Annotated in this window: 46 protein-coding genes and 2 pseudogenes (2 of these 48 running past the window's edge); 15 read left to right on the top strand and 33 right to left on the bottom strand. The window is 63.2% G+C overall.

Features of this window, described 5'->3' with window-relative positions; all coding sequences use genetic code 11:
• The 19 genes from M529_RS47310 to M529_RS0125315 form a co-directional block, all read right to left on the bottom strand.
• A protein-coding gene (locus M529_RS47310) for an adenosine deaminase (protein WP_021320171.1) crosses the window boundary here: on the bottom strand, positions 1 to 232 show its 5' end (the start). The gene continues 785 nt to the left of window position 1, outside the view; the window shows 232 of its 1017 coding nt (coding positions 1-232); its start codon is at positions 230 to 232; the stop codon falls past the left edge of the window.
• Complete coding sequence (gene guaD / locus M529_RS47305) at positions 229 to 1527, bottom strand: guanine deaminase (RefSeq protein WP_021320170.1); 1299 nt, start codon at positions 1525 to 1527, stop codon at positions 229 to 231. The genes M529_RS47310 and guaD overlap by 4 nt, the downstream gene beginning before the upstream one ends.
• Positions 1524 to 2444, bottom strand: a complete 921-nt coding sequence (xdhC, locus tag M529_RS47300) for a xanthine dehydrogenase accessory protein XdhC (RefSeq protein WP_021320169.1) — start codon at positions 2442 to 2444, stop codon at positions 1524 to 1526. Before xdhC ends, guaD begins: the two co-directional genes overlap by 4 nt.
• Positions 2441 to 4750, bottom strand: a complete 2310-nt coding sequence (gene xdhB, locus M529_RS47295) for a xanthine dehydrogenase molybdopterin binding subunit (protein ID WP_021320168.1) — start codon at positions 4748 to 4750, stop codon at positions 2441 to 2443. The genes xdhC and xdhB overlap by 4 nt, the downstream gene beginning before the upstream one ends.
• Positions 4743 to 6173, bottom strand: coding sequence for a xanthine dehydrogenase small subunit (xdhA, locus tag M529_RS47290; protein WP_021320167.1), 1431 nt, complete (start codon positions 6171 to 6173; stop codon positions 4743 to 4745). The genes xdhB and xdhA overlap by 8 nt, the downstream gene beginning before the upstream one ends.
• A 1-nt stretch (position 6174) precedes the next feature.
• Positions 6175 to 6507, bottom strand: coding sequence for a hydroxyisourate hydrolase (gene uraH / locus M529_RS47285; protein ID WP_021320166.1), 333 nt, complete (start codon positions 6505 to 6507; stop codon positions 6175 to 6177).
• Complete coding sequence (locus M529_RS47280) at positions 6504 to 7919, bottom strand: NAD(P)-binding domain-containing protein (RefSeq protein WP_021320165.1); 1416 nt, start codon at positions 7917 to 7919, stop codon at positions 6504 to 6506. Before M529_RS47280 ends, uraH begins: the two co-directional genes overlap by 4 nt.
• Complete coding sequence (gene uraD / locus M529_RS47275; RefSeq protein WP_021320164.1) at positions 7916 to 8365, bottom strand: 2-oxo-4-hydroxy-4-carboxy-5-ureidoimidazoline decarboxylase; 450 nt, start codon at positions 8363 to 8365, stop codon at positions 7916 to 7918. The genes M529_RS47280 and uraD overlap by 4 nt, the downstream gene beginning before the upstream one ends.
• Complete coding sequence (hpxZ, locus tag M529_RS47270) at positions 8362 to 8742, bottom strand: oxalurate catabolism protein HpxZ (RefSeq protein ID WP_021320163.1); 381 nt, start codon at positions 8740 to 8742, stop codon at positions 8362 to 8364. Before hpxZ ends, uraD begins: the two co-directional genes overlap by 4 nt.
• Positions 8739 to 9608, bottom strand: coding sequence for an allantoinase PuuE (puuE, locus tag M529_RS47265; RefSeq protein ID WP_021320162.1), 870 nt, complete (start codon positions 9606 to 9608; stop codon positions 8739 to 8741). Before puuE ends, hpxZ begins: the two co-directional genes overlap by 4 nt.
• Complete coding sequence (locus tag M529_RS47260) at positions 9605 to 10786, bottom strand: pyridoxal-phosphate-dependent aminotransferase family protein (protein ID WP_084491382.1); 1182 nt, start codon at positions 10784 to 10786, stop codon at positions 9605 to 9607. Before M529_RS47260 ends, puuE begins: the two co-directional genes overlap by 4 nt.
• Positions 10787 to 10829: 43 nt before the next feature.
• Positions 10830 to 12137, bottom strand: a complete 1308-nt coding sequence (locus M529_RS47255; protein ID WP_031295859.1) for an allantoate amidohydrolase — start codon at positions 12135 to 12137, stop codon at positions 10830 to 10832.
• Positions 12131 to 13714 carry a gamma-glutamyltransferase family protein gene (locus tag M529_RS47250; RefSeq protein ID WP_021320159.1) on the bottom strand — a complete coding sequence of 528 codons (1584 nt, stop codon included), beginning with the start codon at positions 13712 to 13714 and terminating at the stop codon, positions 12131 to 12133. Before M529_RS47250 ends, M529_RS47255 begins: the two co-directional genes overlap by 7 nt.
• Positions 13714 to 14640, bottom strand: coding sequence for a 5'-methylthioadenosine/S-adenosylhomocysteine nucleosidase (locus tag M529_RS47245; protein ID WP_021320158.1), 927 nt, complete (start codon positions 14638 to 14640; stop codon positions 13714 to 13716). Before M529_RS47245 ends, M529_RS47250 begins: the two co-directional genes overlap by 1 nt.
• A complete protein-coding gene (locus M529_RS47240) occupies positions 14637 to 16007 on the bottom strand; it encodes an NCS2 family permease (RefSeq protein WP_021320157.1) in 1371 nt (456 codons plus the stop codon). The genes M529_RS47245 and M529_RS47240 overlap by 4 nt, the downstream gene beginning before the upstream one ends.
• Positions 16004 to 17344, bottom strand: a complete 1341-nt coding sequence (locus M529_RS47235; RefSeq protein ID WP_031295857.1) for an AtzE family amidohydrolase — start codon at positions 17342 to 17344, stop codon at positions 16004 to 16006. The genes M529_RS47240 and M529_RS47235 overlap by 4 nt, the downstream gene beginning before the upstream one ends.
• On the bottom strand, positions 17341 to 17520 hold the full coding sequence (locus M529_RS47230) for an AtzG-like protein (protein WP_021320155.1): 180 nt from the start codon (positions 17518 to 17520) through the stop codon (positions 17341 to 17343). Before M529_RS47230 ends, M529_RS47235 begins: the two co-directional genes overlap by 4 nt.
• Before the next feature lies 1 nt (position 17521).
• Positions 17522 to 18502 carry a bile acid:sodium symporter family protein gene (locus M529_RS47225; protein WP_021320154.1) on the bottom strand — a complete coding sequence of 327 codons (981 nt, stop codon included), beginning with the start codon at positions 18500 to 18502 and terminating at the stop codon, positions 17522 to 17524.
• Positions 18503 to 18640: 138 nt separating this feature from the next.
• Complete coding sequence (locus tag M529_RS0125315; protein WP_031295855.1) at positions 18641 to 18880, bottom strand: hypothetical protein; 240 nt, start codon at positions 18878 to 18880, stop codon at positions 18641 to 18643.
• On the opposite strand from M529_RS0125315, the pseudogene M529_RS50490 reads away from it, so the two are divergent.
• From M529_RS50490 to M529_RS47205, 4 genes and pseudogenes are all read left to right on the top strand, one after another.
• Positions 18824 to 19457 (top strand): annotated as a pseudogene (locus tag M529_RS50490) (TonB-dependent receptor plug domain-containing protein); the annotation flags it as partial. The gene M529_RS0125315 and the pseudogene M529_RS50490 sit on opposite strands and share 57 nt — an antisense overlap.
• 373 nt (positions 19458 to 19830) lie before the next feature.
• On the top strand, positions 19831 to 20796 hold the full coding sequence (locus tag M529_RS47215) for an alpha/beta hydrolase (protein ID WP_021320151.1): 966 nt from the start codon (positions 19831 to 19833) through the stop codon (positions 20794 to 20796).
• A 79-nt stretch (positions 20797 to 20875) separates the two neighbouring features.
• Positions 20876 to 23194, top strand: a complete 2319-nt coding sequence (locus tag M529_RS47210; RefSeq protein WP_236617762.1) for a glycoside hydrolase family 31 protein — start codon at positions 20876 to 20878, stop codon at positions 23192 to 23194.
• Positions 23195 to 23207: 13 nt separating this feature from the next.
• Positions 23208 to 24665, top strand: coding sequence for a GH1 family beta-glucosidase (locus tag M529_RS47205; protein ID WP_021320149.1), 1458 nt, complete (start codon positions 23208 to 23210; stop codon positions 24663 to 24665).
• A gap of 44 nt (positions 24666 to 24709) precedes the next feature.
• Here M529_RS47205 and M529_RS47200 read toward each other — a convergent pair whose 3' ends face one another.
• The 6 genes from M529_RS47200 to M529_RS47170 form a co-directional block, all read right to left on the bottom strand.
• Positions 24710 to 26104 (bottom strand): TolC family protein, encoded by a 1395-nt coding sequence (locus M529_RS47200; protein ID WP_408021352.1) that lies wholly within the window; start codon positions 26102 to 26104, stop codon positions 24710 to 24712.
• A gap of 98 nt (positions 26105 to 26202) precedes the next feature.
• Positions 26203 to 27267 (bottom strand): efflux RND transporter periplasmic adaptor subunit, encoded by a 1065-nt coding sequence (locus M529_RS47195; protein WP_031295853.1) that lies wholly within the window; start codon positions 27265 to 27267, stop codon positions 26203 to 26205.
• A complete protein-coding gene (locus M529_RS47190) occupies positions 27267 to 28946 on the bottom strand; it encodes an ATP-binding cassette domain-containing protein (RefSeq protein WP_031295850.1) in 1680 nt (559 codons plus the stop codon). Before M529_RS47190 ends, M529_RS47195 begins: the two co-directional genes overlap by 1 nt.
• 736 nt (positions 28947 to 29682) lie before the next feature.
• Positions 29683 to 31014 carry a M28 family metallopeptidase gene (locus M529_RS47180; protein WP_021320144.1) on the bottom strand — a complete coding sequence of 444 codons (1332 nt, stop codon included), beginning with the start codon at positions 31012 to 31014 and terminating at the stop codon, positions 29683 to 29685.
• 125 nt (positions 31015 to 31139) lie between these two features.
• Positions 31140 to 31463 carry a hypothetical protein gene (locus M529_RS47175; RefSeq protein WP_021320143.1) on the bottom strand — a complete coding sequence of 108 codons (324 nt, stop codon included), beginning with the start codon at positions 31461 to 31463 and terminating at the stop codon, positions 31140 to 31142.
• A gap of 260 nt (positions 31464 to 31723) precedes the next feature.
• Entirely contained in the window at positions 31724 to 34663 is a 2940-nt protein-coding gene (locus M529_RS47170) for a TIM-barrel domain-containing protein (protein ID WP_021320142.1), read from the bottom strand.
• Positions 34664 to 34784: 121 nt separating this feature from the next.
• Here M529_RS47170 and M529_RS47165 point away from each other — a divergent pair, with 121 nt between their 5' ends.
• The 4 genes from M529_RS47165 to M529_RS47150 all read left to right on the top strand — a co-directional run bounded on the left by M529_RS47165 (position 34785) and on the right by M529_RS47150 (position 38428).
• On the top strand, positions 34785 to 35396 hold the full coding sequence (locus M529_RS47165) for a sigma-70 family RNA polymerase sigma factor (protein ID WP_021320141.1): 612 nt from the start codon (positions 34785 to 34787) through the stop codon (positions 35394 to 35396).
• Positions 35386 to 36027 carry an NrsF family protein gene (locus M529_RS47160; RefSeq protein WP_021320140.1) on the top strand — a complete coding sequence of 214 codons (642 nt, stop codon included), beginning with the start codon at positions 35386 to 35388 and terminating at the stop codon, positions 36025 to 36027. The genes M529_RS47165 and M529_RS47160 overlap by 11 nt, the downstream gene beginning before the upstream one ends.
• 113 nt (positions 36028 to 36140) lie before the next feature.
• Positions 36141 to 36722 (top strand): DUF308 domain-containing protein, encoded by a 582-nt coding sequence (locus M529_RS47155; protein ID WP_021320139.1) that lies wholly within the window; start codon positions 36141 to 36143, stop codon positions 36720 to 36722.
• 116 nt (positions 36723 to 36838) lie between these two features.
• Positions 36839 to 38428 carry an alpha/beta hydrolase-fold protein gene (locus M529_RS47150; protein WP_031295848.1) on the top strand — a complete coding sequence of 530 codons (1590 nt, stop codon included), beginning with the start codon at positions 36839 to 36841 and terminating at the stop codon, positions 38426 to 38428.
• Between the two features lie 276 nt (positions 38429 to 38704).
• Here M529_RS47150 and M529_RS47145 read toward each other — a convergent pair whose 3' ends face one another.
• Positions 38705 to 39607, bottom strand: coding sequence for a LysR family transcriptional regulator (locus M529_RS47145; protein ID WP_236617760.1), 903 nt, complete (start codon positions 39605 to 39607; stop codon positions 38705 to 38707).
• A gap of 57 nt (positions 39608 to 39664) precedes the next feature.
• Here M529_RS47145 and M529_RS47140 point away from each other — a divergent pair, with 57 nt between their 5' ends.
• From M529_RS47140 to M529_RS50485, 6 genes and pseudogenes are all read left to right on the top strand, one after another.
• Positions 39665 to 40519 (top strand): oxidoreductase, encoded by an 855-nt coding sequence (locus M529_RS47140; protein WP_021320136.1) that lies wholly within the window; start codon positions 39665 to 39667, stop codon positions 40517 to 40519.
• Positions 40516 to 41364 carry an alpha/beta fold hydrolase gene (locus M529_RS47135; RefSeq protein WP_021320135.1) on the top strand — a complete coding sequence of 283 codons (849 nt, stop codon included), beginning with the start codon at positions 40516 to 40518 and terminating at the stop codon, positions 41362 to 41364. Before M529_RS47140 ends, M529_RS47135 begins: the two co-directional genes overlap by 4 nt.
• 57 nt (positions 41365 to 41421) lie before the next feature.
• Positions 41422 to 41952: a VOC family protein gene (locus tag M529_RS47130; RefSeq protein ID WP_021320134.1), complete on the top strand. Its 531-nt coding sequence runs from the start codon at positions 41422 to 41424 to the stop codon at positions 41950 to 41952.
• Between the two features lie 263 nt (positions 41953 to 42215).
• The gene (locus M529_RS47125; RefSeq protein WP_021320133.1) at positions 42216 to 42629 is read left to right on the top strand and encodes a hypothetical protein; all 414 of its coding nucleotides are present in this window, start codon (positions 42216 to 42218) and stop codon (positions 42627 to 42629) included.
• Positions 42630 to 42729: 100 nt separating this feature from the next.
• Positions 42730 to 44079: an IS1380-like element ISSp1 family transposase gene (locus M529_RS47120; protein ID WP_013039775.1), complete on the top strand. Its 1350-nt coding sequence runs from the start codon at positions 42730 to 42732 to the stop codon at positions 44077 to 44079.
• Between the two features lie 170 nt (positions 44080 to 44249).
• A pseudogene (locus M529_RS50485) lies at positions 44250 to 44351 on the top strand (IS481 family transposase); the annotation flags it as partial.
• A 305-nt stretch (positions 44352 to 44656) separates the two neighbouring features.
• Here the strand turns inward: M529_RS50485 and M529_RS47115 are convergent.
• The 7 genes from M529_RS47115 to M529_RS47080 form a co-directional block, all read right to left on the bottom strand.
• Positions 44657 to 46105, bottom strand: coding sequence for a sulfatase (locus M529_RS47115; protein WP_031295847.1), 1449 nt, complete (start codon positions 46103 to 46105; stop codon positions 44657 to 44659).
• 98 nt (positions 46106 to 46203) lie between these two features.
• A complete protein-coding gene (locus M529_RS47110) occupies positions 46204 to 47220 on the bottom strand; it encodes an aldose epimerase family protein (protein WP_021320131.1) in 1017 nt (338 codons plus the stop codon).
• Positions 47221 to 47249: 29 nt separating this feature from the next.
• Positions 47250 to 48977, bottom strand: a complete 1728-nt coding sequence (locus M529_RS47105; RefSeq protein ID WP_031295845.1) for a sulfatase family protein — start codon at positions 48975 to 48977, stop codon at positions 47250 to 47252.
• Positions 48978 to 49036: 59 nt separating this feature from the next.
• Positions 49037 to 50047, bottom strand: coding sequence for a LacI family DNA-binding transcriptional regulator (locus M529_RS47100; RefSeq protein WP_031295844.1), 1011 nt, complete (start codon positions 50045 to 50047; stop codon positions 49037 to 49039).
• Between the two features lie 149 nt (positions 50048 to 50196).
• Positions 50197 to 53082 (bottom strand): TonB-dependent receptor domain-containing protein, encoded by a 2886-nt coding sequence (locus M529_RS47095; RefSeq protein ID WP_236617759.1) that lies wholly within the window; start codon positions 53080 to 53082, stop codon positions 50197 to 50199.
• Between the two features lie 232 nt (positions 53083 to 53314).
• Positions 53315 to 54072, bottom strand: a protein-coding gene (locus M529_RS48875) for an IS5 family transposase (protein WP_128830903.1) whose coding sequence is annotated in 2 segments (ribosomal slippage) — positions 53315 to 53739 and positions 53739 to 54072 — 759 coding nt in all. Because the reading frame shifts where the segments join, the coding sequence is not laid out codon by codon here.
• A 72-nt stretch (positions 54073 to 54144) separates the two neighbouring features.
• The gene (locus M529_RS47080; protein WP_031295840.1) at positions 54145 to 56112 is read right to left on the bottom strand and encodes a glycoside hydrolase family 3 protein; all 1968 of its coding nucleotides are present in this window, start codon (positions 56110 to 56112) and stop codon (positions 54145 to 54147) included.
• Positions 56113 to 56265: 153 nt separating this feature from the next.
• Between M529_RS47080 and M529_RS47075 the strand changes: the two genes are divergently transcribed.
• Positions 56266 to 57671 carry the 5' portion of a sulfatase family protein gene (locus tag M529_RS47075; RefSeq protein ID WP_021320126.1) on the top strand. The gene runs 85 nt beyond the window's last position, so only the first 1406 of its 1491 coding nucleotides appear in the window; its start codon is at positions 56266 to 56268; the stop codon falls past the right edge of the window.

Below are 57671 nucleotides of genomic sequence, written 5' to 3'. Positions count from 1 at the left end.
GAAAATCCTGCCGCGTCCGCAGAACGTCCGCCCCGGCATAATAAATGTCGAGAAAATCCTGGAGGTTGGAGAAGGCGTAGGCTGCGCGCACATCTTCGACCGAAGCATAGGGGATAGCGATGCCGTTCCGTTTAGCGAGCGCGAACATCAGCTCCGGCTCCAGGCTGCCTTCGATATGCAGGTGCAGTTCCGCCTTGGGCAGGCCGGCGATGAAACTGTCGAGATCGGTCACGATGATCCTCCGGCATTTCTGTCCCAGGCGCATTCGCCCATGATGTAGGTACGCATGATCGCGCGATCGTCGCCCAATATCTGTAGCGCGAACAGCCTCTCGGCCAGTGATGCGCCGGCAGTCCGGCGTGCGATCAGGGGCGTCGCATTGCTATCCAGCACCACGAAATCGGCCTCCTGCCCCAGTTCGAGGCTGCCGACCCGGTCACCGATATGCAGGAGCGCGGCGCTGCCCGCCGTCGCCAGGTAAAGCCCGAAGAACGGATCGAGCGCGGTGCCGCGCGCCAACGCGGCCTGATAAGCGAGACCGGCAGTGAAGAGCATCGAGAATGAGGTGCCCGCGCCCACGTCGGTGCCCAGGCCCAGCCGGATGCCATGCGCGTCCGCCTGAACGAAATCGAAGAAGCCCGACCCCAGGAATAGGTTGGAGCTGGGGCATATAGCAATGCCCGCGCCCGTCTCTGCCATCCGCGCGCAGGACCGGTCGCACATATGGATGCCGTGGGCGAAGACCGACCGCGCGCCCACCAAGCCGAACCGGTCATAGGCGTCGAGATAATGATAGGCGTCGGGAAAACGATCAATCACCGCCGCACATTCCCGCAGATTTTCCGCAAGATGCGTGTGCAGCAGCACATCGGGATGCGCGGCCAGCAGATCGCCGGCCAGTCTCAGCTGCGCGTCGCTGGAGGTCAGCGCGAAGCGCGGCGTCACCGCGTAAGAGAGGCGCCCTCGGCTGCGCCAGCGGCGGATCAGCGCCTCGCTATCCTCGCGCGCGGCCTCAATCGTGTCGCGAAGGCCGTCCGGCCCCAGGTCCATCAGCACCTTGCCCGACGCGATCCGCATGTTGCGCGCGATCGCCGCGTCGAACAGCGCATCGACCGAGTGGGCATGGACCGTAGGGAAGACCAGCGCGCTGGTCGTGCCGTTGCGGAGCAGTTCGTCCAGAAACACCCCCGCCACTTCGCTTGCATGCGCGCGATCGGCGAAGGCCTTTTCGGCCGGAAAGATATGCCTTTCCAACCAGTCGAGCAGCTGTTCGCCATGGGCAGCGATGCGGTCCATCTGGGGATAGTGGACATGCGCATCGACGAAACCCGGCACGATCAGGCCGGGCAGATTTTCCACGGCGACGCCCGGATAGCGGTCGGCCAAATCAGCATAAGCGCCCCGTGCCACGATAATCCCGTCCTCCATCACCAGCAGCCCGTCGGACTCGTGCCGGGTGGCGTCGGGACGGTGGCGCGGATCGTGCTGGACCGACAGGATTTCGCCGCGATAGGCTTTAAGCGTCATCGGCTTCTCATTTGAAGCAGCTGGGCGAGGGTGGCGATGGCGATGACGTCGGGCTCCTTGCCGGCGATGTCCGTTATGCCGATCGGACAGGTCAGGTGCGCCTGCGCTTCGGCGTCTATCCCATCCCGTTCCAGCCGGGCATGGAAGCGCGCCCGCTTGGTATCGGACCCGATCAGCCCGACGAAAGCGACCGGCGGCCTGGCGAGCGCCGCCTTGATCAGGCTGTAATCGAGTGCGTGATCGTGCGTCAGGATCAAGATTGCCGCGTCCTCCGGCGCTTCGGCGACGCATTGCTCAATCGCGGCTTCGGGCACGACGGTGACGCCCTCGACCGTGTCGAACACCGGCCGTGTGTCGAACCAGGCCAGGCGGAAGGGCAGGCCCGCGCAATGACGGGCGATCGCCTGGCCGACATGGCCCGCGCCGAACAGATAGAGGGGGCGTGGTCGCTCTCCGAATATCTCCACCACGCTGCTCCCCGCCCGCGGCCGATCGCCCCGTGCCGACAGCGGAGACGCCGGCATGGCGCGCGTACAATGCCGGTCGATGCGGTCGGCCGCGAAGATCGAAACCAGCGCCCGGTCCTCGCCCGCGTCGGCGATCCAGCCGAGCGCCGCCGGATCGACATGCTCGATCAACAGCCGCACCCGTCCGCCGCAGCATTGGCCAAGCAGCGGCCCCAGCGGATAGTCCTGCACACGCCAGCTGCCAGGCGGCAGCGCCAAGATCGCCCGCGCCTGTTCCACCGCCCGATATTCCAGTTGCCCGCCTCCGATCGTGCCCAGCAGCGCGTCGGCGGTCACCAGCATGCGCGATCCCGCTCCGCGCGGTGCTGAGCCTTCGCTGGCAAGGATGCTGACCAATGCGCTGGATTTCTTGCGAGCGACATCATCCAGCCAACCGAGCCACTCCATCATTGCGCGCGATGCTCCCGCACGGCGCGAAGGATGCGTTCGGGCGTCGCCGGCGCGCTGAGCGAGGGAAGCGCGCGCTTGTCCGGGGCGACCGAGGCAATCGCGCGCGCAAGGGCAGAGAAGACCGAGATCGCCAGCATGAAGGGCGGCTCTCCGACCGCTTTCGACCGATTGATGGTCGGCTGCACATTCTCCCCATCCCAGAGGGAGATGGTCATGCGCAGCGGCCGATCCGACGCTGTCGGGATCTTGTACGTCGCCGGGGAGTGGGTCAGGAGGCGGCCCTTGTCGTCAAAGACCAGTTCCTCCGTCGTCAGCCAGCCCTGGCCCTGCAGGAACCCGCCTTCGATCTGGCCGGTATCGATGGCCGGATTGAGCGACCTGCCGACATCATGGATGATGTCCACCTGCAGCACTTTATGCTCCCCGGTCAGCAGGTCGACCGCGACCTCGCTGACCGCCGCGCCATAGGCGAAATAATAGAAAGGCCGCCCCTTATGCGCGGCGCGGTCATAGGCGATGTCAGGCGTCGCATAATAGCCGGTCGATGCAAGCGAAATACGGCCGATATGCGCCTTGCGGCAGAGCTGGGCGAAGGACAGGTTTTCCTTACCCGCGATGACGCCCTCGGGGGTGAAATGCACCGCTTCAACCGAGCAGTTGAAGGTCCGCGCCGCGAAGTCGGTCAGCCGCTGGCGAATGGTCATCGCGGCATTATATGCGGCCATGCCATTCAGGTCCGCGCCGGACGACGCCGCCGTCGCAGAGGTGTTGGGCACCTTGTCGGTCCGGGTCGCGGTGATCCGCACCCGGTCGATCGGTACGGCGAACACGTCGGCCACGACTTGCGCGACCTTTATGTAAAGGCCCTGGCCCATTTCGGTGCCGCCATGGTTGATCTGGATACTGCCGTCGGCATAGACCAGCACCAGCGCGCCCGCCTGATTGAGATGGGTCGTGGTGAAGCTGATCCCGAACTTGACCGGAGTCAGCGCGATCCCCTTTCTGATGACGGGGCTTGCCGCGTTGAAGGCGGCGATCTCCCGGCTACGCGCGTCATAACAAGCGTCGGCACGCAGGCGATCGATAATCTGCGGCGCGATATTGTCGACGATCGTCATGCCGTAGGGCGTGACGTCGCGGCCGGGGCGGTAAAGATTGGTCGTCCTGACGTCGAGCGGGTCCAGACCGAGATGCGCGGCGACATCATCCATGATCCGTTCGATCGCAATCATGCCCTGAGGCCCACCGAAACCGCGAAACGCGGTGTCGGAAACGGTGTTGGTCCTCAACCGCTCCGAAACGATCTCGACAGCGGGCAGATAATAGCAGTTGTCGGCATGAAACATCGCGCGATCGTTGATCGCGGGCGACAGGTCCACCGTCGCCCCACAGCGCGAGGCCAGACGCAGCTTGAGCGCCAGCACCTGCCCCCGTGCGTCGAAACCGACATCATAGCCGATGCGAAAAGCATGACGCTTGCCGGTCATCGCCATGTCGTCGTCCCGGTCGCAGCGGAACTTGGCGGGGCGGCCGGTGCGATGCGCCACCAGCGCGGCAGCACCGGCGAACAGGGCGGCCTGCGTTTCCTTGCCCCCGAAGGCGCCCCCCATGCGGCGGACCTCGACCGTCACGTCGGCCGAACTGCAATGAAGCATATGGGCAACCAGATGCTGCACTTCGCTGGGATGCTGAGTGGAGGAGAGAATGTGCATCTGCCCGTCCTCGCCCGGGGTCGCGACGGCCACCTGCCCCTCCAGATAGAAATGGTCCTGCCCGCCGATGTCAAAGCCACCGGTGATGCTGAACGGCGCGGCCGCAAGGGCGGGCTCGACGTCGCCCCGCGCCATGCGCTGCGTGGGTTCGATCCGCGATCCCGCCGCCTGTGCCGCCGCGATGTCGAGAAGTGCGGGCAACGGTTCATAGTCGATCCTGCCGAGCCGCGCCGCCCTGCGCGCCGCCATCTGGCTGTTGGCGGCGACCAGGAAGACCGCCTGCCCCACATAAAGCACTTCCCCATCGGCCAGCAGCCGGTCGTCGCCCGCGACCGGGCTGACATCATTCACACCGGGAATGTCGGCAGCGGTGAAGACGGCGACCACGCCGGGGGCCGCACGCACGGCATCGAGGTCCATGGAGGTGATGCGAGCATGGGCCTGGCTGCTCTGGCCGAAGGCGAGGTGGAGCATGTCGGCTGGTTCCGCCACGTCGTCGGCGTAGCGTGCCAAGCCGCTGACATGGAGCCTTGCACTGTCATGCGGATGAGAGGGTTTGGCCCGCACCGGCCGGTCCAGATCGCGCTCAGCCATGTGCGATCCGCCTGTCCAGGACGGACACCGCATCGCCCTGCACGCCATGCCACAGGCGCAGCAAAAGGCTGGCGGCAGCCTCCAGGCGATATTCAGACGATCCCCGAACGTCGGTGAGGGGCGCATAGTCGATACGCAGCGCGGCGGCCGCATCGTCGAAGGTCGCGCGCGTAAATGGCCTGCCCGTCAGCGCGGCTTCGCAAGCGTGCGCCCGGCGCGGCGTGGCCGCCATGCCGCCGAACGCAATGCGTGCGCTCGTGATCGTTCCGGCCGCGACCGAGAGGTTGAATGCGCCGCAGACTGCTGAAATATCGCTGTCAAACCGCAGCGAAAGCTTGGATATATGCACCACCGCGTCCTTTGCGGGCCTGGGAATCCACACGCTTTCGACAAATTCTCCCGGCTTGCGGTCCTGTTTGCCATAATCAAGGAAATAGGCCTCCAGCGGTATCGTGCGGCGGCCTTCACGGCTGCGCAATGTCAATTCCGCCCCCATCGCTATGAGTGCCGGCGGGCCGTCGCCGATCGGTGAACCATTGGCGATATTGCCGCCGACCGTACCGGCATTGCGCACCTGAAGCCCGCCGATCCGGCGCACCAGTTCGCCAAGATCCGGGTGCAGCCGCGCAAGGGCCGCGTGCGCGTCGGCATAGCGGACGCCGGCGCCGAGCCGCAGACCCTTGGCGTCTTCCTCGATCCCCCGCAACTCGTCGATATTTGCCAGGAAGATAAGCGTTTCGATGGTCCTAAGACCTTTCGTCACCCACAGACCGACATCGGTCGCCCCCGCCACCATACGCGCGCCCGGATGTTCGACCAGAAGCTCCGCCAGCGCCGCGCCGGTCCGGGGTGCGAACCATTGTCGGCCCTGATGGTTGCCCGATACGGTCTCGCGCGAAGACAGGTTCTTCAGGGCCAGCACCGCCGCTGCGTCATCCCGCGTCAACGGACCCGTCTCCTCCCCCGCCGCCAGGATCGGCCCATAGCCGGTGCAGCGGCAGAGATTGCCCGCAATCACATCCGCGACCGGCAGATCATGGCCGCTCGCGCCAATGCAGCGGCCATGGAGCGACATGACGAAGCCCGGCGTGCAGAAGCCGCATTGCGAACTGCCGTTAGCCGCCATGCAGGCTTGCAGCGGATTGAGCGTGCCGTCTGCGCAGCCCAAGCTCTCGACGGTCATCAGCGCCCGGCCGTCCAGCATCGGCAGGAAAGTGATGCAGGCGTTGACCGCACGCCATTGCACGTTGTCTCCGGCCAGTTCGCCCACCAGCACGGTGCACGCGCCGCAGTCCCCTTCCGCGCAGCCCTCCTTCGTGCCGGTGCGACCCATATTGTAACGAAGATGATCGAGCAGCGTTGCGGTGGGATCGACGTCGGCGATTTCCACGACTTCGCCGTCGAGCAGGAAGCGCACGCCCATCTCAACTCCCCCGATAGGTGGAGTAGGAAAAAGGCGAAACGAGCAGCGGCACATGATAATGACCGCCATCGTCAGCAATGCCGAAGTCAATCGTAACGACGCCAAGGAAGGGCGGATCGGGCAGATCAACGCCATGCTCCCGGAAATAGTCGGCGACCGCGAAGCTGAGCGCATAGCGGCCAGGGCCAAGCGCAGGCAGGCCGGGGCAGCGACCGTCGGCATCGGTCACGCCGGTAAATAGCGGCGCATGGTTGATGTCGAGCAACCGCAAGGTCATGCCTGCCGCGGGACAGCCATGGGCGGTGTCGAGGACATGGGTGGAAAGCCTGCTCATGCCGCTGCCTCCCTGCGCGGCCACTCACCGACAAATTCGGCCTCGTCATAGGCGATCAGGTCCGCGATCAACATGTCGCGGTCGTCGAGGAACAACTGGTCGGTGACCCCGCGTACCAGACGAGGCAAAGCGGTCTGGAGGCCCGAAAGAGCCGAGGCCGAAAGGCCAAGGCTGATGAGCGCGGAGTAGTTGAAGGCGAACAGGCCGTGCAGCAGGGCTTCGCCTTCCGGCGTGCGCGGCAGCAGTTCGAAACCGGGGCCGAGATAGGGATGCGCGTCGATCAGGGCGTTCCTTTCGCCCGCTGGCGCGAAGCGGTCGGCCCACCGCGCGATATGGCGCGAAAGGCCGGCAAGTTCCGGACGCAGGGCCGGATCGCTGACCAGCCCGGTCGAAAGAAGCACGAAATCGAAATCATGCGTGGAGTTCGGCGTCGTCACCCGCACTTTGCCGTCGACATGCTCCACCCCCGTCCAGGGCGACCCCATATGCAGGTCGAATCCGGGCCAGCTCGCCGCGCGCTCGAACGTGTCGTTGGTCGGCGGCTGATTGTGGCCCAGGAAGCTCACCATCACCGCATATTTTTCCGTGTCCGACAGTACCGGATAGCGGCCGGTGAAACCGACGCGCTCCATGAAGCGGATCGGATTGATGCGCGGCAGGACTTTGCGGCGGATGAAGACATGCACTTCGCTGACACCGAGTGTCAACGCGGCATTGGCATTGTCGAAGGCTGACGCGCCGCCACCCAATATGCCGATCGTCTTGCCGGCCATGGAGGCATAATCGACCGGCTCGCTGGTATGGGCATAAAGATGTCGGGGCAGCGCATGCTTGACCATGTCCGGCGTGTGCCATTCGCCGCCTCCCTGGATGCCGGTCGCCAGGATGACCTTGCGAGCCAGCAGCGCGGCTTGCCCTTCGACATGCAGCTTGTGGAGGCCGTCTCCGACAGGCTCGATCGCGTTCAGGCGGGTGTCGTTGCGCACCGGCAGCGCCAGCACCCGCCGATACCAGCGCAGATATTCCATCCAGTCGCCGCGCGCGATCTTGTCCACCGCTTCCCAGCCGGCGGGACCATGCTGCGCTTCCCACCAGGCCCGATAGGCGAGTGCGGGAACGCCGAAATCGATCGGATTGAGTTCCTTGGGCGTGCGCAGCGTGATCATCCGCGCATAGGTTTCCCAGGGGCCTTCATAGCCTGTCGGGTTTTCGTCGATGATCAGGATGTTGGAAACACGCTCGCGCAGCAAACCGAAGGCTGCGGCGAGGCCGCTCTGCCCGCCGCCGACGATGATGACGTCAAACACATGGCCTTGCGGATGAGCGCGCGGCCGCGTCCAGTCCGCGCCGCCAAAGCCGATGAGCGAGAGCTGGCGGGTAAGCTCCGCTTCGAGCGCGGCGAGGCCAATCATTCCTGCGCCTCCCTGTCCTTGAGCCTGAGCCGCACGATCTCCCCGATCTGGGCTAGCGCAGTCGCGATTTCGCTGTCGCGATCATGTGACAGGCGGGCCTCCATCGCCGCCAATATCCCCGCCTTGTCGGTCAGCCGCACGCAGATGATGAAGGGAAAGCCGAAACGGTCGCGATAGGCGGCGTTGAGTTCGTGGAAGCGCGCAAACTCGTCCGGCGTGAGGCGGTCCAGCCCGGCGGACGCCTGCTCGGCGGCGGAGGCGTCGGTCAGGGTGCGATCAATCGCCGCCTTGCCCGCCAGTTCGGGATGCGCGCGGATCAGCGCCAGCTGCTCATCGGGCGTGGCCGCATGAAGCACCGCCATCAAGTCGGCATGGCGGTCGCCGGATGAAGGCAGCGCATCGGCGCGCGCCTCGACCCAGGGGCTATGTTCAAACAAGGCCGTCAATGCGTATTCCCTTCGAGGGACACATGGGCGGAAACCACTTTCCAGCCGTCCGGAAACTTGACCCAACTTTGCGTCTGACGGCCGCGCCGATCGCTATTTTCGCGGAAGAATTCGGCGTCCGCGGTCGCGAAGGAGTCGCCATAGACAGTGATCGCGACTTTCCCCAATTTGCGCTGCGGCGATCCGCCGCGGCCCTTCCGAAATTCGCGTATCTCCTCGATCCCGTACAGCACTTCGCCTACGCCATAGCGATTGGTGGTCGGCGCGTCGTGGAACAGCCGGTCCATCGCCGGTACGTCGTCCTCCATCAGCGCACGCTCATATTCGTGGAAAGCGTCGGTGACTTCCTTGAGCAGGATCGGATCGTCGATAGTCATGCGGGGTGGACCTTCATCCAGTGGCGGGCAATGTCGATGCGGCGCGCGACCCAGGCGTCGCCGCTGGCGATGACATGATCGAGGAAGCGCGCAAGGGCGCGGGCGCGGCCTGGCCGTCCGGCGATGCGGCCGTGCAGGCCGACCGACATCATGCGACCGCCCTCCTCGCGCAACTGGTCGAACGTGTCGCGCAGATATCGGAAGAACTGCTCGCCCTCGGTAAAGCCGTTATAGGCGACGATCTTCATGTCGTTCGCATCGAGCGTGTAGGGGACGATCAACTGGCCCTGGCTGTAATAAGGCAGATCGTCGGCATAGCTGTCCGCGTCGTAGAGAAAGCCGCCTTCTTCCCGCACCAGCCGCGCGGTGTTGGGGGACGTGCGGCCCTGATACCAGCCGAGCGGGCGCGCGCCGGTCAGCTTTTCATGGAGCGCGATCGCCTGCGCGATATGGTCGCGCTCCACATCTTCGGGAACATATTGATAGTCGATCCACCGGTAACCGTGGCTTGCGATCTCCCAGTCGGCGTTTCGCATCGCCTCGACCGCTTCTGGATTCATCGCCATCGCCATCGCCACGCCGAAGACGGTCACCGGCAGTCCACGCTCGGCGAAAAGCCGGTGCAGCCGCCAGAAGCCGGCGCGGCTGCCATATTCGTATAGGCTCTCCATCGCCATGGCACGATCTGGGTGGCTGGCGGCGCCGACCATTTCGGACAGGAAGGCTTCCGACCGCTCGTCGCCGTTGAGGACGGAGTTTTCCGCCCCCTCCTCATAGTTGATGACGAACTGCACGGCGACTCGCGCGCCGCCGGGCCAGCGCGGATCTGGCGGGGTAGCGCCATAGCCAGTGAGGTCGCGGCTCATCCCTCCCAGGCCTCCATCGCCGCGTCCACCGCCGCGCCCGCCGGTAGGCTGAACCCCTCGCGCCGCAGGCAGGCTTCCAGCGCGCCGAGCGTGATCAGTACCTTATGCCGGGCAGCATTGTACCCCATGGCACCGATGCGCCAGATCTTGCCGGCGAGCGGACCGAAGGCCGTGCCGATCTCGATCTCGAATGCCTCGCGCATCATCGTACGGATGCGCTCGCCATCAACGCCGTCAGGGATATAGACCCCGGTCACGTTGGTCATGCGCGTCGCGTCGGCGCCGAACAGGGTCAGGCCCATAGCGCGTAGTCCCGCCGTCATCGCACGGCCGGCGCTCGCATGCCGGGCATAGCGAGCCTCCATCCCTTCCCCCAGCATGATCCGGGCGCATTCCCGCGCGGCGTAGAGCATCGATGTTGCCTCGGTATGATGGTTGAGACGCTTCTCGCTCCAATAATCCATGATCATGGCGAGGTCGAAATAGTTGGAACCGATGCGCGGCCCTGCGCCATCCGTGGTGCCCGCCGCCCGGATGCCGGCCTCGACATGACGCCGGGTGAAGATATGGTCGGCGGCGGCGGTCGAGATAGTGATCGGTGCCGAGCCGGAGGGGCCACCAAGACATTTCTGGAGGCCGCCCGTCACGATATCCGCGCCCCAGCGGTCACTCGTCAGTTCCATGCCGCCGATAGTGGCGGTGGCATCAACATAGAGCAGGGCGCCAGCCGCGTCGACAAGCTCGCCCAGCCCGTCGAGCGGCTGCGCCATCGTCGTCGAGGTGTCACCATGAATGGTGGCGACGATCTTCGGTGCGGTACGTTCAATGGCGGAGGCGATAGAATCGAGGGGAACCGTTTCTCCCCAAGGCGCGTCCACCGTTTCGATGATCGCGCCGACCCGCGCCAATATCTCCTGGAGCAGGAGGCCGAAGCGGCCGAAATTGACCACCAGCACGGTGTCGCCAGGGGTGACCAGACTGACGAGCGACGCCTCTATAGCTGCGCGCGCCGTGCCGTCCACCAGCATGGTCCATCGATTTTCGGTTCCGAAGATAGGCCGGTAGAGCGACATGACCTGGTTCATATAGCCGGTCATCTCGGGATCGAACTGGCCCAGAAGGTCCGCCGACATGGCGCGCAGGACGCGGGGATGCGCGTTGACGGGGCCTGGCCCCATCAGCAGGCGCTGGGGCGGATCGATCTCGCCGAAAAAGGTGAGGTCAGTCTGCGGCAAAGCTATCTCCCAGTCGATCGATGAAGCCCAGCATCACCTGTAGCGCGATTTCGGCGTCGGCGGGATCGACATGCTCGGCGGGGTTGTGGCTGACACCATCCTTGCATCGGATGAACAGCATGGCGGTCGGGCAGAGCGCGGCCATCACCATGGCGTCATGGCCGGCACCGGACACGAGCCGGAATGGCGGCTGGCCCGCGTTGGCGAGGGCCGCGTCCATTATATCCATGAGAGCAGGTGCGCAGGGGCTGGCCGGCAGGTCGTGAACGAGTTCAACCGAAAGCATCAGCCCGCGCGCGATGGCGATTCCGTCAAGCGCGGCGAGCATGTGCCGGGCCACGCCATCGCGGCGACCGGGATCGCCAGAGCGGATGTCGATGGTGAAGCGCGCCGCGCCGGGGATGACGTTGGGCGCGCCGGGCAGCGCCTCGATCCGGCCGACTGTGGCGACGAGATCGGAGGCGTCGTCCTTCGCGATCCGCTCAATCGCCAGCAGCATCTCCGCCGCGCCGGCCAGCGCATCGCGACGGAGCGGCATGGTGGTGGTTCCGGCATGGTTGGCTTGGCCGGTGACGACCGCCTGATAGCGCAATTGCGCGGCGATGCCGGTGACGGTTCCGACGGCGAGACTCTCCGCTTCTAGGACCGGGCCTTGCTCGATATGGGCTTCGAGATAGGCGAGCGGGGCTGCACGGCGCGCTTCCAGAAATTGCGTCACGCCAGCGAAGGCTGGCATCTCTTTTTCTTCGTGCATGGTAGGGGAACAGAGATGCCAGCCTCCGCTGGCATGACAATGGAGGGAGAGGGCATCTTCCAGCGTCACCCCTTCGCCATCCACGACCTCCAGCGCCTCCGCCTTCAGCACACCCGCCACCGCCCGGCTGGTCAGCATGGCGGCGGGGAAGCGCGATCCTTCTTCGTCGCCGAAGGCGATCACCTCGATCGGGAAGGGCATCCGCTTTCCCACGCGGTGCAGCGTATCCACCGCTTCCACGCCCAGCATGATGCCGAGCGGCCCGTCATAGCGCCCGCCATCCTTCACGCTGTCCAGATGGCTGCCGATCAGCAGCGCAGGGGCATCGCCATTCATGCCTTCATATCGCCCGATCAGGTTGGCGGCCGGATCGACCCGGACGCTCATGCCCGCCGCCCTCATCCACTCCGCAAGTCTCCCCTGCGCCGCCGCATAAGCGGGCGTAAGATAGGCGCGGAACAAACCGCCCTCCATATCGCTATAGGGCGCGACGCCCAGCGCGTCGCAGCGCGCCACAGCTCGGGTGCCCCCGCTTACCATGTCGCCACCGCGCCGTCGCTTCGAGGATCAGTCGCGCCGTCCAGCCTGCCATCGCAATGGCGCACGATCGCGCCGGCATGGCCCATGGTCGCGGTTAGCGGCCCAACTCGCTCGACATCATGGCCGGCGTTGGCGAGGTCGGCATACAGTTGGTCATCGAATCCGTCTTCCAGCTTCAGCGTGGTGCTCTCCTCGCCCCAGGTGCGGCCGAGCAGCCAGCGTGGTCCGCTGATCGCCTGTTGCAGGTCGACGCCGAAGCAGGCGTAGCGGCTGAAGAGCGCCGCCTGCGTCTGCGGCTGGCCTTCGCCGCCCATCGTGCCATAGGCCATGACCCGGCCGTCATCGAACCTGACGAGCGCGGGGTTGAGGGTGTGGAATGGCTTGCGGCCGGGCTTGAGCGCGTTCCAGCCGCCCGGCGCGAGGCGGAAGCTGGAGCCTCTGTTCTGCCAGGTGATGCCGGTCCTGGGCAGCACGACGCCGGAGCCGAATTCGAAATAGGTGGACTGGATGCAGCTGACGACCCGGCCCTCGCCGTCCGCCGCCGCGAACCAGCAGGTGTCGCCCCATTGCGGCAGCTGCGGCCATGGCAGTGCCTGCACCGGATCGATCTTCGCGGCCAGGCTGTCGAGCGCGCTGCCATCATCCAAGAGACCCTGATAATCATAATCGTGGAAGGCCTGATCGCCGACATGACGATCACGCAGCAGAAAGGCCTGCTTGGTCGCCTCGACCAGCCCATGGACATGGTCGAAGGCATCGACACTCTCCGCGCCCAGCCGGTCGAACAGGGCGAGGATGAGCAGCGAGGCGAAACCCTGGGTAGGCGGCGCGCTGTTGTAGAGGGTCGCGCCCCTGATCGGAACATGGAGGGGGGCGGGGCGCGTAGCGGCGTGCGCCGCGAGATCGGCGGCGGACACAGGGCTGCCTAGTGCTTCGAGATCGGCGGCGATATCGGCAGCCAGAGCGCCGGTGTAGAAGCTCGCCAAGCCATCAATCGCCAGCCTCTCCAGCGTGTCGGCGAGCGCGGGCTGTTTCAATATGTCGCCTTCGACCAGAGGGCGCCCTTCCGGCTCGAAGGTCGCCCCATAGTCGCCTGGCTGCACCCGCAACTCACCGCCCTTGGCCGCCGCGATGCCCGCGCCGCCCTTCGTCACCGCCACCCCCGCCCTGGCATGGCCGATGGCGTCGAGCAGCAGGCGATCGAGCGGCATCGTTCCGTCGCTCCCCGCCAATGCCGCTTCCCAGCCGGATATGGTCCCCGCGACGGTGTTCGCCGCCAGCGGGCCGCGCGTCGGCACGGCGGCCATCCCTGCATAGAGGGAGAGGTCCGCCTTGATCGCCGCACCGCCGCAGCCATGGATGCCATGCACATGCCCGTCCGGCTCGGCGATGAGCCAGAAGCCGTCGCCGCCTATTCCCGTCATATGCGGATAGACCACGGCCAGCGTCGCAGCTATCGCCACGCAGGCTTCGACCGCATTGCCGCCGTCGCGCAGCACGTCGCACCCGGCCGTTGCTGCCAGATGATGGGGTGCGGTCGCCATACCGCCTCGGCCGGAAACGGTCCGCATCGCCATCAGTCCGGCAAGGCCGCGACATAGGCGCGCACGACATGCGCGCTGTTCACCGAAGCCAGATGTTCGAAGGTATCCTCCATATTCTTGGTGGCGTCGCCGCCGGCAAGGTCGGAAAGGCTGCGGAAGAAGATGGCCGGCACGCGATTGGCATAGGCGACCTGCGCCACCGCCGCGCTCTCCATGTCCAGCAGGCGCGCGCCCCAGGCCTTGCGCAGATATTGGCGAAAGGCCGCATTGTCGGCGAAGATGCCCGCCGATACCCCGGTGCCGCCGATGACGATCTTCGGCGATTTCGGCAGGCACAGCGCGGATCCGGGCAATGCTTCGGGATGATGAGGGACGCAGCGCTCCAACTTCAGAGCGGGCACAACTTTTCGGGCGATGTCCAGCAGCGCGGGATCAACGGCGAAGCGGAAGAAGCGCCGTGCCGGTGTCGTCTCGTTGCCGACCGTGGTGCCGCGCGGGAAGATGAAGTTCCAGTTGGCGGGCGCGTCCGGCCCGGCATTTTCGGGCGGGACATAGCCGGTCCTGGTGCGCCGGGCGAAGCTCGCCTCCAGATACTGGCCCCAACTGTCCGCCACGATCACGTCGCCGATCGACAACGCCGGATCGACGCCGCCGGCGATGCCGGAAAAAACGATGCGCTTCACCGCGAAACGATCGATGACGATCTGGCTGTTCATCGCCGCGTTCACGATTGACACTCCGCTCATCATCAGGATGACCGGCTTGCCCGACATCGTTCCCGTTAGCAGTGTCATGCCATTGATCTTGTGCTCCTGCGGCTGCTCGACATGGGCGACCAGCGCATTCCACTCCGGCCGGTAAGCCGTCATCACCACCGTGCGCGGCGTATCGTCCAGCTTCTGGGCGAAAGCCGGCGCGGCGAAGAAGGAGAGGAAGGCAAAGGTGAAAAAACGGATCATGCGGCGGACATCCAGACGAAGCGGACGACGAACAGTCCGGCAAGAAGGAACAGGAACCAGTCGGTCCTCGTCGCCCGGCCGCGGATCAGTTTCAGTGCCGCATGGGCGGTGATGCCGAAGGCGAGGCCGTTGGCGATGGAGAAGGTCAGCGGGATCATCGCGACGGTGAGGAAGGCGGGGATCGCCGCCATCGGGTCTTCCCACTCGATCTCTGTCAAGGGCAGCAGCATCAGCCCGCCGACGATGATCAGGGCCGGGGCGGTAGCCGCCAGGGGCACGATCTGCGCGTAGGGCGCGACGAACATCGTCGCCAGGAACAGGATGCCGGTGACCACGGCGGTCAGGCCCGTGCGCCCGCCGGCCTGCACGCCCGCTGCGCTTTCGACATAGGAAGTGACGGTGCTGGTGCCCGCGATCGATCCCACCATGGTCGCAACCGCGTCCGTGATCAGGATGCGGTTGAGGCCTGGGATGCGGCCCGCCGCGTCCATCAGGCCGGCGCGCTTGGTGACGGCGACCAAAGTGCCGATATTGTCGAACAGATCGACGAACAGGAAAACGAACAGGATTTCTACAAGGCCGATGCCGTGCGTCCCGGTCAGCCCGAGCACGCCGGGCAGGTCGAGCTTGAACGCCGTGCCGGTGAGCGCGGACAGGTCATAGGGCGCAGGATTGACCGACACTTGCCCGGTCAACCAGCCGACGATGGTGGTGCCAACGATGCCGAACAGCATCGCGCCGCGCACATTCCAGACGCTGAGCGCGCCGATCACCGCTAGCCCCAGCAGGGCCAGCGCCGCGCCCGGCGCCTTGAGGTCACCCAGCGCCACGAAGGTTGCCGGATTGGCGGCGATGATGCCGGCGTTCTTGAGGCCGATGAAACCGATAAACAGGCCGATGCCCCCCGCCACCGCCGCGAACAGATAAGGCGGGATCACCGCAACAATCATCTGCCGCACGCCGGTCAGCGTCAAAATCAGGAAGGCGAGGCCGGAAATGAACACGCATCCCAGCGCCACCGGCCAAGGCACCCCCATCTGACCGACGACAGTGAAGGCGAAATAGGCGTTGAGGCCCATTCCCGGCGCCAGCGCCAGCGGCGTGTTGGCGACCAGGCCCATCAGAATGGAGGCGAAGGCGGCGGCAAAGCAGGTCGCCGCCGCCACCGACGCGACCGGCATCCCCGCCGCGCTCAGGATCGACGGATTGACCAGCACGATATAGGCCATGGTGAGGAAGGTGGTGACGCCCGCCAATATCTCCGTGCGGGTTGTCGTGCCGCGCTCAGTCAGGGCGAAATAGCGGTCGACGCGACTGGTCGGCGGCAGCGCAGTCGCCGCCACGCCCGGCGAAACGACATCTGTCATAATGAATCCCCCTGAAACAAACCCGTCGGCGATGTTACGCCGATCCGCCCCTCTTCTTCCAGCATCACGGCAAAGCGGAATAATGTGTCTTCGTCGCCCGCCTTCCCGATCAACTGGATGCCGATCGGCAGTTGGTCTGGCCGGTGCAGCGGGACGCATAGCGAGGGCAGGCCGGTGAAACTGATCGGCTGGCTGTGGATGCCGAGGTCCGCGCGGGCCGGCGACCAAACCCCATCGATCAGGACTCTGGGATCGGCTATCGGCGGCGCGACGCAGGGTGTCGCCGGCGCGAGCAGTACATCATAGTCGGCGATCAGCGCGTCAATCCGTCGCCGGTAGCGCGTCTTGAAGTCCTGCGCGGCCGCATAGAGTTTGGGCGGCAGCAGCGCGCCGGCGATTAGGCGATCGCGGGTAGCGGGATCGAACGCCATCGGATCCCGCGCCAACGCCGCGCGATGCAACGCCCCGCCCTCCGACGCTGTGATCAGAAACGCTGCCGATCGCGCCGCGCCGATGTCGGGCAGTTCGACCAGAGACGCACTGGGCGCGATTGCGTCGATCGCGTCGATCTGCTCAGGATCGGCATTGTCGCGGAACCGACCGCCCAGTCTTGCGATGCGAGGCGCGCGCGTGGGGGGCGCGAAACTCTTGCCTGTCAGCACGCTCCACACGCATTGCATGTCCTGGATCGACAGGGTGAAAGGTCCGACATCGTCGAAACTGTGCGCGAAGGGGAAGACGCCGCCCATCGGCAGGCCGCCATGGGTGGGCTTCAGACCATAGATGCCGGTGAGGCTGGCGGGCACCCGCACGGACCCATTGGTATCGGAGCCGAGCGAGAAGGGCAGCAATCCGGCCGCGACGATCGCCGCCGATCCACCCGACGATCCGCCCGCCAGCCGATCCAGGTCATGGGGATTGCGCGTCGTGCCATGATGCGCGTTGATCGTCGCGAAGCCATAGGCGAACTCGTCCATGTTGAGCGTCGCTACCAGCACCGCGCCCGCCTTCCGCAGCTTCACGATCGCGTCCGCATCGGCCGTCGCCGGCGGAGCGTCCGCGTAGAGGCCGGAGCCGGCCGTGGTGGGCAAACCCTCCACATCGAACAGGTCCTTGACGCCATAGGGTACCGCCGCCAGCGGCCCCGGATCGCCACCGGCCGCGACGACCGCGTCGATGGCGGCTGCGTCGCGGCGGGCGCGGTCTGCGAGCACGCGGGTGACGGCGACCAGCCGCCCCCCTTCCCGCTCTAGCCCGGCCAGGCATTGCTCCAGAACGGCCTGGGCCGTCACCTCGCGGGAACGAACGGCTTGGGCAATGGCGGTGGCGGACGTCATGCGCATTCTGCGTCCCCCTCCGCCAGGAGAATGCGGGCATGGCGATCAAGCAGCGCCAGATTGGCCAGCACGCCCGGCATACAGGCCGGAAGGATCGGCAAATCGAGCATCGCCGCCACGGCGAGGACGTCTTTGTCGGTCAGGGGAATGGCCGGCACGCGCATCGCTTCGCTCATGTCAGCCCGCCTCCATTTGACGGCGATAGCGCGCGGCCAGCGCGGCGCAGACGAATAGCTGCAACTGGTGGAAGACCATCAGCGGCAGCACGATCATCCCGACGCTGGCCGGCGCGAACAGGGCGCCTGCCATCGGCACGCCCGAGACCAGGCTTTTCTTGGAGCCGCAAAAGAGCAGTACGATCGCGTCCTCTCGCGGCATCTTCAGAAGCCTGGCCACCAGCACATTAGCGCCCATGACGATCGCCAATATGAGGGCGCTCAGAATCAGTAACGCCGCCATATCCCGCCATCCCAACATCAGCCAGATGCCGTTCACCACCGCCGCGCTGAAGGCGGAATAGACGACCAGCAGGATCGATCCGCGATCGACAATTTGCAGGATCCCCTTGTTACGGGTCACGAAGCCGCCGATCAACGGACGCAGCAAGTGGCCCGCGACGAATGGCAGCAACAGTTGCAACAGGATGGCCTCGATCGAATGCCAGCTCATCTGCACGCCGCTTCCGCTCGTAGTCATCAACAGGCTGACCAGCAGCGGCGTCAGCAGGATGCCGACCAGGTTGGAAAGCGAAGCGCTGCACACCGCGGCAGCGACATTGCCGCCGGCGATCGCGGTGAAAGCGATCGACGATTGTACGGTAGAAGGCAATAGTGTCAGATAGAGCAAGCCCGACAGCAATAGTGGATCGATCCACCGGCCCGACAGGCCGACTGCGCCCAGACCAATCGTCGGGAACAGGATATAGGTGGATCCGAACACCAGCAGATGCAGTCGCCAGTTGCCGATGCCCTGCATGATCGCGTCGCGGGACAGCTTTGCGCCATGCAAGAAAAACAGCAGGACGATCGCCAGATCGGCGATCAGCCCGATCCACGCTGCCGCCATGCCCCGGACGGGCAGGAAGGACGCCGTCGCTACTGTCGCTATCAGAAACAGCAGAAACGGATCAAGGGACGGGATAAAGCGGATCGCGCGCATGCGTGATCCTGATGCCTGTTTCACCCCTATCGATCCAACGCAATGATCGGCACGGATCGTTGCAAAAATGAGCGCTTGTCGTCCCTGGGATGCCGTCGGAAAAGGATGCACCATCAGGAGGGCAATGATCGGCCGTCATCATGGCTTCGCTTCTTCCATCATATCCATGAAGTTGCGCGCCGCCTCACGGTCGGCAGGATTCTCGAATGCGGTTTCCAGGTCCGGCGCCGATCCCAGAAGGAACAGCAGCGACCAGATTGCAAAGCGCCTTCCCCGATCAGTCTCAAGACCAAGATCGACCCGCATTCGCTCCACCCCTGCAGCAATAACGGCGTCGGCGCAGGCGGACAGGCGGACGCCGCCAGCGTCTATGTCGATGGCGCGCCGGTCCCCAGATGGGTTCTCTATGGCGGTCTACCGACTTGTGGGACGTGCAGCGGGTGGAAGTGCTGGCGGGCCGCAGTCGACCATTCAGGGCCTCAACGCCCTAGCCGGCGGCATCGTCATCACCAGCAAGGATCCCTCGCTGACCCGCTGGGGCGGCGATGCGCGCGTGCTGTGGACCGAATATGACGATCGCACCTTTTCGGCGGCGTTTGGCGGCCCGATCATCGAGGATGAGCTGGGCGTACGACTATCGGCTGAGCGCCGCAATGATCGCCGCCTCATCTATAACGTCACCCGTGACGAATATAGCGATGCGCTGGAATCGCTCAATCTGCGCGGCAAGATCAAATGGACGCCCAAGGCTATCCCTGGGCTTGAGGCGGTCGCCAGCTATAACCGCGTGCGGCGCGACGGCGGCTATCTCTACGAATATGCCCGCACCGATGCGCCCAATTATTTCCACCATCGCATAGCCACCGGCGACCAGCCGAGCCGGGGCAAGATCGACAACGATCTGGCTGTCTTCAACCTCAGCTATCCGTTGGCCCAAGGCCTGTCGGCCATGTCCACACCAAATTCACCGACTTCGTCCTGCCCGAAGGGGCAAGCAGCACGGTCGAACTCACCGACACCCAATTCCCCTATGCGCCGCGCTGGACCCTGTCGAGCGGCATCAACACGCAATTCGGTCCGGGCTTCGTCGCCAATCTCAACGCCAATTACCGTTCGTCGGTCTTCACCGGCGTCGGCGAGGATCAGGGCCAGTACAAGGTCGGCCCGCGGCTCTGGTTCGCGCGCGGATCATGGGCAGTTGGGCAATCGTGATGATAGCGCGCGGCTTCGCCCCTTGCGCCCGGCCTAATACTCATACATTTTTCCAAAATCGGCTTGGGGCCGCTTGCGCCCCCCATGCGCATACGGCGTTTGAAAGAGGATGGGCAATGAAGGATATGGATCGTCGTTCGGCGCTGATCGGCGCTGGTCTGGCCACTCTGCCGTATGTTGCAGAAGCGCAGACGGTGGCGGCCGATGAGGTCATTGATCTGTGGCCGGGGCCGCCGCCGGGCAAGACCGATGCAAAGATCGTCCGCTCGATCGAACGGCGGCACGAAGATCCCGCACATCCCGATCGCTGGATCCGTGGCATCGACCGGCCGATGATGGTGATGCGCCGCCCTGCCCGTCCCAATGGCGCGGCGATGCTAGCCATTCCCGGCGGCGGCTATGAGTTCCTCTCCTACGACAATGAGGGGACGAGCCAAGCTGAATGGCTCAATGCCCGTGGGATCACCGCCTTCATCCTGCTCTACCGCCTGCCCGCCGAAGGCTGGAACCGGCGGCAGGACGTGCCCCTGCAGGATGCGCAACGCGCGATGCGGCTGATCCGAGCGCGGGCGCGCAGCTTCGGCGTCGATCCCGGCCGGGTCGGCGTCCTGGGCTTTTCAGCCGGCGGACATCTGGCGGGATCGCTGGCGACGCGGCATGCCGAAACCGTCTATGATCCCGTCGATGCTGCTGACTCGCAGCCGGCGCGCCCGGACGTTGCGGGCCTCGGCTATCCGGTGGTCAGCTTGGAGGAGCCCTTCACCCATGCCGGGTCTCGCGACAACCTGCTGGGAACGGGCGCGTCCCCAGCGATGCGCCGTGCCTATTCGGTCGATCGCCGGGTTGATACGCGGACCACGCCCATTTTCATCTTCCATGCGACCGACGATACGCTGGTGCCGCCGGCCAACGCGCTTGCTCTGTTCCGGGCGATGGAGGCAGCAAAGCGCCCCGTGGCGCTGCACATGTTCGAGGATGGCGGTCATGGGTTCGGCGTCAAGCTGCCCAGGACGAAGCAGGGCGCCATCTGGCCCGAGCTGTTCGCCACTTTCGCCGCTGGTCATGGCGTCACCTCCGTCTGATCTACGACTTTCGGCGCACTGGCGCGCCGCGCACTGACCGGCAACATCGGAACGCATGGGTCTCACAGGGAGCGACGGAATGGCAGGGTTCAGGATGACCGCGGTAGCGATTGTGTGCCTTTCCAGCACCCCGCCCGCTCTGGCCGAGCCGATGTCATTGCTCGACAGGCATGGTAGCCGCGTGGCGATCGAACCCTATGCGCCCAACATCGTTCGCGTGACGATCGCGTTGGACAAGGCGCTGGCGGAAGCCCCGCCCGGCGACGGGCCGATCGCCAAGGCGGATGCCTCCGGTTGGGTCCATCGAACCGATGCGAGCGGCGATATCTTCTCGTCGCCCGCCCTCACCCTCACGGTGGATGCAAAGCCCTGGCCCAAAGCACCCAGCCAGATGGAACGTTATTTCGCGTCCGCGCTACCGCCGGTCAGCATGTCGGTGCAGGATGCAAACGGTACGCTGCTGACGAAGATGACCGGCTGGGAAATGGCCCCCGTTACCGTCAATGGCGAAAAGACGTTCAAGGTCGGCGCGACCTTCGCCTCCCCCGCTGACGAGCATTATTATGGCCTCGGTCAAAACCAGGAAGGGTCGCTCGACCTGCGCGGTCGCCAGATCGACTGCCAGCACTATTATGACGCTCCCGCTGGCGAGACCGTGTGCGTCCCCTTCATGGTTACGAACAAGGGCTATGGCATCGTTTGGGACAATCCCGCACGCACACTGGTCTGGCCGGGCCTTCATTCCACGACGCGCTGGCAGAGCCAGGTCGGCGAGCGCGTGTCCTTCTTCGTCATAACCGGCAAAACAACGGACGAGCTCTACGCCGGTTATGCCAAGCTCACCGGCGAGACGCCGCTGCCGCCCAAGGCGGGCTTCGGCCTCATCCAGAGCAAGGCGCGCTACGAAAGCCAGCAGGAACTGCTCGGCATCGCCAACGGATATCGTCAGCGGGGCCTGCCGCTCGACATCATGGTGCTCGACTGGTTCTACTGGACCCGCATGGGGCAGATCGACATCGATCGCACCTATTTCCCGGACCCTAAGGGGATGAACGACACGCTCAAATCCATGGGGATGCGATCCATCATCAGCGTCTGGCCGCGCTTCGAACGCGAATCTCGCTATTTCGACATGCTGGCGACCAAGGGCTTTCTGCTGCACGACAAGGAAGGCAACCCGATCGACGGGCTGCCGATGCGCTACGACCGGGCCGGCGCGCTACTCGACAGCACCAACCCGGAGGCGCGGCAATGGTTCTGGGGCACGGTGCGCGACAATATCCTGTCCCAGGGCTTCGACTGGTTATGGCTGGATGAGACCGAGCCGGACCTGATCCCCGATGGCTACTGGTATGCGCGCGGGTCGGGCGACCGCTACCACAATCTCTACCCGCTGGTGCATACCTCGGGCGTCGCGGACGGCTCAGCGCGCGACCGGCCGGATTTCCGGAACATGATCCTGGCTCGCGCCGCCTATATAGGATCGCAGCGGACCGGGAGCCTGTTCTGGTCGTCGGACGTGCATGCGACTTGGGATGCGTTGAAGCGGCAGGTGCCGACCGGCCTCAACTTCACCGCATCGGGCCTTGCTTATTGGGGCAGCGACATTGGCGGCTGGCAATGGCCCAAGGGGCCGAAGGCGCAGCGGCCGGTACTCGTTGATCCGGCGGGCGCGACGGCGATGGACGCGGACTATCCCGATTATCCCGAACTGTTCGTCCGCTGGTTCCAGTATAGCGTCTTTACGCCGACACTGCGCATTCACGGCCAGCGGCCGGGCACGGCGCTGTGGGAATATGGAGCGGCCGCCGAACCGATCCTCGCCGAATGGCTACGGCTGCGCTACGCGTTGATGCCCTATCTTTATGCCATGGGGCGGCGGACCTATGAAAGCGGCGCGCCGTTCATGCGAGCGCTGTTCATGGACTTCCCGAAAGACCCGAAGGTGGCGACGATCGGCGACCAATATATGTTCGGGCCTGCGTTTCTCGTGGCGCCAGTCACCGAGCAGGGTCAAACGAAACGGACGGTTTATCTGCCGGCCGGAACCGCCTGGTATGATTACTGGACCGACCAGCGGTTCGAGGGCGGTCAGACAGTCGAGGTCGATGCGCCGATCAACCGGATGCCGCTGTTCGTGCGGGCGGGGTCGATCGTACCGATGGGCGTGGCGGTCAGAAGTACTGCCGAGAAGCAGGCGCTGGAGAGCATCCGCGTCTATCCGGGGGCGAACGGGCGCTTCACCCTCTACGACGATGACGGCACGACGAACGCCTATCGCAAGAGCGGGATGAAGGCGGAACTCGTCTGGGACGACCGGACTCGCCAACTCACCAGCAGGAGCAGATTGCCGACCGGGCAGGCTCTGACCGGCCTCGTCCGGATCGTCGGCCAATGAAGGAGAGAGAGACATGACCGGGGTTAGCCGCCGCGAACTGGGACTTGGACTGGGGGCGGCAGCGCTCGGATCGACTTTGGGAGGGATGGCGCCGGCGCAGACGCAGGTTGACGGAACCAGAGCAGCCGCAGGCGATCTCACCTTCCCACCCGGCTTCCTCTGGGGCTGCGCCACCGCCTCCTACCAGATCGAGGGAGCGGCGAAGGAGGACGGACGCGGCCCAACCGTGTGGGATGTCTTCTCCCACACCCCCGGCAGGGTGGCGAACGGCGCCACCGGCGACGTCGCCTGCGACAGCTATCATCGCTATCCCGAGGACATTGCGTTGCTGAAGGCGCTCGGCGTCAAGGCCTACCGCTTTTCGATCGCCTGGTCGCGCATCTTCCCCGAAGGCCGCGGCAAGCCGAACCAGAAGGGTGTCGACTATTATAACCGGCTGGTGGACGGCTTGCTCGAGGCCGGCATCGCCCCGCACGTTACGATGTTCCACTGGGATCTCCCCGCCGCCCTGCCCGGCGGCTGGCAGAACCGCGACACCGCCTACGCCTTTGGTGACTATGCTGCCGCCATGGCCGGCCGCCTCAGCGACCGCGTGAAGCACTTCATGACGGTCAACGAACTGGTCTGCTTCACCGATCTCGGCTATCTGGTCGGGGGCAAGGCTCCGGGCCTCAAGCTGTCGCAGAAGGAGGCGAACCAGGTCCGCCACTATGGCGTGCTGGCGCATGGCCTGGGCGTCCAGGCGATCCGCGCCAACGCAAAGGCCGGGACCCTGGTAGGCCTTGCCGAAAACCCGTCCATCTACGTTCCCGCGATCGAGACGCCCGAGCATATCGAGGCCGCGAAGAAGGCGGTGCGCGACAGCAACGCCATGTTCCTGACCGCGATCATGGAGGGCCGCTATCTCGAAAGTTATCTGACCGCGCAGGGTGCGGACGCGCCCAAGGTGCAGGAAGGCGACATGAAGCTGATCGGCGCGCCGCTCGATTTCCTGTCGATCAACGTCTATACCGGCAAGATGGTGCGGGCCGATCCGTCCTCGCCGCAGGGTTACGCGATCCTGCCGACGACCCGCGAGGCGCCGCGCATGCCTTCCAAATGGCTCTATGTGACGCCCGAGGTCATCTATTGGGGTCTGCGCTCCATCAGCGAACTGTGGCGCCCCAAGGCCCTTTACATCTCCGAAAATGGCTGCTCAGCCGACGACAAGGTCAGCGCGGACGGCAAGGTCTATGACACCGACCGGGTCATGTATCTGCGCAATTATATGACCCATCTCCAGCGCGCCGCGCGGGAGGGGCTGCCGATCAAAGGCTATTTCGTCTGGAGCCTGATGGACAATTTCGAGTGGGAGGATGGCTATACCAAGCTGTTCGGTATCCACCATGTCGATTTCAAGACCCAGAAGCGCACGCCCAAACTTAGCGCCGACTGGTATCGTGAATTGGTACGGACCAACCGGCTGGTGTGAGGCAAGCTCCTGTCGTCCGTGGCGATCCGGGGTGATGAAGACCGCTAAACGGGTGGTCCATCAATCCTCTCGGACGCCGCACGAAGGTCTAGACCCAGCGCATCTTCATCGGCCGTCACAGCTGCCAATTCCGCGCGGGCGGCTGCAATGCGGGCATGTGCCTCGATCAGCTTGACCTGGGCGCTCGTCGCGCTCTCCTCGCGCTGGTTGACCAGGAAGAAGTCGCTTGATCCGAGGTCGAAGCGCCGGCGCTCGGCGCTTGCCAGCCGCTGCGCCAGCGCGCTTTCCCGCTCCGTCGTATCGACCAGCTGGCGGGCGGTGTCCACTTCTATACCGATCGCCGTGACTTCGGCGCGGATTTTTTCCGCCAGGAACCGCTGCTTGACCGTTAACTCGTCTATCTTCGCCTGGGTCTCCGCCAGCTTGCCCTTGGCCTTGCGGTTCTGCAGCGGGATCTTGAAGGTTACGCCCACGATCATCTCCAGTGGCGTGCGGCTGTAGCCGCCAATCCCTTCCGGCCCGACATCCTTGGCGACTTCCCCAGTCAGGTCCAACCGCGGCTTCATGTCGTTACGCGCCAGCGCCAGCTTGACCGTCGCCTTGTCGATCTCCTCCAGCAGAATGGCGAAATCGGGCCGCCCTTCCAGATTGAAGGCCGGATCGACATTCAGCCTGCCAAAGCCGCTGGTGTCAGCGGGCAACCGCGCCTCGTTGACCACGAGAGGAGCGCCCTGCTCGTCGCGGTAATAGAGCGAAAGCTTGACGGCCGCAGCGCGGAAAGCCTGCTGCGCTTCGACGACAAAGGCCTGGCGCCGCACCAAATTGGCCTCATTCTCGGTCAGTAGAATGTCGGGCTTGGCGCCCAGTTGAACCTGGCGCTGAATGCCCCGGGTGCGGTCTTCCGCCAGCGCCAGCAGTGCCTGATAGGCCTTGAGCTTCAGCCCCGCCACGACCCACTTCTGATAGGCCTCTATCGCTCGAGCCTGCACGCCGATGCCGGTCGCCCTAGTTTCGAAACGGGCAATGTCGATGTCATTGGCGGCCAGCCGATATTCGGATCGCCGCGCGTCAATCAGGCGATCACGGAGCAGCGAATACAACGCGCCGACCTTCACCTCGCCAAGGCGGTTGGTATAGGCCTTGTCCTCATAGACCGGAAAGTCCCCGCGCGAGACGCGATACTGGCCATAGATCGAGCCCCCATTTTCCATGAGTGGCTGCTCGGCCTTTCCGGCGAGTTCGGACCCGTCATAATAGCCCTCGACCCGGCTGCGTCCCTCCACCGCGAAGACGGTGTCGAACGCGCCCTGCGCCGTCAGCGCGCGCGCCTCGGCCTGACGATTGCGGGCCAGCGCGGCGATGATGTCAGGCGCAGACCGGGCCGATGATCGCAGCACCTCTTCCAGAGTCAAAGCGCTGTCTGTCGCCGGCCCCGCCATGGCTGATGCCTTGCTTTCGGCGCCCGGCGTCTGCGCCAAGACGGCGGGTACCGTTAGGGCAACCAGCAACACGACCATTCCGATCATCCCACGCATCGTCACTTCTTTTTCTTTTCGATCGAGCTTTTTTCGGCCTTGGTTTCCTCCTTCTGCGCCACCCGATCCTGGCCGAAGTTGAGCGGAAAGTCGTTGAGCTGCCGCCATAATTCATAGCCAACCGTGACATTATAGCCCTGGATCCAGCCGAGCACTTTGCTCCCCTGCCGCACGAAGCGACGCTCGGGCCAGGGCGTGGTGCCGGGTCGGGGTTCGACGAGCACGCGGAACAACCCATCCGTCCGCGGCGTCGGATCGACCGACCGGACCTGTCCGTCATAAATGCCTACGGCAAAGGCCGGCCAGCCACTGAACTGGAAGGCGGGAAAGCCCTCAAATTCCAACCGGACCGGGCGGCCCGGCTCGACGAGCGGGATATCACGGCCGTCGACATATAGCTCGACGGCGCGCTCAATCCGTTCGGGCGCGATCGTCGCCAGAGCCGTGCCGGCAGAAATCAGTGCGCCGCCCGCCTCCGCATTCAAGGCCTGGACTCGCCCATCGCGCGGGGCCGTGACAATCTGCGCCGACTGGCGCCGCTGCCGCACCTCGATCTGCTTGAGCTTGGCGCGCGCCTCCGCAAGCTTGGCGTTCGCGTCGGCGACCTTGATCTGCGTCTGCTCATAGTCCCGACGCGCAGCCAACCCTTCGCTAAAAAGCTGCCCAGTCCGCCCGACATCGATTGTGGCGACAGCACGCGATTGCTCGATCGCGGCGATCTGCGCCTCGACCTCCGCCTTTTCCGCCGCCAGTCGCTCAAGAAAGTTGGGATCGACGTCCACGATCCGGGCGATCGGATCGCCAGCCTTGACCAGTTGTCCATCCTGTACGAAAAAGCGCTGGATCCGCCCTTCGACCAGGGACGTGACCTGTTGCGGCCGATCATCGGGATCAAGCGAGATTACCTGCCCCCCGCCTTGCGCCGTCTGCCGCCAGGGTACGAAGAGGATCGCGACTGCCATCGCCACACCCAGCAGGATTAGCCAGGCGACGACCACGGCTACGCGGGGCGGCCTCAGACTGGCGAGGGAACGAAAATGGGTCAGCTGTGCTGGCTGTATCGTCATCATCGCACCTCCTGCATCGCGAGGAAATGCGTCAGTTCGGCCTGATCCGCAAAGCGATGCTGGCCGCGCCTGCCCAGCGCATAGTAGCAATCAAGGTTCACCGCCTCTGGACGGCCGGTGAAAAGAAGCACAGTGGTTCCATGCTCCCGCAATATTCGAAGCGTGGCGAGCAGCGGTTCCGTGGGCATCATGTCATAAAGTTGGGACAGCAGGAGAACCTTCGGCACACTCAGTAATGCCATGGCGAGTTTCAACTGCATCACCTCGACGATGGAGAGCGGCGAACCCGAACTGGCCAGCTGCGTATCCAGCCCGTCGGGCAGGCTGGAGATGCGGGCAGCGAGGCCGACAATCTCCAGCGTCCGCATGATCCTTGAGCCTTCTGTGCCGCTGCCCGCCGCCAGGTTCAGATATTCGCGGATGGTGACGTCAACGATGGTGGGCCGGTTGAGCACCACGACGGCAGACCGCAGCAGATACATGTCGAGACTGCCGAGTTCGCTGCCGCCGATGGAGAGCAGTCCCCGTTCCGGGTTCGCATGGCGTTTGAGCAGCAGCGCAATCTGGTTTTCGATGCCGGGCTCTGCCACGACGACGGCCTGCTCACCGCTGCCGATGGCAAAATCGAAGCGGGATCCCTCCAGCACCACTCCGCGAAAATGTACGGAGCCGTCTGGCGGCGCCTGACCGCTCAATCCCGCCGTTTCCTGCGGGATCGCGAAGACCTGCGACAATTCCTCCGAACTCGCCACCAAGTCATAGAAGGTATCAAGATACCAGCCAAGCTGATAGATGCCGTAGAAGACGCCTGACATGATCAGTTCCGCCGCCACGAGCTGACCGATCGAAAGCTGCCCTGCGAGGATCAGGTTGCCGCCCAAAGCCAGCAGCGCCGCTGCCGCGAGGGCATAGACGAGAAAGTAGCCAAGAGCCTGGGCGAAGCTGTATCGGAAATATTGGCGATGCGCCCGGATATAGCTCGCTGTGACTGCTTCCGATCGATCCATGGCGAAGTCCAGGTGCCTCGCCGATTTGTAGAAGCCGTTCGACGCGCCCACGCTTTCCAGCCAGTGCGCCGCCTCATGCTTGGCATGCGACACACCTACTGCGCCAGTGATCGCGCCATGACGCCAGACAAGCCAGATCAGCAGGCACACCCCCACCAGGATGATATTGAACGCCAGGAAAAAAGGGTGGTAGAAACTGGTCACGATGAGGCCTACCGCGCCCTGAAGGATGATCGTGAAGGCGCCGATCACCAGGCTGGGCACGGATTTTTGCACCACCACCATGTCAAAATAGCGGTTGAACAGGCTGCCGCGGCTCTCGTCGGCGAAAAAGGGGTTCTGCGCGTGGACGGCACGGACAGTGACTTCCGCCACGACGCGTGCAAATATGCGGCGCTCGAACATCGCCATCAGATAGACTCTGAGCGCGCTGAGCCCCGCAACCAGCAGAAGCAGGACCAGCAGCACACCTGACAATATCCAAAGCGGTGCAACCAGGGCCGTGCGCGCCACCGAATTGATCAGCAATTGCACCGAGATCGGCGTCGCCAGCGACAAGAGCGTGATCGCCAGCGTGTAGACGATGCCCACATTGACATAGCCTTTGTCCGGCCCGACAATTTCCGAAAGCCATGCGGCAGCGTTCCGCAGACCCAAATGCTCCCCAGCCAACATAAACCTCATGGTGATGCCGCAGCGGAGGTATATGCAGTGCCATACGCAGAACAAGGGGATCGTGTTACCGGAGAAACATTAATTCACAAAGCTGCAATGCAACATCTGATGGGCACCGCCAGTTGTTACATTGATGGCGGTTAGGCGCCTTACCTCGCCGTCTTTGCTTGAAATCCGCGGATTTCCGTAGCGCCTTTTTTGCTTGGACGCACAGATCATCTTGGCAGTGTTCGTGCGCGATGACAATTTCGCGCAAGCTGAGAGCCGCGTGCCACATGTGTCGGCGCCGATCCTCCAGCTCATGGCTCGAACACAGTCACGAGCGTTGTCGACTTTATCCTCGACACCAAGTTCACGGCTTCAAGGGCAATTTGAACGTCAGCCAGACCGACTATTCCCGTGCGTAGCAATATCGGCCTCCTGGCGACGCCTGGCGGCGTGATTTCGACAGGCCTGCTGATTGTCCTCCGCGGTCGCGATCAGGCTGACTGGAAGCTCGGCCTGACATCGAGCGGCGCTTCGCACCAGCGCACCACAGCCTGCGGGCTGTCGAAGACGGCGGGGGCGAGATACAGCAGCTTGGACCGCGCCTTGCCCCTGAGCTAGGCCAGATAGCCGATCCATCGGGTATTGAAGCGTCGGCCGGGGAGCAGGATCGTTGGGAGGTGCCATGGGATTGGCGGGAAAGTCACCCTTTCGTTTCGCCATTCCCGAACGCCGCGCGATCCTAGCGCTAACGACGCGGTGGGATACCGCCGAAGGTGACGATGCTTTCGGCACCGTTCGCGCCCAGAGCGGCTACACCGAGGAAATTGTCATCGACGATCACGCCCTTCACCGTTGTTTCGGTGGTCTGGGCGCCGCTCACATCGACATGGTTGCTCCATTCATACTGGTCGGCGCGCTTCCAGTAGACACGATAGCCGGTCGCGCCGTCGACGGGCTTCCAGCTCACCTTGGCGCCGATCACGACGCGCCCGAAATTGCTCTCACCCGGAGCACCAGGGGTATAGGCCGGGGCCAAGGTCACCGTTTCGGGCGCGGCCGGCGCGGTGGCAAGGCGGCGGAGCGTGGCGACGTTGATCGCCGTCACCTTGGCCAGGTAGGGGAAATCCATCTTGTCGACCGTGTCGCCAAAGCCGGGGCGCAGGTCCTGATGCTGGGCGGCGAAATCTTCTATGCCGACCGAGAAGCGGACGGCCGGATATCCGGCCTCCAGGAACGGCGTATGATCGCCGCCGCGGCCGAAGCGGTCGGGCCGGCGGACGGCCAGGACGTCGAGACCGTTCGGGATGGTCTTGGCCACGCTGCGGACGGTCTTGGCGAGCGTGCGCGAGGGGCTGTCGTCCTCGCTGCCGCTGGCGCGGCGGGCCAGCTGCGTCTCGATCGGCGCGGCCGCCTCGATGCCTTCGGAAAAGACGCGGACGCGGTCGGCGACGACCGTGCCGTCCGCCCGGCGCGTATTGCCGACGATATCGTTGTTCAGCACCGCGCTGACGACCCAGCCGCGCTGCTTGGCGGTGTCCGCCAGCAGCCGACCGCCCAGCAGGCCCTGCTCCTCGCCAGAAAGCGCGGCATAAACGATCGTCGCGTTGAACTTCTCCTTCGACAGGATGCGGGCGGCCTCCAGCACCAGTGCCGTGCCCGACCCGTCGTCATTGGCGCCCGGCGCGTCGGAGGTCGTGTTCATGACGTCGGTCACCCGGCTGTCGATATGCCCCATCACGATGACCACCCGGTTGGGATCGGCGCCCGGCTGGATGCCCAGCACATCGACGATGTTGGCGCCCTTGGGCGCGCGCTCGTTGGTAAAGACGCGCTCGATCATCGATGTCTGGATGCAGTTGCCGCACGCCTTGCTGGTCTTGTCCAGCTCGCTGTGGAACCAGCGCCGCGCCGCGCCGATCCCGCGCTTGGAGTCGTTTGCGTCGGACAGGCTGTGCCGCGTACCGAAGCTGACCAGCTTCTCGACGTCGGCCTTCAACCGGGCGGCGCTCGGCATCTCCTGCGCTTGGGCAGTGGTGGACAGCGACAGGGCGGCAAGAGGGAGATAAGAAGAGCGCATCAGCTTTTTCCTGTTCCGTTGAGTTCGGCGCGATTTCGCCAGGCGATAGGGCAGTTTTTCGAGCGAGGGCAAGGTAGCTGGCAACCGTCCGCCCTACACCCGATCGTCAGTCTTCCGACGGATCGTCATACACGCCTTCCGCCTTCAGGTGATCGAAGGTGTCGATGCTGGTATGGTAGACGCGGCTGCCATAATCGAGCGGGTCGTGGATGAACTTTCCAGTCCTCGGCCGGGTGCATCTGCGGGGAATTGGTCAGACGGCCGCCGATGCCGTCGGTCGGATGCTCGGCCGTCTGCATCAATTGGCTGTGGTTCGGCCCTTCGCCGATGATGTGATTGGGGTCGTCCACCAGCTGCGCCCCGGCCCGCAGGGGGATGGCCGCGACGTACAACTCCATCATCGCGATGGAGCCAGCAACCCGCGCCCCGAGGCACCCCCCGTCGATCATTCCCAACCTCCCTGTGGAACGTACCTCTAACTCATTATCCATGACGCAAAACGCGCCCAGTCCCGCCGGACAATACTCTTCGGCCGACACAACGCGCGAAAAATGCGGGGCTATATGGGCTCGCCAATGTTTGGCCGAGCGATTACCTTCCAGAGAGTCCCCACCTGATCCGGCGCTGTACCGACCGCGAATGTTCGCGCCATGGCGACCGCCTGTCGATCAAAACGCCAGCGGCGAAGTGACTGGCAGGCGCTCACTCTTCAGAACTGCACCTTCGCGGCCTTGCCGGTGTAGGAAATGACCTTGGTCGCCGGTAGCACGTCCACGCCGCCTTTGCCCGTGCTGCTCATGAGCACAATCTTGAGGTCGCGGCGGGGCGTCATTCCGGGGAAGCTGCCCTGACGCGCACCCACGGTCAGCGTCTTGGTGGTATCGTTCCACACCAGATCATATGTGACGCAAGCGCCCTTTTCATAGGCGTAGGTTTCGTTGTCATCCTCGTAGAGGGTGAAGCGCGCGTCGGCGCCGGGGTAGATACGCACTTCATAGGCGGCGGCCGGGTCCTGCGTCGCATATTGGACGTTCGGCCCCATCGGCAGGATCGACCCAGCCCGCACATAGAGCGGGATCAGGTCGAGCGGCGCCTGCCGCGTCACGCGGCGACCGCCCTCATAGCGCTCGTTTGTCCAGAAGTCGTACCACCCCGCCCCGGCGGGCAGATAGGTCTCCATGCTCTCGTCGAGTGCGGGCTTGGGTCCGGCGATCGCCTGTCGCTCGCTGGGACGACGCCAGGCAAGGCGGAGCACGCGATTGCCGTCTATCTGATAATAGTCGATGCCGACCTTGACCGCCTGCCCCTTGCCCAGCGTGATCGTGGCGCCCTTGTAGCGCGCGGAACCCGCCGCCCAGTCTTCTACGACCGTCTTGCCATCCAGCGTCAGGCGAAAGCCGTCATTGCCCTCCAGCCCTATCTCATATTCGCCATCTTCCGGCGCCGTGATCGTGCCCTCCCACTTGGCGGAAAAATGCTGAAGGTTGGCAAGGCCGGCCGGAATTTCAGCCAGCGGCGGGTCGGGCCAGGTGTGATCGACCTTGAGATCGACGAAGCGGGATTTAGGCGTCTCGAAATTCTCGCCCTCGAAATATTGACCTGCAAGCCCCGGCTGGCCGTCGGGAGTGCGCAGAAATTCCGCGGGGATGGTGGCAGCCGGCGGTGGCAGGATGTTGTACATCGCCCGCGTGACCGGGTGCACCAGGATCGAGGGGCCGAACATGAAGCTGTCGTCGATCGTGTCGGTTGCGCGATCGTCGGGGAAGTCCATCATCAGCGGCCGCATCAGCGTATAGCCGTCCGATGTCACCTTGGCGCTGAGACTGTAGATATAGGGCAGCATGCGGTAGCGCAGCCGGGTGGACTTGAGCAGCGAGGCATAGACCGCCGGGTCCATCGTCCTGAACAGATAGGGCTCGCGTTCGACATTGGTGCCGTGGATGCGCATGAGCGGATTGAACGCCGAGAATTGCAGCCAGCGGGCATAGAGCTCCCGCCATGCAGGGTTCTTCTCGCCACCCGGAAAGTCCGCGACGAAGAAGCCGCCCGTGTCCTGGGTCCAATAGGGATTGCCGGTGACCGTCACGTTGACGCCGTCGGCCACCTGCTGCTTCAACGTCTTCCAGCTCGAATAGATGTCCCCGCTCCACGAAGCCGCCGCCGTGCGTTGCGCGCCCGCCCAGCCGGACCGGGTGAGCGTGAACACACGCTTTTCGCTCGTCGCGCGCTGCCCGTCATAGGTGCCCTGCGTGGTCAGCAGCGAATAGGGATTGAGGTAGCGGGTAAAGTCGCCGAGCGCGTTCCTGCCCAGCGCCTTGGTATCGCGGATATTGTCCTGCGCGTTCCACATCGCGCTCGACACTTCGATCTCCGTGCCGTCCATCCACAGCGCATCGACGCCCTTGTCGAGCAGGCCCGACTTGATGTGCTTGAAATAAATCTGCCGGCCCAGCGGGCTGTAGGCGTCATAGACGCGCGCATGTTTCGAAATCCAGTGGAGCGGCTCGAAGCGCAGGCCGTGGCTGTCGAGTTCCTTCGCCAGCGCCGTGTCGTTCCCGATGGAAGGCCAGATCGACACCATCAGCTTCATGTGGAGATCGTGCACCTCGCGGGCCATGCCGGCGGGATCGGGATAGCGGGTCGGATCCCAGGTCATGCCGCTCCAGCTGCCGTCCTTGTCCGATCCCCAATATTGCCAATCCTGGACGATATAATCGAGCGGAAAGCCATCCTTGCGGAAATTGCGGGCGACATCGAGCAGCTGCGCCTGTGTCTTATAGCGCTCCTTGCTCATGAACAGGCCGAACGCCTGCTTGGGATACATCGGCGCCTGGCCAGTCAAGGCACGATAGGCCCCGACTACGGCGTCGGACGTCTCACCCGCCATGAAATAATAATCCACGCCGCCCGGCGCGCTTTCGGCCCACATCGATGCGCCATTGGCATCGTCCTTGAACCGCATCTGCGAATAGCTGTCCCATAGCACGCCATAGCGGCGGGAGGACATCAGCACCGGAATGATGATGCCGACATTGGTCTGGACGAGCAGCAGATCCTTTCCCCGGCGATTGCTGGTGTCGGTGCCGTTGAAGCCAAGACCATAGAGCGCCTCGTCCGGGCGCAGCGTGAAGCTGTTGCTGGCCTCCAGCGTCGGCGCGCCGGATATCATCATCTTCTTCAGCGTCTGGGGCGCTGCGGCATTTTCCTCGGTGTAGAGCTTCCCAGAGGCGTCGTAAAAACGCAGAGCGCCGTTCGCCTTGCTGACCTCGACGCGCAGCTTCGCGCTCCTGATGGTGAGCGTGTCGGCGGTCTCGGAAACGGTGAAGGCAACGGATTGTGGCTTGGCGATGACAGCCAGGCTGGGCGCGGTCCAGTAGTTTTCGCCCAACGTGGCGTTCACGCGCAGCGTCGCCGGGCCATAGAAGATCAGATTCTTGGTGATGTCGCCCACGCGGATCTGCACCCCCTGGGCAAGACGGGCGAAGGCGAAGCCGCTGGCAGCGCCTGGCATCACGCTTTGCAGGTGACCGCGGGCATCAAGCCCCGTCGAAGCGGCGCTCTGCGCAGCTTCCAACGCCCGCGCTGAGACCGGCGCAATGCTGAAGGCCAGAAGCGCTGCCGACGCCCAAAGCCGATATCCGGTACGCATTCGACTCTCCATCCTCAGCACCGAGTCGCATTCACGACGCTGTTTACGCAGATATTTCCAGCGATTACAAAAAAAGCCGCATCGAGTGACCGAAGGCGCACATAGCGCGAATTAGGAAGGCATGGGCTCGGACTTCCTCTCGAGATTGATCTCCAAACCGTCGTCCGGGCCGACCGATGCCGGCCGTCTGCGCCACGCTCAGGAAACGCTCGACAGCTGGAGCAGCCTGATGGCGGCGGCGCAGGATGGGCACGGCGGCGCATACAGGCGATTGCTGGGCGAAGTGTCCGAATGGCTGACCCGCTACTTCCAGCGCCGACTTCCGTCGGGCCAAGTGGACGATGCGATTCAGGAGACGCTCCTGGCCATCCATCGCCGCCGCCATACCTACGATCCGCGATACCCCTTCGGCCCATGGCTGGCGGCGATCGCCAAGAACAAGTGGGTCGATCAGCTCCGCAAACTGTCACGCCGCCCGCTCGTGGAGCTGTCCGACGAGATCCCGGTCGAGGATCATGAGACGGCGATAGTCAGCAGATCGGTGTTGACCGGCCTGCTTGAACAACTTCGCCCCGCTCAGGCTCAGTCGATCCTGCTGGTACGGGTGCAGGGCTATAGTGTGGAGGACGCCTCCAGGCAGACCGGCCTCTCCCCGTCCGCGGTGAAGATGAACATCCATCGCGGCATCGCGCGCCTGGCAGCCATCATAGAGAAGACGCCCGATGTCGAATGAATCCCTGATAATCGATCTGTCCGCCAATCTCACGCAGGTCCAGCGCCGGAACATGCTGCGCGAAGCCGGACTCGTCCTTGGGATCGGCGCGCTGGAGCTCGCTCTTTTCCTCGCTTTGGGCCTCATGCGCCACGACATGCACCACATCCCCGATTCCCCCTTTCTGATGTGGCGCGTGGCGAGCCTCGGCCTTCTGGCAGTGGTGGCCTGTACGTGCGCCATCCGCTCTTTTTCGCCGACCGCGCGGCCGGCGCGAGGGGTGATCATGGCCGCCGCCGTCGGAGCCGCCGCGATTTTCGCCAGCCTGTTCGTCGCGCCTGAAGGCGTGGCCGAAAGGACGCTTCTGGAGCGCACCGCCCCAGCCAGCGGGGTGCTGTGCGCGGCATCGATCTTCGTTCTCTCGCTGCCGGTGGTCACGGTGCTGGGAGCGCTGATGCGGCGCGCTGCGCCGACGCAGCCGAAGCTCAGCGCGCTTGCGTCGGGCATTGCGGCCGGCGCCTGTGGCGCATTCGTTTTCGCCTTCTGCTGCCCCTTTAACGACCCGCTCTACGTAGTGGTTTGGTATAGCGTCGGCTGCGCTGCCGTCACGGCCGCAGCACGCTGGCGATTACCACGGCGCTTCAGCCTTTAAGCTCGATATCGGCGGCCGAACTACAGGCCGCGCCATCGCTAACGCCCTCAACAATGCCGCCCGATTTTCGGGAACGGGAAGGCTGTGCCCTCATAACTGAAAGGATTATCCTCATGAAGACGGTCAAAGAGAAGCAAGGCACGAACCAGAACTGGCTCAAAAGCTATTACTATCTGCGCTTTGCGGTTTCCGCGGCGTGGGTCGCGCTCGCCTTCACCCTGGGCAGGAGCATACTGGCGCTGGCTGCGGTCATGCTCGTCGCCTACCCGGCCTGGGACGCGCTGGCGAATTATCTCGATGCCCGCCGCAGCGGCGGCCTGGCCCGGAACAGGAGCCAGATGCTGAATTTCGTCGTCAGCGTGGTGACTGCCGTCGCCGTGGCGGCGACCCTGCCCCACGGCATGCATGCGGTGCTCAAGATTTTTGGCGTGTGGGCCGTGCTTTCGGGCCTGTTCCAGCTCATCACCGGCATAAAGCGCTGGAAGACTGCCGGAGCGCAATGGGCGATGATCCTGAGTGGCGGTCAGTCCGGCCTGGCCGGCGTTCACATGCTCGTCCAGGCCGCCGGAGCCGCGGCGGTCAGCATCGCCGATATCGCACCTTATGCGGCGTTCGGCGCCTTCTACTTCCTCGTCTCGGCAATATCCCTGACGATCAGCGACGCGCGTCGCCGGTCGACGGTTGTTGTTGCCTGAACAGCCCCGCCGCTTCGCCAAGCCAGGCTCCACAAGGGTGGTGGACTGCGCCGGCACGGCCCTATCGGTCAGTGCCGGCGTACCGAACCATCCCAAGTCGCCGATCAGCAACGGAAATGCCGACCGCAATGACCCGCTTCCTTCTGCTTCCCCTGCCGCTCCTGGCCCTGACCGGCGCGACACTTCCCGAAACCCGCTTCGACATCAGCCTGCCTGATGCGCTGGGGAACGACGCTTCCGGTCGGTTGCTGCTTTTCGCGTCGCCGTTGAGCGCCGACAACAGCAACAGCGAGGATGTGGACCTGAACGGTCCCGACGATGCCCCAATTTTCCTGGCGGGTCGCGATGTCGCGAGCTTCGGACAGGATCACACCGTCACCATCGACGCCCAGGAAGAGGCGTTTCCCAAAGGGCTCGCCGCCCTGTCTCCGGGCGAATATCGGGTGCAGGTCGTACTCGATCGCGATGGCGGCTATAATTATGGCGGACGGGGAGAAGGCGACCTGGTCTCGCGAACGGTGACGCTTCGCTTTCCGTTGGACGCGAGGCCATCGATCGCCCTCGACCATGAACTGCCGCCAGCCGCCGCGCAATTCGATGTCACCGGGCTTCCCCCGCGCGCCGCGGAACAGATTCTCGCCTCGCAGCCGCATCTGCACGACGAACGGGTCCTGTCCACGGCGCTCACCCGCTTTCGCGGCACGCCCCAGAGCCTCGCGGCCTGGGTGCTCACCCCGCCGGGCTATGATCCCCACGGCCGCATCACCTTTCCGACCGTCTACACCACCGGCGCATTCGGATCAAACCACAGGCTGGATGGGCAGATGCTCTCGCGCATCTGGCATCTGATGGAGATCAAAGCCATGCCGCCCATGATCTGGGTAACGCTAGACTTCTCCTCCCCGACTGGAACGACCGAATTTGCCGATAGCATGAATAACGGCCCCTGGGGCGAAGCGCTGACAAAAGAGATCATACCGTATCTGGAAAGCCGCTATCGGATGGACGCCAGGCCCTCCGGCCGATTTTTGACCGGCCATAGTTCGGGTGGATGGTTCGCGCTCTGGGCGATGGTGCGTTATCCCGCCTTCTTCGGCGGAAGCTGGCCGTCGTCTCCTGATCCCGTCGATTTCCGGGCTTTCATCGGCGTCGACATCTATCAACGGGGCGCCAACATGTACCGCGACGGCAATGGCACACCGCGGCCGCTGGAGCGCGCCCATGGCCGCGTGAGAATGACGATCGAGGAGGCCGCGAGGATCGAGACCGTGCTTGGCCATAACGGCGGCCAGCTGCGATCTTTCGACTGGACCTTCTCGCCGCGCCGCGCGGACGGGACGCCGGCCTCTCTGTTCGATCGTGTGACCGGCGCGATCGATCCCGATGTCGCCGCTTACTGGCGGGATCATTATGACATCGGCCATCGGATCGAGACCGATTGGTCCCGATTGCGGCATGATCTGGACGGTAAGGTCCATGTCGCGGTCGGGACCGCCGATTCCTATTATCTCGACGGCGCCGTTCACCGACTGGAGGCCGCCTTCCGCAAGGTCGGCGGGCGGGCCCACTTTCTCTATGTGCCCGGCGCATCGCACAGCATCAATGAAGTCTATGCGCGAGATGGTGATCGCAACGCCTATTACCGGGAAATGGCACTGGGCATGTACGCGGTGGCGCGGCCAGCGGTGGCTCAGCCGCGGCGCTGAGGGGAATTGCTTGAGGGCCGGGGACAGAGAGTGCCCAGCGCGGAGCTCTCATCAACCAAAAGCTTTGGGTGCGCGGAGCTTCTCCATGCTCATGCGCAGCAATAGCAACCCCGTCGGCTGCGCACTCACGCGCGCGTCGATACGGCGGTTTCTGACCGACTCCAGGACGCAACGGATGCGAACCGCGCACCGCCCCTACTGCAACCACCGTGCACGCAAGCGCGCCAGCCCTGTTCTTGGCGTTCTCCGGCCACTCGAGTCATTTCCCGCCGCACATCATGCGGTCGCGTTCACGAGGTGGTCCGATACCGTTGAGATGAACGCCCGAAGACGTTTAAGGCGCCGTAGATCCCGGTGGTACCCCATCCAGATGTCTCGCGCTGGCGGCGGCGTCGGCAGGTCCAGTTTGCGGATACCCGGGATCTGATTCCCAACCACGCGGGGCAGGACGGCGATGCCGACACCTTCCCGACACATGCGTCCCTGGACGTTGCGATTGTTGGATCGCAAGATTGGTCTCGCATTGGGGAAACTCTCGGTGAGCCAAGCGATGTCCGGGAAATGGCCCGTGGATGTGTCATGGGTGATCAGTCGGAAGCCGGTTCCGTCGCCAAAGTTGGGATCAGCAGCTTCCTCCGCGATGTAGACGCCATATTCGAGCCTGAAGAGCCGTCGCTGAATGACATCGGCCGTGTTGAACGGAACGATACGAAAGGCGACATCGGCTTCCCGTTGGGCGAGGCTGAATTGGCGCGTGCCGGTCAGGATCTCCACATCGACATTGGGATAGGCTTTCGAGAAATCCGCCAGGATAGGAGGGAGGACGTAGGCCCCGAACCAGTCCGCTGACGAAATGCGCAGGCTGCCCCTTAGATCCTGCTCCTGCCCCGCAAGCCGGCGCTCCATGGCCAGCGCGCCTTCCTCCATCTGTTCGGCCAGCGCGATGATACCGTGGCCCTCTTCGGTCAGAACCAGACCATCGGCTGTGCGCTGGAAGAGCGTGTGACCCATCGCCTGTTCAAGCGCGCGAAGGCGCCTGCCGACGGTCGGATGGCTCGTCTGAAGCGACCGCGCGGCTCCGCCGAGGGTACCCGACCGCGCAACAGCAAGAAAGATCCTGACGTCACTCCATTCCATCGCGACTGCCCGTACAAAAGTGAACGGCGAGAGTACGATCATGTCACTAAAAGAACAAATCTAAATGCCTAGATTCCCTCCATCTGGAGGTACCTAATCATGAAAACCTGGCTCATCACTGGCTGCTCAAGCGGCTTTGGCCGGCGGCTCGCGCTCGCGGCAGCACAGCGGGGCGACCGGGTCGTCGCGACGGCCCGCAATGTCGAGACGATCGAGGACATGGCCGGGCCTTTCGGCGACCGCATGATCACCTTGCCGCTCGACGTGACCGATGCCGCGGCAGCCAGGGCAGCAGTCGCAAAGGCGGTCGAGACCTTTGGCGGCTTCGACGTGCTCGTGAACAACGCCGGCTACGCGCTGTTCGGCGCGATCGAGGAAGCAACGCCCGAGGAATATCGGCCGATGTTCGAGGTCAACGTCTTCGGGCTGATCGAGACCACCAGAGCCGCGCTGCCGGTCCTGCGACGTTCCGGCGGAACGATCGTCAATATGTCGTCCGGCGCGGGCATCGAGGGCCGGGGCGGCGGCGGCTACTACCACGCCAGCAAGTTTGCCGTGGAAGGGATTTCCGAGGCGCTCGCCGGCGAACTCAAGCCGTTCGGCATTCGCGTGCTTATCGTCGAGCCCGGCCCGTTCCGCACCGACTTCCTGGGCCGTTCGATCACGATGGCGGCAAACGAGATGCCGGAATATGCCGCGACCTCGCGCAAGCCCTATCGCGAGACCAACGACGGTCATCAGGCGGGCGATCCCGACAAGGCGGTCGCGGTGATCCTGCAAGCCGTCGATGCCGACGATGCCCCGCTTCATCTGCCCCTCGGGCCGGCCGCGCACGCGATCGCCGAGCGTAAGCTGGCGGCCTTCCGCCGCGACATCGACGCCTGGCGTGACATCACGATCGCGACCAATTTCGATCCGCTTGAACATCAAAACACAACCGGAGAGCCATCATGATCACAGCCTTGCCAGGCTTTACCCAGCAGTTGGTGCCGGCGAACGGCATCAAGATCAACGCCGTCACGGGAGGCTCAGGCCCGCCGATCCTGCTGCTGCACGGCTGGCCTGAGACATGGTGGGAATGGCACAAGGTGATGCCGCTCCTGGCCGAGCATTTCAGCGTGGTGGCCATCGACCTGCGCGGCGCGGGCTTTTCCGACTGCCCGCGGGGCGGCTATGATAAGGCAACGATGGCGCAAGACGCGCATGATGTGATGATTGCTCTCGGGCATGAACGCTACGCAGTGTGCGGCCATGACATCGGCGGAATGATCGCCTTGCCGCAGGCCGCCATCTACCGTCAGGCTGTCACCCATCTGGCCGTCCTCGACGTTCCGCTTCCCGGCTGGACCGGTTGGGAGGCGACGACCGCAAGGCTCTGGCACTTCGGCTTCCATATGAACCGCGACCTGCCCGAACGTCTGATCCACGGCCGAGAATATGACTATATCTCGGCATTCATATCCGAACGGTTCTACGATCACAGCAGCTTCGATCCGGCGGACGTCGAGATATATGCCAAGGCGATGGCGCTCCCTGGCCGCACGCGCGGCGGTATGGAATGGTATCGGACGCTTAGCGTCGACCATGCGGCCGCGCTGGAATACAAGAAACAACTGCTGGACATACCCGTGCTTGGCCTAGGTGGGGATCAGCGCTTCGGCCCGCACATGGTACCGATGCTCAAGGAGTTCGCCGGCACTGTGACGGGCGGCTCAATCGCGCGGTGCAGCCACTATGTGGCGGACGAACGGCCGGATGAAGTGGCGGCCGCCCTGATCGAGTTCCTCAAGGCCAAGTGAACCCAGCGCCCGCGCCATCATAGACTCGACGCGCAACTACAAAGAGTGGAAACTGTCATGACCGCACCTGTCATCCGCGGCGTCAATCATATCGGCATCACGGTGCCCGACATTGAAGCCGCAAAATCCTTCTTGGCAGAAGCCTTCGGCGGCCAGCTGATCTACCAGTCCTTCGGACCGCAGGATCCGCCACGGCAAGGCCCCGAATTCGAAAGGGCCGTCGGCGCTTTCCCTGGAACGATCGTGCGGGCGCAGGCGATGGTCAAGATCGGAACCGGGCCTGATATCGAACTCTTCGAAATGCATGGCCCCGAACAAGCCCAGCCGATCCGGGCCAGCGACTTCGGTATCACCCACTTCGCTCTCTACACCGATGACATCGACGCATCGGTGGAGCGCTTCCAAAAGGCGGGCGGTACGCCCCTCACCGCCCCCCGCGCCATTCCCTATGCGACCGAAAAGGGGCCCAGAAACAAGGTCTGCTACTGCCGCATGCCGTGGGGCACGACGATGGAATTCATCACCACCCCGGACCGCATGGCCTATCATGACGAGACGGATCTACGCAGGTGGCAGGATGAGGATTGAGCGAAGCGAAAAAGGGGCCTGCGTCCGTCACCTCGCGGATACAGGCGCTGCCGAAGGTTCAACAAGTGCGCAGCCGCGACGGCAGTCGTGACGGATCGGCCGCCGTGCCGCGATGCGAGACCGTCGTAGATGACAGAATCCCAGTGGCTCGAGGTCGAACCTAATGAACGACAAATCGCACGGCGTGTGGCTGCCGCCGGCAGGCTTCCATGTCCACATGGACATCGCCGAAGTGCAGACCGCTAAGGGCCAGCTCTCTCTTCGTGGGCATCGACCGCACCAGCAAGTTCGCCGTCACGCAACTCGTCGACAAGGCCGACAGGCGAACGGCATGGGAGTTTCTCGAATACCTGCTGAAAGCCGTTCCCTACCGCATCCATGCGATCCTGACGGATAATGGCGTCCAGTTCGCCGATCAGCCTCGCAACCGCAACACCGCCAGGTCGCGCCAGATGCACTTCGATATGATCTGCGAGGCAAACGACATCGAGCACCGGCAAGCCAAACCAACCGTGGGCCAAGGTCAGGTCGAGCGGATAAACGCACCATCAAGGACGCGACGTTTCCATTACGAAAACCACGATCAGCTACGCACACACCTCGACTTCATGGCAGCAAACAACTTCGCTCGCCGGCTCAAGACGCTTAGCCCGCCTTATTCACCAAAAGTGTCCTGAAGGGTTGGCGGGAGTGGCGTAAGCCTCTGATCTGAATTAGGAACTGGGTGTCTAAGCCGAACCTGCCGCAGGGCAGAAAATGCCACGGGCCACACCCGCCATGAACGATGATATCGCAAGCTCATTTGGATTCCCAGCAGTCGGCCGCAAGAAAATCACAGCTGCGTTCGACGGTGGCCGGCTTACCTCGGATGGCGGTGTTCTACTGCTTGCACAGGCCGAGCGCGCGATGGGGATTTGCCAGCGCCTGGCGGCTTGTATTGCCGATCCGCGCGATCCAGCGCGGGTGATCCATCGCCTGGATGACATTCTGCGTGCCCGTGTGTTCGCGATTGCGTGCGGCTATGAGGATGCCGATGATCTCGATGCTCTGCGCGACGATCCAGGCTTCCGCCTGGCGCTCGGCAAGCTGCCGGAATCGGGCGCGGGGCTGGCCAGCCAACCGACGATGAGCCGGTGGGAAAATGCACCGACTACGCGCGAACTGGCCAGCATGATGGCCGCGATGATCGACATCTACTGCGCCAGCTATCCCGCCCCTCCGACAGCGGTCACGCTGGATATCGACGACACGTGCGACGTCGTGCATGGCTATCAACAGCTCTCGTTCTGGAACGGGCATCATGGGGAGCGCTGCTTCCTACCGATCCATATCTACGACACCGCGACCGGCAGGCCGGTGGCCATGCTGCTGCGCACAGGCAAGACGCCTTCTGGAAAGGAGGCGGCGGGGCACATCCGACGCCTGGTGCGTCACCTGCGCCGTAATTGGCCCGATACCCACATCACTATCCGCGGCGACGGGCACTATGGTCGACCCGAGGTCATGGCCTACTGCGATGCGGCCCGCGTCGATTACGTGTTCGGCCTGCCCACCAATTCAGCGCTGCGCGCCGATCCCGCCATTGTTGCGGTCGCCGATGCCTGCGCGGTCAAGCGCGCCCAGCGTCAGTGTCCCGTCCTGCGCAACTATGCCGAGACCCGCTATGGGGCAAAGACCTGGAAGTGCCAGCGTCGCGTCGTTGCACGGATCGAGGCCAGCACGCTGGGCATGGACATCCGCTATGTCGTCACCTCGTTGGCAACAGGATCGGCCGAGCACATCTACGACACGCTCTACTGCGCGCGTGGTCAGGCCGAGAACCTGATCAAGCGCCACAAGTCCCAGCTCGCCAGCGACCGAACCTCGTGCCGCTCGGCCAATGCCAATCAGATGCGCCTGATACTGCACACTGCCGCATACTGGCTGCTATGGCGCATCCAGCAGGCGATGCCCAGGACCGCTGCTCTGGCAAGCGCGGAGTTTACCACCTTGCGCCTGCGGCTGCTCAAGGTCGCTGCGCGCGTCGTAGAAAGTGCTAGCCGCATCCGCATTGCCTTCGCTTCCGCCTGTCCGGATGCCGACCTGTTCCGCGCCCTCGTTCTCCGGCTGAAGCCTGCGCCGACGTAGCCCATGCGGCAGCGCCGCAGAACTCCGAGCCCAGCCCTTCAACCCGAAAAGCCCATCAATCCGAATGCGGTGAAACAAACGCCAGCGATGCCGGTCGTCCGCGCAATACAGCCAGCCGCAGCAAATGCCCAGAGCGGGCCCGAAACCGAGCGTCGTGAATAAGAGAGGTTAGCGGCCTCACACCCCACGAATACATCGCCAAAATCTGGACGGCAGAGCCAGACCGGTTCATCGTCAACCCGATCCACCAGATGCCGGGACTGAACACCTGACCCGCTACGACGAGCCGTGGCGATGAGATCCTCGACCACTGGATCGGGTTCCAACTCCTGTTCGCCCCCATGATCGCAAGCGTCCTCGGCCAGGCGGCGCGATTCAGTAAGCACGCTGTCGCTCTGGTTGATGGGGAAGTCGAGCAGGATTTGTCGAACAGGAGGCGTTTGGCGAGAAAGTCACACCATGCGGGGTCCGGTTCCATGTGCCGGTTCGAATTACGGCAGCAACAGCGATCACGCCGCTCCTCCGCATCCAGCAAAACCATGCTCCTGACAAATCGAACGCCCGTGGAAGCCACGCACTACTCAGCGCTACTGCTCCCATACCGGGGACCAGGCGAACTCTTAGGTAAAAGCGCCTTCAGTCGGGCGACCACCGACGCATAGCGGGAATCACTCGCAAGATTGACATGCTCAGCAGGGTCATTGTCTTCATCATAGAGTTCCGCGCCCAGCTTTCCCTGTTCCCACTCGATATAGCGCCACCGATCCACGCGCACGCTGCGTCCCCCCTGCACCTGACTGAAGGCCGGATGCGTCCATGTCCGCAATCGAGGGTTTTGTAGAAGGGGTTTGAGGCTTTTGCCTTCCATGCCGTCGGGTTGCGGCAGGCCGGCCATTTCGGCCAGCGTCGGATAAAGGTCCACCAGTTCAACCATTTTCCGCGACACCTTATGGTTGCCGCGCGCGCCGGGCATGTTGATAATGAGCGGCACCTTCACAGACCCTTCGAATAACATCTGCTTTTCCCACTGCCCGTGCTCGCCCAGCAAGAAGCCGTGGTCACTGGTGAAAACGACGATCGTGTTCCGGTCGAGCCCCAACGGTTTTAGAGCATCGAGCACGCGCCCAACCTGCGCATCCATGAACGAGGTGGCAGCGTAATAGGCCCGTACGAAGCTGCGCTGCTGATCGACCGTCAGCTTGAGATTCTGGAAACCCACCAGCCCGTAGGACGCGGGCAGAAGCCGAGCGAGATGGGCGTCGTCTTCGGGCTGGAAGCGGACCTTGGCCAGCGGGTACATGTCGAAATATTTCTTAGGCGCGACTTCCGGCACATGCGGCCGGTAAAAGCCCGCCGCGATGAAGAAGGGCTTGTCCTTCTGCTCCTTTAGCATCGCGATGGTTTCGGTCGCGACCTTGCCATCGGTCTGTTCCTCATCCGTGCCTTCATCCGCCAGGAAAGCGAGCGCGCTGCCCAGCCGCCCCGATGGATGCGGGTTGAAGATGGTCATACGGCCGTCGCGTTCGTTGATCTTGTCGCGGCCCGCGGGGTTGACCACCCGGTCCCATGATGGGGCGTCATCCGGGCCACTGGTGCCGATGTCGCCGGGCACGCCTTGATGAAATATCTTGCCGACGCGCCCGGTAAAATAGCCGTTCTGCCGAAAATATTCCGGTAGCGTTACTGCATCGGGGACGGTTTTGCGGAACATGGTCTTCAAGTCCCAGACCCGGGTGGTATCTGGCCGCCGTCCCGTCAGGAAAGACGCGCGGCTCGGCCCACACCAGGGATATTGGGAATAGGCATTGGCGAAGTTGACCGATCGGGCCGCCAGCCTGTCCAGATTGGGCGTGCGCACATCCTTGAAGCCCGCCGCGCTCGTCCGCGTATTGAGATCGTCGGCGATGAGGAACAGGACGTTCATCCGCTGCGACTGCTGCCGGGTAGGCGCCGTTCGCTGCTGACCGACGGCGTTCGCCCGGGCGAGGACAGGTTGAGACAAAGCGCAGGCCGCCAGCGCCAGCATCGTAGCGCAACCCCAGCGTTGCGGCCTCTGTTTCCGGCCTTTGGCGTTCATGCGCACACCTTTCTTCGTTCGGCCAAGCAGGCCTGATTTTTTTCGTCTCACAAGCGAATGTCGGCAGTGAACACCCATGTGAAACCTTGGTTGGGCGGCAGTCGGACGACCCCGCGATCGGCCAGGGCGTTCTGACGGCCATACCATGGTTCGGGACTGAAAAAGCCTTTGTCGACATTGCCCCACAGGTTGAAGGCGACGATGCGATCACTCTTGGGTCGGCTGCTCTGTTGGGTCACCACAATCAACCCCACATCCGGCTGGATCAGCGTCACCGAAGGCTGGCGCCTGAATCCGCTCCACAGTAGGGGGAGCGCCCTTTCAGTTCCAAGGACAGACAAAGGCATGGCAAGGAGCGGCGGGCTGGTCACCCTCCCCGCCGGTCGTCCAAGAGAGTCCAGTTGCAGGCGCTGCCACCCGTCTGCGGACACGCGGGTTTCAGAGGCGCGGCCTTCCCCTGCAAGCGGAAGGGCGAAGGTGATGTGATTGCCGATCGAAAAGGGCATCGCCTCCTTCGAGCGGTTCGTCACCCGATGGATGACGCTCAGGCGATTTCCACGCAGCGCATAGGTGATGAATAGGCGGAAGGAGAAGGGAAACAGCGCGCGTGTTTGCGGCGTATCTCGCATAGCGATCGTGGCGCTCGCCCTGTCGCTTTTCTCCGGCGCGGAGACGAGCACCCATGTCTCTTCCTTCGCAAAGCCATGGATGGGCATCGGCCACCGCCTGCCCTGCCACCACCATCCTGCCGGGTCGGACGAACCAGCGGCCGGATCGTCCGCGAAGCTGCGGCCGGTTGCCGGCCACATCACCATCGCCTTTCCAGCAAAGCCGGGCGACGGGCAAAAGTCCATGCCGCGATAGAGAAGTTCCCGCGTCAAGCCCCCTCGCTCGACCTGCAAACCCACCAGTTGTCCGCCCAATGTGGGCGCTATGACCGCCGTCAGACGCGAGCCTGCCGGATTGAGGCGGATGAGGCTGGCCGAAAGCCGATCATCGAGGCATCTGGCTTCGCGCTCCGATGCGCCGGCTGGTTCGACGTGAGCGAACAGCGCAGAGGCCATTGCGGCAACTGCAAAAGGGAACCGCCCTCTCAATGCTTCAGGCCGGCGTTAGTATCGGCTTCTGATGAGCCGAGGACCGGGAAAGGCATGAAGGCTTTCCCCATATCATGCGCGCGCTGTTTCTCAAGGCTGTCGGGCAGGACATTGTCTTTTCGATCGAGGCGATTTGGTTCGACCAGCCAGCTGTTCGGGAAAGGCGCAGCCCCAGGTCCCGCGCGATTGCGCCGCACGCTGCCGATGGCGTTGCGTTCACCAAAGGGAATGGCGTGCCGCCCATCTCGATTGGCCAGTTGCTGATAAAGCACCTTGCGCAGTTCGACCTTCGCAGAAAGATAGGCTGGATCGTCGATTAGATTGCGCATCTCATCGGGATCACGCGACAGATCATAGAGTTCGTCGGTGTCATAGACACCATAATATTGGATATACTTGAGGTCCCCGCGCTGGATCGCGAAGGTGCCCGGCGTCATAGGGTAGGCCCACTCCCAATAATATTCATATGTGAAATCGGGTGCCTTCCAGTCCCCGTCCGCGACCTTGCCCGTAATCAGCGGCCAGGCGCTGACGCCCTCGAACTGTGGAGGCCTTTCTACGCCCGCCAGATCGAGAAAGGTCGGCGCATAATCGAGGTTGCGAATGCGTCCGTTGTTAATGGCCCCGGCAGGCACGGTACCCGGCTCATACATGAGCATCGGCACGCGCACAGACGCCTGATATGCAGTACGCTTGTCAATCAGGCCATGGTCGCCGATCTGAAAGCCGTTGTCGGCTGTGAAAACGACCAGCGTGTCCTTTTCCAGGCCGCTCTTTTTGAGATAATCGAGGATGCAACCGACACTGTCATCGACAGCCGCGAGCGCGCCATAATAAAAACGCAGATATTCGGCCATCTTCATGTCGGAATTGTAGAAGAAGTCGATACCATGCCATGTGTTTCGCTGATTATAGACCCACATCGGCTTACCCCGATAGTTTTCCAGGGTGTTGGCCGCGCTCGCCGGGATCTTGAAATCGGTCTTATCATAAAGATGGCGGTAGCGCGGCGGGGGCAAGGGATCGGAATGGACGGCCTTATGGCTCAGATAGAGGAAGAAGGGTTTGGACGGGTCGCGCTCCTTCTGTAGCCAGGTCATCGCATAGTCGGTCAGTTCGTCGGTGATATAGCCCTGCTGCGCGACTTTCTTCCCATCCACGTTCCACATCGTGGTCTCACCGCCTTGGATGGCCGCGTCGGGGTCGCCGCTGGAAGGATAGTAGCTGCCCTGCCCGCGGAAGCTGACCCATTTGTCGAAACCGGGACGCGGAGAATCGACATCATTCCCCATATGCCATTTGCCGATGAAAGCGGTTTGATAGCCTGCCTTCTGCAGATAGGCGGGGAAGAAAGTCAGCCCAGCCTCCGACGAGTTCGCATTGTCCACAACACCGTGATTGCGCGCGGTCTCACCGGTCAGGATCGTCGCCCGACTGGGGCTGCACAGAGACGAGGTCACGACCGTATTCGGAAAATAAGTGCCGCCACGCGCGAGCCGGTCGATATTTGGGGTTTTGAGTTCGGGCTGGAGAAAACCCATTCCGTCGTAACGCAAATCGTCAAGCAGGATGAAGACGACGTTCCGCGGCTTGCGGGCCGGCTGCGCCTTCACAGGCTTGGAAATGGCTGACGACTGCGCGAGCGCCGACGTTGTTCCATGAGCCGCGCCCGTGACCAGCAATGCGCTCGCCGCCAGCAGCCCTCTACGTCCGAGCCTTTTCATCATCCCTCCTTCATTTTCTGCAAGGGATATCGAAATTGGCAGCGCTGTCAACGACAGGGTTACTTATCTTGGGCGATCACCGTCTCAACAAAGCCGACCTGCGTCGAGCCACGGATGATCAGTTCGGGCACGAGCGGTTCCTGATCGACGGGGCCGCCCAGCAATTTGGCTATCGCGTCGCGAGCCATGCCTGAAATCGGCTGACGCACTGTCGTCAGCGGTGGATAGACCGTCCGGCTGCCCGGCGAATCGTCAAAGCCGGCCACCGCCATGTCTTCGGGGATGCCGATGCCCCTTTGCTGCAGTACTGCCATAGCGCCCAGAGCCATGGCGTCGTTGGCCGCGAAAATCGCATCGGGTGGCTGCGGCAGGCCCAAAAGCCGTTCGGTGGCAGACTTGCCTGATGCGAAAGTAAAATCCCCCTGCACTATGTAGTCCGATTCCAGCGGAAGTTCCGCGGCGGCGAGCGCCAGCTTATAGCCCGTCACCCGTTCATGCGCTGCCGCTTTCGCATAAGGCGGCGCGATCAAGGCAATGCGCTTTTTGCCCGACGCGAGGAGGTGCGCGACCAGTTTCTGGCTGACCTCGGTGTCCCTGACCGGAACGACATGGCCATAACCCTGCAGTGTGGCAGCAACTCTGACCAGCTTGGTTCCCCTATTGGCGATCGCCTGGATGAGATCGGCGTCGTTGCTGAGCGGCGGCACCAGCATGATGCCATCAGGCCGCAGATTCGCCATAACGCGCTCCACCAGCCCGGTCGCGCTCTCGTCCGGTTCCATGATTTCGACTACCAGATGATAATTGCGTCGCCGACATTCGGCCGAGGCCGCCACCAACATGCTGGTCTGGTAGCTGCTGGTCACATCATTCATGATGAAGCTGATGAGAAACGAACGGTTCGCGGCAAGTTGCCGAGCCGCCAGGTTGGGCCGGTAGCCCAGTTCCTCGATCGCCTGAAGCACGCGCGCCCTCATCGCAGGGCGGACATGCGCTTCATCGTTGAGGACGCGGGAAACGGTTTTCATGCCCACGCCCGCCTTGTTCGCCACATCGTAGATCGTGACCAAGATCCGCTCCGTCGACCAATCCATGTCCTACAGTCGCTATGGCAGCAGGCGGAAAGATGCAAATTCCTGGATCGGATGCCGTGAGGCAGAATGCGATACGGCCGCCCCCATCTAGCCAGGACGGCCGTATCTTCCGAAAAACTACTGGATCAATAAGACATGCGTACGCCAAACCGGAAGGTGCGGCCCAGCACGTCGTACAGATTGGCGTTGGTGCCGATATTGTTCGCCGGCGCAACCGGCGGATCAGCGTCGAAGGCATTCTTGATTGCACCGAATGCCTCCACCATGAAGCGGCCATTGTCGATGAAGCGGTAGCTGGCGTTCAGGTCCACATAGGTGATCGCTTTGACGCGGTTGTCGCTAATGCTGTTCGGCAGCGTCGGACTATAGCCGTCATCCTCCGGCCCGACATAGGTCGTGCCGAATTTCCCTTTTGGAATGTAGCGCGTTTGCATGCCAAGAGTAAGCGGCCCACTGGTGAAGTTGAGACGCGTGTTGATCTGGTAGCAGGACATGCTGGGATAGGCCTGCTGCGTGACGGTGCCATTCTGGCATTTGCCGTCGAGCGGCGAGCCTGCGTTGACATAGGTCAACTTGGTATAAGCAGTACCAAGGATGCGCAGGTCCAGCACGCCGATATTCTCGATCTGCTTGCGATAACTCAGTTCCACGTCGAATCCCTTAACCTGCAACTCATTCGCATTGGCCGAAATGTTGCGGATGAAGGTCAGGACGCCGTTAGCATCGCGGGTGACGAAGGCACAGGCGTCCTGCGCGCCCTGGAAACATTGGGTCACCAGGGTCGGCCCCCCGACGGCTGCAATATAGCCGGTGACTTTGATGTCGTAATAATCGACCGACAGCTGAAGGTTCGGGATGGCAGTTGGCTGAAGTGTAATGCCGAAGGTCTTGGTATGCGAGATTTCGGGACGCAGGTTCGGGTTACCACCTGACTGCGTCGCGACCTGCGTACTCGTGTTGGTTGCAGGATCAAGGATGGCGGAGTTCTGCACATTTGGCAGAACATATTGTTCGTTCATGTTCGGCGCACGGAAATCGCGCGAAATAGTGCCGCGAAAGCGAAGCCAGTCGACCGGCTTGTAAACCCCGCCCAGCTTCCATGTGACCGCGTTGAAACTCGAGCCGGCGGGGCCGACCCCCCCGCCCGCTAACGGAGCTTCGGGACTGGAAAATTTGTAATGAGCGTGGCGAACGGCACCGTTGAGCTCAAGCGTCTCCGCCCACGGAACGTTGGACAGGAGCGGCACATTGATTTCGGCATAGGCTTCGAACACCTTGCTGCGACCATGCAAGGGGCTGTAATTTTGGACGAACGCGCCGCTCGCCGACACGGCATCGACATCGGCCGCGATGCTTTCCCGGCGATATTCAACGCCTGCGGCAAGCGACACCGGCCCACCCCAGACGTCGAAGGGGCGCCCTTGAATATTGGCGCTGATATCGTCAAGCGTGATCTTCGACCGCTGAACCGCCGTGCCGTAGGCATATTGCAGCGCGGCCGAACTCGCAGTTCCTACGCCAAACAGGTTGAGCGGCTCGCAATTGGGATCCGTCGTTGTTGACTGATTGACAGCGCAGACGATTCTACCGGCATTCGCGCCCGTGCCATTGACGGCCTGCACCGCACGCGAAAAATTATCCTGGTTGATGATGTTGCGCGCGACATTGTCCAGGTTGCTGACGCCGCGGACATAGTTGGCGTCCCATGTCCAGCGGCCCAGTTCGCCCTTGAGACCGGTGGCGATACGGTAGCTTTCGACATGATAATCGACGATCGGCACCAGCAGGCCGTCGCCCGATTTGCCGATGTTGACGGTCGCTAGGCCGAGTTGCTGCATCTGCTGGCGCAACTGGGCAGGCAGGAAGGGATTGTTGACCGACAGAGTGATGGCGCCGGTGTTCAGCGGACCGGACCGTGCCGTGCCGGCGGCGTTCTGATTGCCCGAGCGAAGCTGCGCGAAGGTGCCCTGATTATCGGTCTGGCCGTAGGAAGTGTCCACCCACGCATTGAGCTTGTCGGTGAGTTCGGCTTCCGCCCGGAAATAAGTAGCCAGACGCTGCTGCGGCCCCTGCAGGTCGAACGCGCCGGCAGCCGGGTTGATGCCGCGCCGCGATCCGCCGATCATCTGATTGTTGTTGGGTGTGTAGAGCTGACCGAAGGTGAAGGGTAGAAGGGTCTTGCCATCATCGGATACCTGCTGCCCGCCGAAGGCGCTGGTCAGCCGCGAACTGACAATGAGGCCGGCCGGTGTGTTCTGCGCCCAGCGGACATCAGGCGAAATGATGAGCGCGGGAAGACCGTTCTGACCCGGGTTGGCGTTCGACATGACGCCATATTCCTGGGCGCACCAGCTGCGCGAGTAGCACGTGCCTGATCGCTTACGGTCCTGATAATCGAGGCCTGCAATGATGTGCAGACGGCCATCGAGGAACTTGTGGCCGACGCCGAACGAATATTTCTGCTCCTCCGCGTCGCCGACATCGGTTACTCCATATTGGGCGGAGGCCCGCACGCCTTCCAGCTTGTTGTTGAGAATGATGTTGACGACACCCGCCACCGCGTCCGAGCCATAAGCGGCCGACGCGCCGCCGGTGACTATGTCGAGCCGCGATACCAGCGAACTGGGAATGAGGTCGGTGTTAAACAGGCCGGTGAAGGTTGTAGCGGGAAAGCGCAGCCCGTCTACAAGCACCAGCGTGCGAACGGCGCCAAGACCGCGCAGGTTGATGAGATTGTTGCCGGGGCCGTTGCCGCCACCGCCGACGAAGGCAGTCGTCGCACTCACGTCGGAACGCACTACTGGAAGATCGTTGATGACCTGGGAGAGCTGGGTCGCACCCGTCTGAGCGATCAGGTCGGCGCCTACCACCGTGACGGGCGTCGGCATGTCTGCACCATTGCGGACGACGCGCGAACCTGTAACGATGATGCCTTCCCCCGCGGCGTCCGCTTCGCTTACCTGCTCCTGCGCTGCAGCCGTGCCGGAACATGCGAGCGCAGCGCTCGCCAACAAAAAGCCCATAAACTCACGATGGCGCCCTCCAGCCATGTTATCCTCCCCTGTTTTGGCGGTCTATCTGACCTGCCGAACTATGTTTTAGCTACGACATCTAACCGCCGTGCCCACGGCGCGTAGAAATGTAGCGGTAATTCACTATGGCAGCGCTGTCAATCATCGTTTGACGCAGTCCCCTCAGTTGGCGATAGCGGTGCTGACATTGCTTAGGCTCAGGACTCGTTGATCACAGCCAGAAGAGCACGGTAGCTGCGAGGGCGATGGCGGAGAAGAAGACGGTTGGGCAGCGGTCGTAGCGGGTTGCCACACGGCGCCAGTCTTTCAGGCGGCCGAACATGATCTCGATGCGGCTGCGGCGTTTGTATCGGCGCTTGTCGTATTTCACTGGAAAGGAACGGGATTTCCGGCCCGGGATGCAGGGCGTGATGCCCTTTTGCTCGAGCGCGTCCCTGAACCATTCGGCGTCATAGCCCCGGTCAGCCAGCATCCACTGCGCCTTGGGCAGATCATCGAGCAGGGCTGCCGCGCCGGTGTAATCGCTGATCTGGCCGGCCGTGATGAAGAAGCTCAAGGGGCGGCCGTTGGCATCGGTGACGGCGTGAAGCTTGGTGTTCATGCCGCCCTTGGTCCGTCCGATCAGGCGGCCGAGATCCCCTTTTTTACCCCAAGGCTGGAAGCCGTGCGGTGGGCCTTGAGATAGGTCGCATCGATCATGAGGGTCTGCGGTTCGGCTTTCTGGGCGGACAGACCCTCCATCATCCGGCCAAACACGCCCATCTCGCCCCACCGTTTCCATCGGTTGTAGAGCGTCTTGTGCGGACCGTATTCCCTGGGCGCGTCTCGCCAGCGCAGCCCGTTGCGATTGACGAAGATGATCCCGCTCAGCACCCGCCGGTCATCAACCCGAGGCTTGCCGTGACTCTTGGGAAAATACGGCGACAAACGCGCCATCTGCTCGTCCGTCAGCCAATACAGGTCGCTCATGCTCAGTCTCCTCGCGGAGCCTGAATCACATCGCTCTCAGCCAATCAATGGGTCCTGAGCCTAGGGAGGTCGTTAACGAGGTGCCTTGGCCCCACCACCTCTCAGACAAAGTCCCGCGCCATGTCGGAACAGCGGCTTTTCATCGTCGGAGATGTCGGATCGCTGCTGTTCTACCGCCGCCATGGAGTCCGGAAGGGCGAATGGCAGATGGCCACAAATCCTGCTCCGGCCTGACAGGATGTCGACCAAGATCGCGTCGCTGGTTCCGAAATTGACCAGGACAGCCTTGCTGTAAGGAAGAACGTTGGTCAGCACAGCCGGCCGATCCATCTCGACGGCTAATATGACCGGCACGTGGGCGGCGGCCCGCTTCAGGGCGGCCATTGCAGGATCATTCTCGCGGAAGTCCAGCCGACCCTCGTGCTGGCGCGATCCGAAAAAGTGGTGAGGGTGCAGTTTTTCAAAAGGCGTTGCGGTCCGCACCAGCGCGACATCGGCATCGGCCGGATCGTCCACCACGCTATAGCCCGCCGCCTTGAAGGGCTTTGCATCCGCACCGAAAAGCCAGATTTTCTGCCGAGCATTCAGCGGCAGGATGGCGCCTTCGTTTCGCAGAAGGATCTGGCTTTGCCTCTGAGCCTCGTCAGCCTCGCGCTGCCATGTCGCGCTCCCTACCATCTTTCTCGCGCCTTCTTCGTCGACATAGGGGTTATCGAACAGCCCCAGGCGGAACTTCAGTAACAATATCCGCCGAACCGACTCGTCGATACGCGGCTCGCTAACCGCGCCACTCCGCACTGCTGCCAATACGGGTGCGGCATCGTCCACGCCGCCAAATTGATCGATGCCGGCATCTATGCCCTTCGCAAAGCGGTCAGGAACAGTCAGCTTTTCGACACCCCAAGGCATGCCGATGGCTGAGGGCGTCTGCGGATTTTCCGCGCTAGGCGCTACACAACTTTCCGGGCAGTCGCGCGTAATCGCCCAATCTGAAATGATGAGGCCCTGATATGCCTTTTCACGCCGGAGCAGGCCAGATAATAGCTGTTTGCTAAAACCGGCGCCTACTGGTTCAACCAGTTTTCCATCAATTTTAACGCCACGCAAAGCAACGTAGGTCGGCATGACCCCTTCGCTCCTCGCGGCCAACGGGCCTTCGAACGCGCGGACATGATCGGCAAAGGACGTTTCGCTCAAAGTGACGTGACCACCGTAATAATTGTGGCCATCAAACCCATTCGGTTCAGCGCCATAGCCGACCCAATGCTTCACCACCGTTGCCACGCCTTCGCGTGTGACACCGGATGCCCCACCCTGGAAGCCTTCGACATAGGCCCCCGCAAGGCGGGAGATGGCCGCGGGATCGGAACCAAAAGTGGCGGAAAAGCGCGACCAGCGTGGTTCGCTGCCAACGTCAGCCTGGGGAGACAAGGCCATGTGAATGCCAACCGCGCGATACTCCTGCCGCGCAATGTCGCCGAACCGGCGAACAAGGTTGGCGTCTCCGAGCGCAGCGAAACCCAATGTATCCGGCCAGAGCGTAAAGCCGCCTCCGGTCGTACTCGCACCCAGAGTTGCCTGGAAATGATGACGCGGATCGGTGCTGATCGTGACCGGAATACCGAGGCGGGTGCCCTCGGCGATTTTCTGAACCATATTATTCTGGCGCGCGAACTCCGCTGGGGTGACCACCAGTCGCGTGATGAAGCTATTGATCTTGCCCTCTTCGATCAGCGACCGTACGCGCGGCATGTCATAGCCTTTCGACGACGCGCCGATCTCCGAGTCTTCGGCCGGCAAACTCGAATGCACCATTAAACCGGCTTTTTCTTCAATCGTCATCCGTGCGATCAGGTCATCGACACGCTCCTTGGTGGATAGAAGAGGGTCCTCATAGCGATCGAGCTTCTTGTTCCGGTTAAGGTCTCTCCACTGACCTGATTCCCGAGCTGTACCGGGCAACGGAGCAGCCGATCCCAGCAGTCCGGCAACTGCCAAAAGGCTCAGTTGAAAGCGTCCCTGCCGCGCCGCCCAGTTCATGCCTCTCCCCCATTTTCACCGTGAATTAGATTTAGCGCTATATTGATTAAGCTGCCGAATTGGGCAAGAGTGCATTTCAATGAACGCTTTATGTCATTGGCTCGTCTAACGGCTTTGCGACGTGACGCGAGACCGACATTTAGGGAGGACCAGATGATCAACCACCGCAAACGACAGTTTCTACAGGCGAGTGCGGCGGCCGCAATCATGGCTGCGCTTCCCGGCTATGCACGAGCTGTGGACTATGTGAAGCGCGACCCGCGTAAGCGGCACAATCTGCTTCTCATCACTTCCGACGATGTGGACTGGTCGGCGCTGGGCTTCATGAACGGCCGTAGGGGGCTGACGCCCAATCTCGACGGCCTGGCAGCGCAAAGCCATGTGTTCGAGCAGGTGCGGACCGTCGCGCCGATCTGCATGCCGTCGCGGCAGGCGTTCATGAGCGGACTGCTGCCGCACAAAAATGGCGGCAACGGATTTTTCCCCATGAAGGAGGGCACGCCGACGCTGTGCAGCGCTTTGTCCGGCGAAGGCTATTATTGCGCGGCAAGCCACAAGATCGGCCATATGCAACCCGCCTCCTCCTTCCCGTGGGACATGAAGCAGGAGGGGAAGGACCGTCATGTCATGGTCCATGCCGACATGCTGCGGCTGGCGGTCACGGAGGCGCAGGCCCAGTACAAACCCTTCTTCATCAACTGCAATATCAACGATCCCCATCGCCCCTTCTACGGTAGCGAGGATGCGCGGGAACTGGATCATGACCAGACCGGCCCCTACCGTATCCCTCGCCCGCTCAAGGCCGGGGAGGTGCCGATCCCGCCCAATCTGGAAGACCTGCCCGACATTCGGGAAGAAATGGCGCAATACTGGAATTCGGTGCAGCGACTGGACATAGCCATCGGCAATATCCTGAAGGCGCTGAAGGACAGCGGCGCTTGGGACGACACGATCATCCTTTTCGTGGCAGATCATGGCATGCCCATGCCCTTCGCAAAGGCGAGCGTGTACGATCATGGCATCCGCACGCCGGTCCTGCTACGCTATCCCGGCATGGCCAAGCCCGAGCGGTTCGATATGCTCACCACCAACCTCGACATCCTGCCGACGCTGCTGGATCTGTTGCACGCCAAACCCATTGCCGACCTGGACGGACAATCTTGGGTCCCGATGATGAAGGGCGAAACGGCACGGAGCCGTCCGTTCATCATGTCCTATGTCGACTATGTGTCGAGCGGATTCCTCTATCCTTCCCGTACCTTGCAAGACCGCCGCTACGCCTTCCACTACACCGCCTGGGCCGATGGCAAGACGCAGCTCAAGATCGAGAGCATGTGGGGCCTCACCTACCCCGCAATGGCAAAGGCCGCGGAGACGGACCCGCGCATCGCGGCCCGCGTGCGGCAATATGTCATGGGCTATCCCATGGCTCTCTATGATCTGGAGGCTGATCCAGGCCAGCGGCGAAATCTCATCGACGATCCGGCCCATCGGGCGAAGGCAGACGAGATGAAGCGGCTGATGCTCGGCGAGATGGAGCGGACCGCCGATCCGCAGCT

It is taken from the genome of Sphingobium ummariense RL-3, from assembly GCF_000447205.1.
GTDB lineage: Bacteria > Pseudomonadota > Alphaproteobacteria > Sphingomonadales > Sphingomonadaceae > Sphingobium > Sphingobium ummariense.
This window is presented reverse-complemented; position numbering and strand designations above follow the sequence as displayed.

Coding starts and splice junctions, on each gene's coding strand:
- M529_RS47160 (WP_021320140.1), top strand. CDS start 35,386: ATGTCGAATGAATCCCTGATAATCGATCTGTCCGCCAATCTCACGCAG.
- xdhB (WP_021320168.1), bottom strand. CDS start 4,750: ATGGCTGAGCGCGATCTGGACCGGCCGGTGCGGGCCAAACCCTCTCAT.
- M529_RS47205 (WP_021320149.1), top strand. CDS start 23,208: ATGACCGGGGTTAGCCGCCGCGAACTGGGACTTGGACTGGGGGCGGCA.
- M529_RS47150 (WP_031295848.1), top strand. CDS start 36,839: ATGCCGACCGCAATGACCCGCTTCCTTCTGCTTCCCCTGCCGCTCCTG.
- M529_RS47280 (WP_021320165.1), bottom strand. CDS start 7,919: ATGATTGGCCTCGCCGCGCTCGAAGCGGAGCTTACCCGCCAGCTCTCG.
- M529_RS47215 (WP_021320151.1), top strand. CDS start 19,831: ATGAAGGATATGGATCGTCGTTCGGCGCTGATCGGCGCTGGTCTGGCC.
- xdhC (WP_021320169.1), bottom strand. CDS start 2,444: ATGATGGAGTGGCTCGGTTGGCTGGATGATGTCGCTCGCAAGAAATCC.
- M529_RS47110 (WP_021320131.1), bottom strand. CDS start 47,220: ATGGCCTCTGCGCTGTTCGCTCACGTCGAACCAGCCGGCGCATCGGAG.
- M529_RS47120 (WP_013039775.1), top strand. CDS start 42,730: ATGAACGATGATATCGCAAGCTCATTTGGATTCCCAGCAGTCGGCCGC.
- uraH (WP_021320166.1), bottom strand. CDS start 6,507: ATGAGCAGGCTTTCCACCCATGTCCTCGACACCGCCCATGGCTGTCCC.
- M529_RS47145 (WP_236617760.1), bottom strand. CDS start 39,607: ATGATCGTACTCTCGCCGTTCACTTTTGTACGGGCAGTCGCGATGGAA.
- M529_RS47140 (WP_021320136.1), top strand. CDS start 39,665: ATGAAAACCTGGCTCATCACTGGCTGCTCAAGCGGCTTTGGCCGGCGG.
- M529_RS47250 (WP_021320159.1), bottom strand. CDS start 13,714: ATGGCGATGCGGACCGTTTCCGGCCGAGGCGGTATGGCGACCGCACCC.
- xdhA (WP_021320167.1), bottom strand. CDS start 6,173: ATGGGCGTGCGCTTCCTGCTCGACGGCGAAGTCGTGGAAATCGCCGAC.
- M529_RS47245 (WP_021320158.1), bottom strand. CDS start 14,640: ATGATCCGTTTTTTCACCTTTGCCTTCCTCTCCTTCTTCGCCGCGCCG.
- M529_RS47230 (WP_021320155.1), bottom strand. CDS start 17,520: ATGAGCGAAGCGATGCGCGTGCCGGCCATTCCCCTGACCGACAAAGAC.
- M529_RS47115 (WP_031295847.1), bottom strand. CDS start 46,105: ATGCTGGCGCTGGCGGCCTGCGCTTTGTCTCAACCTGTCCTCGCCCGG.
- M529_RS47080 (WP_031295840.1), bottom strand. CDS start 56,112: ATGAACTGGGCGGCGCGGCAGGGACGCTTTCAACTGAGCCTTTTGGCA.
- M529_RS47240 (WP_021320157.1), bottom strand. CDS start 16,007: ATGACAGATGTCGTTTCGCCGGGCGTGGCGGCGACTGCGCTGCCGCCG.
- M529_RS47195 (WP_031295853.1), bottom strand. CDS start 27,267: ATGACGATACAGCCAGCACAGCTGACCCATTTTCGTTCCCTCGCCAGT.
- M529_RS47170 (WP_021320142.1), bottom strand. CDS start 34,663: ATGCGTACCGGATATCGGCTTTGGGCGTCGGCAGCGCTTCTGGCCTTC.
- M529_RS47130 (WP_021320134.1), top strand. CDS start 41,422: ATGACCGCACCTGTCATCCGCGGCGTCAATCATATCGGCATCACGGTG.
- M529_RS47180 (WP_021320144.1), bottom strand. CDS start 31,014: ATGCGCTCTTCTTATCTCCCTCTTGCCGCCCTGTCGCTGTCCACCACT.
- M529_RS47135 (WP_021320135.1), top strand. CDS start 40,516: ATGATCACAGCCTTGCCAGGCTTTACCCAGCAGTTGGTGCCGGCGAAC.
- puuE (WP_021320162.1), bottom strand. CDS start 9,608: ATGAGCCGCGACCTCACTGGCTATGGCGCTACCCCGCCAGATCCGCGC.
- M529_RS47225 (WP_021320154.1), bottom strand. CDS start 18,502: ATGCGCGCGATCCGCTTTATCCCGTCCCTTGATCCGTTTCTGCTGTTT.
- guaD (WP_021320170.1), bottom strand. CDS start 1,527: ATGACGCTTAAAGCCTATCGCGGCGAAATCCTGTCGGTCCAGCACGAT.
- M529_RS47235 (WP_031295857.1), bottom strand. CDS start 17,344: ATGACGTCCGCCACCGCCATTGCCCAAGCCGTTCGTTCCCGCGAGGTG.
- M529_RS47155 (WP_021320139.1), top strand. CDS start 36,141: ATGAAGACGGTCAAAGAGAAGCAAGGCACGAACCAGAACTGGCTCAAA.
- M529_RS47255 (WP_031295859.1), bottom strand. CDS start 12,137: ATGGTAAGCGGGGGCACCCGAGCTGTGGCGCGCTGCGACGCGCTGGGC.
- M529_RS47175 (WP_021320143.1), bottom strand. CDS start 31,463: ATGATCGACGGGGGGTGCCTCGGGGCGCGGGTTGCTGGCTCCATCGCG.
- M529_RS47165 (WP_021320141.1), top strand. CDS start 34,785: ATGGGCTCGGACTTCCTCTCGAGATTGATCTCCAAACCGTCGTCCGGG.
- M529_RS47260 (WP_084491382.1), bottom strand. CDS start 10,786: ATGGGGCCAGGCCCCGTCAACGCGCATCCCCGCGTCCTGCGCGCCATG.
- hpxZ (WP_021320163.1), bottom strand. CDS start 8,742: ATGACTATCGACGATCCGATCCTGCTCAAGGAAGTCACCGACGCTTTC.
- M529_RS47210 (WP_236617762.1), top strand. CDS start 20,876: ATGGCAGGGTTCAGGATGACCGCGGTAGCGATTGTGTGCCTTTCCAGC.
- M529_RS47105 (WP_031295845.1), bottom strand. CDS start 48,977: ATGAAAAGGCTCGGACGTAGAGGGCTGCTGGCGGCGAGCGCATTGCTG.
- M529_RS47200 (WP_408021352.1), bottom strand. CDS start 26,104: ATGGCGGGGCCGGCGACAGACAGCGCTTTGACTCTGGAAGAGGTGCTG.